Source organism: Chryseobacterium luteum, assembly GCF_000737785.1.
Taxonomy (GTDB): Bacteria; Bacteroidota; Bacteroidia; order Flavobacteriales; family Weeksellaceae; genus Chryseobacterium; species Chryseobacterium luteum.
Window position 1 is genome coordinate 1 of the sequence record NZ_JPRO01000017.1, and the last position, 53333, is coordinate 53333.

General features: G+C 38.1%; 44 protein-coding genes, 2 tRNA genes and 2 pseudogenes. 22 read left to right on the top strand and 26 right to left on the bottom strand.

Features of this window, described 5'->3' with window-relative positions:
* Nucleotides 1-246: 246 nt before the first annotated feature.
* Complete coding sequence (locus IX38_RS16625) at nucleotides 247-2103, top strand: M61 family metallopeptidase (protein ID WP_034706870.1); 1857 nt, start codon at nucleotides 247-249, stop codon at nucleotides 2101-2103.
* A gap of 170 nt (nucleotides 2104-2273) precedes the next feature.
* On the opposite strand, the gene IX38_RS16630 is transcribed toward IX38_RS16625, so the two are convergent.
* The 3 genes and pseudogenes from IX38_RS16630 to pepE form a co-directional block, all read right to left on the bottom strand.
* Nucleotides 2274-3425 (bottom strand): sensor histidine kinase, encoded by a 1152-nt coding sequence (locus tag IX38_RS16630; protein WP_034706871.1) that lies wholly within the window; start codon nucleotides 3423-3425, stop codon nucleotides 2274-2276.
* Nucleotides 3426-3431: 6 nt separating this feature from the next.
* Nucleotides 3432-4819 (bottom strand): annotated as a pseudogene (dacB, locus tag IX38_RS16635) (D-alanyl-D-alanine carboxypeptidase/D-alanyl-D-alanine endopeptidase).
* Between the two features lie 96 nt (nucleotides 4820-4915).
* Nucleotides 4916-5608: a dipeptidase PepE gene (pepE, locus tag IX38_RS16640; RefSeq protein ID WP_034706872.1), complete on the bottom strand. Its 693-nt coding sequence runs from the start codon at nucleotides 5606-5608 to the stop codon at nucleotides 4916-4918.
* Nucleotides 5609-5804: 196 nt separating this feature from the next.
* Between pepE and IX38_RS16645 the strand changes: the two genes are divergently transcribed.
* The gene (locus IX38_RS16645) at nucleotides 5805-6365 is read left to right on the top strand and encodes a tetratricopeptide repeat protein (RefSeq protein WP_034706873.1); all 561 of its coding nucleotides are present in this window, start codon (nucleotides 5805-5807) and stop codon (nucleotides 6363-6365) included.
* A 69-nt stretch (nucleotides 6366-6434) separates the two neighbouring features.
* On the opposite strand, the gene IX38_RS16650 is transcribed toward IX38_RS16645, so the two are convergent.
* A complete protein-coding gene (locus IX38_RS16650; RefSeq protein WP_034706875.1) occupies nucleotides 6435-6920 on the bottom strand; it encodes a YdeI/OmpD-associated family protein in 486 nt (161 codons plus the stop codon).
* Between the two features lie 344 nt (nucleotides 6921-7264).
* Here IX38_RS16650 and fsa point away from each other — a divergent pair, with 344 nt between their 5' ends.
* Entirely contained in the window at nucleotides 7265-7918 is a 654-nt protein-coding gene (gene fsa / locus IX38_RS16655; RefSeq protein WP_034706876.1) for a fructose-6-phosphate aldolase, read from the top strand.
* Nucleotides 7919-7975: 57 nt separating this feature from the next.
* Here the strand turns inward: fsa and IX38_RS16660 are convergent, their stop codons facing one another.
* The 5 genes from IX38_RS16660 to IX38_RS16680 all read right to left on the bottom strand — a co-directional run bounded on the left by IX38_RS16660 (nucleotide 7976) and on the right by IX38_RS16680 (nucleotide 12781).
* Entirely contained in the window at nucleotides 7976-8833 is an 858-nt protein-coding gene (locus IX38_RS16660) for a GLPGLI family protein (RefSeq protein WP_034706877.1), read from the bottom strand.
* 23 nt (nucleotides 8834-8856) lie between these two features.
* Entirely contained in the window at nucleotides 8857-9420 is a 564-nt protein-coding gene (locus IX38_RS16665) for a sugar O-acetyltransferase (RefSeq protein ID WP_034706878.1), read from the bottom strand.
* A 99-nt stretch (nucleotides 9421-9519) separates the two neighbouring features.
* Nucleotides 9520-10425, bottom strand: coding sequence for a GLPGLI family protein (locus IX38_RS16670; RefSeq protein ID WP_034706881.1), 906 nt, complete (start codon nucleotides 10423-10425; stop codon nucleotides 9520-9522).
* A 55-nt stretch (nucleotides 10426-10480) separates the two neighbouring features.
* Nucleotides 10481-12409 (bottom strand): M56 family metallopeptidase, encoded by a 1929-nt coding sequence (locus IX38_RS16675; protein ID WP_034706882.1) that lies wholly within the window; start codon nucleotides 12407-12409, stop codon nucleotides 10481-10483.
* 6 nt (nucleotides 12410-12415) lie between these two features.
* Nucleotides 12416-12781 carry a BlaI/MecI/CopY family transcriptional regulator gene (locus tag IX38_RS16680; RefSeq protein WP_034706883.1) on the bottom strand — a complete coding sequence of 122 codons (366 nt, stop codon included), beginning with the start codon at nucleotides 12779-12781 and terminating at the stop codon, nucleotides 12416-12418.
* 327 nt (nucleotides 12782-13108) lie between these two features.
* Between IX38_RS16680 and IX38_RS16685 the strand changes: the two genes are divergently transcribed.
* Complete coding sequence (locus tag IX38_RS16685; RefSeq protein ID WP_034706884.1) at nucleotides 13109-13690, top strand: hypothetical protein; 582 nt, start codon at nucleotides 13109-13111, stop codon at nucleotides 13688-13690.
* Between the two features lie 484 nt (nucleotides 13691-14174).
* On the opposite strand, the pseudogene IX38_RS23240 reads toward IX38_RS16685, so the two are convergent.
* From IX38_RS23240 to IX38_RS16695, 3 genes and pseudogenes are all read right to left on the bottom strand, one after another.
* Nucleotides 14175-14305, bottom strand: a pseudogene (locus tag IX38_RS23240) (GNAT family N-acetyltransferase); the annotation flags it as partial.
* A 240-nt stretch (nucleotides 14306-14545) separates the two neighbouring features.
* A tRNA-Met gene (locus IX38_RS16690) sits at nucleotides 14546-14618 on the bottom strand.
* Nucleotides 14619-14658: 40 nt separating this feature from the next.
* A tRNA-Met gene (locus tag IX38_RS16695) sits at nucleotides 14659-14731 on the bottom strand.
* 102 nt (nucleotides 14732-14833) lie between these two features.
* Here IX38_RS16695 and IX38_RS16700 point away from each other — a divergent pair.
* From IX38_RS16700 to IX38_RS16720, 5 genes are read left to right on the top strand one after another with little or no spacing between them, the layout of a single operon-like run.
* Nucleotides 14834-15445: an L-threonylcarbamoyladenylate synthase gene (locus IX38_RS16700; protein WP_034706886.1), complete on the top strand. Its 612-nt coding sequence runs from the start codon at nucleotides 14834-14836 to the stop codon at nucleotides 15443-15445.
* A gap of 20 nt (nucleotides 15446-15465) precedes the next feature.
* The gene (locus tag IX38_RS16705; RefSeq protein ID WP_034706887.1) at nucleotides 15466-16167 is read left to right on the top strand and encodes a CPBP family intramembrane glutamic endopeptidase; all 702 of its coding nucleotides are present in this window, start codon (nucleotides 15466-15468) and stop codon (nucleotides 16165-16167) included.
* Nucleotides 16168-16171: 4 nt separating this feature from the next.
* Nucleotides 16172-16930: a peroxide stress protein YaaA gene (yaaA, locus tag IX38_RS16710; RefSeq protein ID WP_034706888.1), complete on the top strand. Its 759-nt coding sequence runs from the start codon at nucleotides 16172-16174 to the stop codon at nucleotides 16928-16930.
* Nucleotides 16931-17782 carry a peptide chain release factor N(5)-glutamine methyltransferase gene (prmC, locus tag IX38_RS16715; protein ID WP_034706889.1) on the top strand — a complete coding sequence of 284 codons (852 nt, stop codon included), beginning with the start codon at nucleotides 16931-16933 and terminating at the stop codon, nucleotides 17780-17782. It abuts the gene before it with no gap.
* A 9-nt stretch (nucleotides 17783-17791) separates the two neighbouring features.
* The gene (locus tag IX38_RS16720; RefSeq protein ID WP_034706892.1) at nucleotides 17792-18151 is read left to right on the top strand and encodes a DUF4180 domain-containing protein; all 360 of its coding nucleotides are present in this window, start codon (nucleotides 17792-17794) and stop codon (nucleotides 18149-18151) included.
* Between the two features lie 130 nt (nucleotides 18152-18281).
* Here the strand turns inward: IX38_RS16720 and IX38_RS16725 are convergent, their stop codons facing one another.
* The 4 genes from IX38_RS16725 to IX38_RS16740 are packed head-to-tail and all read right to left on the bottom strand — an operon-like array spanning nucleotide 18282 to nucleotide 23933.
* The gene (locus tag IX38_RS16725) at nucleotides 18282-18935 is read right to left on the bottom strand and encodes a rhomboid family intramembrane serine protease (protein ID WP_034706894.1); all 654 of its coding nucleotides are present in this window, start codon (nucleotides 18933-18935) and stop codon (nucleotides 18282-18284) included.
* Between the two features lie 11 nt (nucleotides 18936-18946).
* A complete protein-coding gene (locus IX38_RS16730) occupies nucleotides 18947-21535 on the bottom strand; it encodes a DNA gyrase/topoisomerase IV subunit A (protein WP_034706895.1) in 2589 nt (862 codons plus the stop codon).
* Nucleotides 21536-21541: 6 nt separating this feature from the next.
* Nucleotides 21542-22018 carry a hypothetical protein gene (locus IX38_RS16735; protein ID WP_034706897.1) on the bottom strand — a complete coding sequence of 159 codons (477 nt, stop codon included), beginning with the start codon at nucleotides 22016-22018 and terminating at the stop codon, nucleotides 21542-21544.
* A 31-nt stretch (nucleotides 22019-22049) separates the two neighbouring features.
* A complete protein-coding gene (locus IX38_RS16740) occupies nucleotides 22050-23933 on the bottom strand; it encodes a DNA topoisomerase IV subunit B (protein WP_034706898.1) in 1884 nt (627 codons plus the stop codon).
* A 142-nt stretch (nucleotides 23934-24075) separates the two neighbouring features.
* Between IX38_RS16740 and IX38_RS16745 the strand changes: the two genes are divergently transcribed.
* The 3 genes from IX38_RS16745 to IX38_RS16755 all read left to right on the top strand — a co-directional run bounded on the left by IX38_RS16745 (nucleotide 24076) and on the right by IX38_RS16755 (nucleotide 28961).
* The gene (locus IX38_RS16745) at nucleotides 24076-27012 is read left to right on the top strand and encodes a sensor histidine kinase (RefSeq protein WP_034706900.1); all 2937 of its coding nucleotides are present in this window, start codon (nucleotides 24076-24078) and stop codon (nucleotides 27010-27012) included.
* Nucleotides 26981-27712 (top strand): LytR/AlgR family response regulator transcription factor, encoded by a 732-nt coding sequence (locus IX38_RS16750; protein WP_034706904.1) that lies wholly within the window; start codon nucleotides 26981-26983, stop codon nucleotides 27710-27712. The genes IX38_RS16745 and IX38_RS16750 overlap by 32 nt, the downstream gene beginning before the upstream one ends.
* A 100-nt stretch (nucleotides 27713-27812) precedes the next feature.
* Nucleotides 27813-28961 carry a methionine aminotransferase gene (locus IX38_RS16755; RefSeq protein WP_034706906.1) on the top strand — a complete coding sequence of 383 codons (1149 nt, stop codon included), beginning with the start codon at nucleotides 27813-27815 and terminating at the stop codon, nucleotides 28959-28961.
* A gap of 177 nt (nucleotides 28962-29138) precedes the next feature.
* Here IX38_RS16755 and IX38_RS16760 read toward each other — a convergent pair whose 3' ends face one another.
* The 6 genes from IX38_RS16760 to typA form a co-directional block, all read right to left on the bottom strand.
* Complete coding sequence (locus tag IX38_RS16760) at nucleotides 29139-29903, bottom strand: SDR family NAD(P)-dependent oxidoreductase (protein ID WP_034706907.1); 765 nt, start codon at nucleotides 29901-29903, stop codon at nucleotides 29139-29141.
* A gap of 91 nt (nucleotides 29904-29994) precedes the next feature.
* A complete protein-coding gene (locus IX38_RS16765; RefSeq protein ID WP_034706909.1) occupies nucleotides 29995-30933 on the bottom strand; it encodes a helix-turn-helix domain-containing protein in 939 nt (312 codons plus the stop codon).
* A gap of 866 nt (nucleotides 30934-31799) precedes the next feature.
* The gene (ychF, locus tag IX38_RS16770) at nucleotides 31800-32891 is read right to left on the bottom strand and encodes a redox-regulated ATPase YchF (RefSeq protein WP_034706910.1); all 1092 of its coding nucleotides are present in this window, start codon (nucleotides 32889-32891) and stop codon (nucleotides 31800-31802) included.
* Nucleotides 32892-33076: 185 nt separating this feature from the next.
* Entirely contained in the window at nucleotides 33077-33628 is a 552-nt protein-coding gene (locus IX38_RS16775; protein ID WP_034706911.1) for a ferritin, read from the bottom strand.
* Between the two features lie 241 nt (nucleotides 33629-33869).
* The gene (locus IX38_RS16780; protein WP_034706913.1) at nucleotides 33870-35477 is read right to left on the bottom strand and encodes a glycoside hydrolase family 10 protein; all 1608 of its coding nucleotides are present in this window, start codon (nucleotides 35475-35477) and stop codon (nucleotides 33870-33872) included.
* A 330-nt stretch (nucleotides 35478-35807) separates the two neighbouring features.
* Complete coding sequence (typA, locus tag IX38_RS16785; RefSeq protein WP_034706915.1) at nucleotides 35808-37613, bottom strand: translational GTPase TypA; 1806 nt, start codon at nucleotides 37611-37613, stop codon at nucleotides 35808-35810.
* A 295-nt stretch (nucleotides 37614-37908) separates the two neighbouring features.
* On the opposite strand from typA, the gene IX38_RS16790 reads away from it, so the two are divergent.
* The gene (locus IX38_RS16790) at nucleotides 37909-39771 is read left to right on the top strand and encodes a hypothetical protein (protein ID WP_034706916.1); all 1863 of its coding nucleotides are present in this window, start codon (nucleotides 37909-37911) and stop codon (nucleotides 39769-39771) included.
* 106 nt (nucleotides 39772-39877) lie between these two features.
* On the opposite strand, the gene IX38_RS16795 is transcribed toward IX38_RS16790, so the two are convergent.
* Nucleotides 39878-40156: a DUF1294 domain-containing protein gene (locus tag IX38_RS16795; RefSeq protein WP_034706917.1), complete on the bottom strand. Its 279-nt coding sequence runs from the start codon at nucleotides 40154-40156 to the stop codon at nucleotides 39878-39880.
* A 71-nt stretch (nucleotides 40157-40227) separates the two neighbouring features.
* Between IX38_RS16795 and IX38_RS16800 the strand changes: the two genes are divergently transcribed.
* Entirely contained in the window at nucleotides 40228-40584 is a 357-nt protein-coding gene (locus IX38_RS16800) for a hypothetical protein (protein WP_034706918.1), read from the top strand.
* Nucleotides 40585-40716: 132 nt separating this feature from the next.
* Here the strand turns inward: IX38_RS16800 and IX38_RS16805 are convergent, their stop codons facing one another.
* A complete protein-coding gene (locus tag IX38_RS16805) occupies nucleotides 40717-41394 on the bottom strand; it encodes a YceI family protein (protein ID WP_034706919.1) in 678 nt (225 codons plus the stop codon).
* Between the two features lie 211 nt (nucleotides 41395-41605).
* Between IX38_RS16805 and IX38_RS16810 the strand changes: the two genes are divergently transcribed.
* Together IX38_RS16810 and IX38_RS16815 are read left to right on the top strand one after the other, a co-directional pair.
* Nucleotides 41606-43729, top strand: coding sequence for a Tex family protein (locus IX38_RS16810; protein WP_034706920.1), 2124 nt, complete (start codon nucleotides 41606-41608; stop codon nucleotides 43727-43729).
* Between the two features lie 53 nt (nucleotides 43730-43782).
* Nucleotides 43783-44418: an HAD family hydrolase gene (locus tag IX38_RS16815; RefSeq protein WP_034706921.1), complete on the top strand. Its 636-nt coding sequence runs from the start codon at nucleotides 43783-43785 to the stop codon at nucleotides 44416-44418.
* Nucleotides 44419-44601: 183 nt separating this feature from the next.
* On the opposite strand, the gene IX38_RS16820 is transcribed toward IX38_RS16815, so the two are convergent.
* Both IX38_RS16820 and IX38_RS16825 read right to left on the bottom strand, forming a co-directional pair.
* A complete protein-coding gene (locus IX38_RS16820) occupies nucleotides 44602-46173 on the bottom strand; it encodes a M20/M25/M40 family metallo-hydrolase (protein WP_034706922.1) in 1572 nt (523 codons plus the stop codon).
* A gap of 285 nt (nucleotides 46174-46458) precedes the next feature.
* A complete protein-coding gene (locus IX38_RS16825) occupies nucleotides 46459-46635 on the bottom strand; it encodes a histone H1 (RefSeq protein WP_034706924.1) in 177 nt (58 codons plus the stop codon).
* Nucleotides 46636-47005: 370 nt separating this feature from the next.
* On the opposite strand from IX38_RS16825, the gene IX38_RS16830 reads away from it, so the two are divergent.
* From IX38_RS16830 to IX38_RS16855, 6 genes are all read left to right on the top strand, one after another.
* A complete protein-coding gene (locus IX38_RS16830) occupies nucleotides 47006-47515 on the top strand; it encodes a hypothetical protein (protein ID WP_034706925.1) in 510 nt (169 codons plus the stop codon).
* An 81-nt stretch (nucleotides 47516-47596) separates the two neighbouring features.
* A complete protein-coding gene (locus IX38_RS16835; protein WP_034706926.1) occupies nucleotides 47597-48511 on the top strand; it encodes a helix-turn-helix domain-containing protein in 915 nt (304 codons plus the stop codon).
* A gap of 92 nt (nucleotides 48512-48603) precedes the next feature.
* Nucleotides 48604-49809, top strand: coding sequence for a Bcr/CflA family efflux MFS transporter (locus IX38_RS16840; RefSeq protein ID WP_034706933.1), 1206 nt, complete (start codon nucleotides 48604-48606; stop codon nucleotides 49807-49809).
* A 96-nt stretch (nucleotides 49810-49905) separates the two neighbouring features.
* Nucleotides 49906-50319, top strand: a complete 414-nt coding sequence (locus tag IX38_RS16845; RefSeq protein WP_034706928.1) for a VOC family protein — start codon at nucleotides 49906-49908, stop codon at nucleotides 50317-50319.
* 235 nt (nucleotides 50320-50554) lie between these two features.
* Nucleotides 50555-51694, top strand: coding sequence for a vWA domain-containing protein (locus tag IX38_RS16850; RefSeq protein ID WP_034706930.1), 1140 nt, complete (start codon nucleotides 50555-50557; stop codon nucleotides 51692-51694).
* Nucleotides 51695-51700: 6 nt separating this feature from the next.
* Nucleotides 51701-53155: a sigma 54-interacting transcriptional regulator gene (locus tag IX38_RS16855; protein WP_034706931.1), complete on the top strand. Its 1455-nt coding sequence runs from the start codon at nucleotides 51701-51703 to the stop codon at nucleotides 53153-53155.
* Nucleotides 53156-53333 lie beyond the last annotated feature (178 nt).

Genomic DNA, 53333 nt, shown 5'->3' on the forward strand with positions numbered 1-53333 from the left:
ATATCATTTGAGCTTTTGCGATTAGCCAACTGTATAAGATAAAAGTTTAAGCAGGTTTATAACTAAAATAAATCTGCAAAATCTCCTTAATCTATGGGAAGAATATGTTTCTTTAGTAATTATTTCTGCATCATCAATTTTATTGAATACAATTTAAACAGGCTCTAAAATTTTAAGAAAATTTTAATACAGTATTGCGTAACAAAATGATCAAAAAAACTACTATTTAACTATAAATCAAACTTAATGAGAAAAACAGCAATCAGTCTGGGACTTTTCGCCGCCTTTCTGGCCAATGCCCAATCTATAAAAACAACGATTGATCTTGTGAATGTAAAAGACGACAAGGTAGCCGTTACTATGGAGTTTCCGAAAATGAAATCCGGAGACATCAGGTTTCATTTCCCGAAAACCGTTCCAGGTACGTATTCTGTAGATGATTACGGGAGATTTGTGGAAGGGATCAAATTTTATGATAACAAAGGAAGAGAACTGACCTATACCAAAGTTAACGACAATACCTATTCATTAAAAAATGCCCAGGCATTAAGCAAGATAACTTACCTGGTTAATGACAGTTTTGATGATGAACTGGACAATTCAAAGCATAAGGCTGTGTTTTCTCCGTCAGGAACTGATATCGAGGAGGGAAAAGTTTATATGATCAATACCCACGGATTTATTGGATATATTGATAGTATGCAGGATGTTCCCTACCAGCTGATCGTTCAGAAACCGGCAGGCTTCTATGGCACAACAGCATTGGTGGATCAGGATAAATCTGATGCTACAGATACATTTACACTGGCCAATTATGCTAAAGTGACCGATTCTCCGCTGATGTACACGAAGCCTGATTATATCACCTTCAACGCTGGAGGAATGGACCTGGTACTGGGTGTTTATTCTCCTACCGGGAAATATAAGGCTGCAGACTTTAAAGACAATCTTGAAAAAATGGTACTGGCCCAGAAGAAATTCCTGGGCGACATGAATACCAATAAAAAATATGCGATCATGCTTTACCTTTCAGGAGGTGACGGCCCGCAGATTAAAGGTTTTGGAGCACTGGAACATCATGAGTCAACAAGTGTTGTGCTTCCGGAAATGATGCCGAAAGAAGCGATCGACAAAACTATTACAGATGTCGTTTCCCATGAGTTTTTCCACACTGTGAATCCCTTGAAAACGCATTCTGAAGAGATCCACAATTTCGATTATGCAGACCCTAAAATGTCGCAGCACTTATGGATGTATGAAGGAGGAACAGAATATTTCGCCAACCTTTTTCAGATCCAGGAAGGCCTGATCAACAAGGATGAATTCCTTCAGAGAATCAATGAGAAGATCACGAATTCAAAGAATTACGATGATACGATGCCGTTTACGGTTATGAGTAAGAATATCCTGAAAGACGAATACAAAGATCAGTACAGGAATGTTTATGAAAAGGGAACATTGCTCGCTATGTGCCTGGATATTGAGCTGAGAAAGCTTTCTAACGGAGAAATGGGCTACCGTGATATGATCAGAAAGCTTTCCCAAAGGTTCGGAGAAAACAAACCGTTTAAGGATGACAAGCTGATTGATGAACTGGTAACAGTAACCGGCTATCCACAGGTAAAGGATTTCTATAATAAATATATTGCAGGAAACCAGCCTACACCGTATGCAGAATATTTGAATATGGTAGGCGTAGAAGCCAAAAAGCAGGATACACCGCCCCTTTTCTGGTTCATTAAAGATCCTAACCAGACGGGCTATAATGATAAAAACAACACCTTTATATTCGATGAAAGCTCTGCCTTATCTCCTTTTTCAAAAAGTATAGGGTTTAAGATCACCGACGAAATTGTCTCTCTGGATGGAAAAACCATCAATATACAGAATATGCAGGATTTTATCAGTTATGCCAAATCCATCAAGGAAGGACAGAATGTTACCGTTACCGTTCTGAGAAAAAACGGCGATAAAACGGATAAGATAGACCTTAAAGGAAAAGCTGTCTTAGATAAAATGACCATAGAAACGCTTCAGTACAAAGCGAATCCTACCCCGGCAGAATTGAAACTGCAAACCCAGTGGCTGACAGGAAAAAAATAATGAATAGTGAAAAATTAATAGTGAAAAACGGGAAAATTTCCCGTTTTTTTTATGCTCTTATTTAGTGCTTATTTTGTTGATAAGTGAAACGCCTTTGTTTATATTAAAAAATTAAACCTAATAAAAGATGGTTTTACAAATGGCTTATTCCTGTAATGAAGGTTGGTACTTTACGATTTTCTGATCGTTATTCTGAATGTAGTTCCCTTCCCTACCTCAGTCTGGGAAATTTTAATATCTCCGTTATGGTATTCATGAATTACCCTTCTGGCCAGCGAAAGTCCCAATCCCCAGCCTCTTTTCTTAGTGGAATAACCCGGTTTAAAAGCATTTCTTGCCTGCTGTTTTGTCATTCCGCTTCCGGAATCTTTTACTTCGATCAGGATATTTTTGTTTCTTTCAAAAACGTACATGTCCAGTGTTCCTTCTCCTTTCATGGCATCCACTGCATTTTTCACCAGGTTTTCGATTACCCAGCTCATCAGGATCTTGTTGTGGGGAACGAGAATGGTATATGCCGGAAGATGCAGACTGAAATTTATTTTCTTTGAGATCCGTGTTTTAAGATAATTATAGTTCTCTACAATGGTCTCATTGAAATTCATGTCATTCAGTTCCGGAACGGAGCCTATTTTAGAAAAACGCTCGGAAATAGTCCTCAGCCGTTCAATATCTTTTTCTATCTCGTATACACCTTCAGACTCCGGGTTGTCCAGTTTCATGATCTCCATCCACCCTATCATGGATGATAAGGGAGTTCCGATCTGGTGGGCAGTTTCTTTGGCAAGCCCGGCCCAGAGGTAGCCTTCGTCAGTTTTTTTAATGGTTCGCAGGAACCAGAATGAAAACAGGAAATAACTCAGAATAAAAAAGCCCAATATAAAAGGGGAATACCTTAAATTATTAAGTATCTGGGAGTTGTCATAATAAACAAACTGGTTATTTCCATCAGGTACTTTTATTTCAATTGGCGGATAGCTTTTGCCCATTTTTTTAGCCAGGAGGGTGATCTGTACCGGGTCATTTTCTATTTCCTGCGGAATATTTTTATGAACCATAGGCCTGTCATCCCTGTCTAGTACGATCATTGGAATTGTAGTATTAGAGCTGTAAATTTTGAGAATCAGTTCCTGAACTTCCAGGCTGGGTGTCACTTCCTGCTGGAATTTTAAAGCGCTTACCAGGATATCCACCCGCTTGATTTCCTCTTTCCTGAGAAAATTGATCAGAATGGTTGAGGCAACCACAATAGTAACTACCACCAGAGTCATCAGCAAAAATATGATCCAGTTATTCAGTCTGGCAAGTATGGATTTCCTCAAAGCTTTTTATTTTAAGACATTCAGAATTTTCTGCAGTTCTGTACTTCCGCTTCCCTGATAATTATTAATAATGATTGAAAATACATATTTTTTACCGTCTTTCGCAGTATGATACCCTGCAAAGGATTTGGTATCCCTCATCGTTCCGCTTTTTATCTTCATTCCGTTGTCCTGAACCGGAAAACCATCGTAATAGGCATCAAACCAGGGCTGTTTTTTGGCATAAAGTAACGCCTGAACTTCAGCTTTGGCTGCCACATAATTTTGGGGAGAAAGTCCACTTCCGTCTGCAAAATTAATCATATTCGGGTTAATTCCCTTTGACTTCCAGAATTCTTTCAAATAAGCAACTCCGCTCTTAAAGCTGGAATTCCCTTTCTTTTCTTTTCCTAAAGTTTTAATTAAAGTTTCACCGTAAAGGTTGACGCTTTTCCGCAGGAACCAGTATACTATTTTATCTAAAGCCGGAGACTGATACGTGAAAATAACATTCTTCGGAGTTCCGGGCACCTGATTTCCTTCCAGTTCAAGCTGGGAGGTGGTGACTGTTTTTCCTGAGATTTCAATTCCAGATTCTTTAAGCCATTGCTGTGCTTCGGCTCCTAACTGAAGTGGCGGATTGGGTACTGCTCCGGAAACCGTCACTGTTTTTCCGGCCGGCAGTGTACCGTTAATTAAAGCTACCCCGGAATGCGGTGCCGTAAAAATAAGGCTCTGGTCCGAACTGCCACCTGCCTTCAGGTCATTCAGCCATTTTACATTTTCGAGCGGATAGGAAAAGCCTTTAAACTCCGTACCGTTAATATTAATATCAAACTGATTTTCTCTCCAGTTGATCCCCCAGACTCCTAAAAAACCCAGACTCCTGCTCCGTAATAGTTGCCGAGGTCATCCCAGGGCCATCCTCCCGGAACCGTCTGGTGGTCAAAATAAGAATCATCAATCACCAGATTGCCGGAAACCTTTGTAATTCCTGAGTTTTTAAGGGCTTCCATGAATTTCTTTTTGAAATTTTCAGGTTTGCTGGCATCATATCTCCAGCTCCCCAAAGTAGGATCTCCGTTTGAGCTGATGATAAGATCTCCGTTCAGAACACCCGAAGACAGGTTTCCCGAATAGCCTGCGGTTGTTTTGTAGGTGTAATTTTTCCCTAATGTTTCAAGAGCGGCAGCCGCTGTGAAAATTTTCTGTGTGGAAGCTGTTGACAGGCCTTTGTTACCTTGATATTCATAAATAAGTGTACCGTTTTCATCGGTCACATAAAATGATAAGCCGGACGAAACTGCTCCCGAAGAATCCATAAGATCTTTGGTGGCTTTATCCAGCTTCTGCGCAATATTCTGGGCAGATATTACCTGAACCGACAGTATAAGAACTGCAAGTGTTTGTTTCATTGCAAGGTTTTTTAAAAATCTAAAATTTACAGCCACACTTCGATTCGGCAGAGCATGACATTCCTGATCAAATATAATAAAAATCAGAGTTTGTTATTAAAGTGTGCTTCCCGCTTCTATTTCATAAGGTTCTTTGTCTTTTTCAAAGATCCTTGTCAGTTCAGTGCCTTCCACCGTGATCCTGTCTCCGGTTCTTCTGATCCAGTTGCCTTCACGAAGACCTATTACTTTAATATCATTCTGAGTCAGAAATTCTTTAATTCTGGTTTCTCTGGTTTCACCGTTATGCTTCAAATCAGGATTCGGGTCCAGATAATGCGGATTGATATTGAACGGAACAAGTCCCATACAGTCGAAGCTTGGTGGATATACAATAGGCATATCGTTCGTGGTTTTCATATTCCGCCCTCCGATATTGCTTCCGGCACTGCATCCTAGATAGGCTTTTCCGGATATCACATTGTTTTTTAAAACTTCCATCAGATTCTCTTCATGTAAGGTTTTAACCAATAAAAATGTATTGCCGCCACCTGTAAAGTATCCTTTGGCATTATTTAAAGCTTCAGTTTTATCTTCAAATTCATGGAGGCCTTTTACTCTGATGTTAATTGTTTCAAAGAAAGAACGGGCTTTTACAGTGTAATCAGTATGGGAAATCCCGCCCGGCCTGGCAAAAGGAACGAAAATGATCTCATCAATTCCTGTGTATAATTCTATTAATTCTTCCTTTAGGTATTCCAGATATTCTCCACCGAAAATGGTGGACGTTGAGGCTAATATGATATTCATACAAAGAATTATATTAATTATTTAAAATAAAATTTGAATGACAAAGATAAACCAAACCCCAACGAATCAAAAATTAATCTAAAAAATCATTTTTATTCGTTAATATTTTCTAAAAAAACTTAAAACTTCCAAAATTTGTGAATTTGTGGAATTATTATTGAATTTTAGAATATAGAATTTTAAAAAATGTAAGATTATGAAAACGGTTAAAATTAATATTAAAAATCTATTTTTAGGGCTAATACTTGTAGGAAGTGCAGGTTTTGCCAATGCGCAGGCTACTAAAACGGATACTGCGAATAGTACGGCCAACACAGCTGCCACAACTCAGTCAGGTAACGCCACGGTTGATGCCCTTAAAAAGCAAATTGATGCCAATCCAAAAGATACTGATGCATTGGCAAAATTAGCAACGGCCTATCAGGAGGCTTCGGACTGGACGAATGCAGTAGACACCTGGAAAAAAATATCTTCTTTGTTACCGGATTGGGCTCCGGCTTATTACAGCCAGGCTTATGCCTATCAATCTGCTAAGGATGATGCCAATGCAAAAATTGCTTATGAAAAGTATATTGCCACTGTAAAACCGGAAGAAGTAGAGCAAAATAAGAAAAACCTGGCGTATGCCTATTTTTATATTGCCTTTGCGGAACAACAAAGCGACCGTAATAAAGCGAAAGAGCATATTGCCAAATCTTTAGAATACGATCCTACCAATCAGGATGCTGTAAAACTCAGCAAGGCTTTAAATTCATAAAAACAAAATCCGGAAAATTTTCCGGATTTTATTTTTTCTCTTTATTGTCATGTGGTTAAACGGTTTATTTTAATCAATTCTTTTACCAAAGAAATCTGTTTCGCCCTCCAGATACCGGATGATCCTGTCAATATTTCTCTCTATGCCCGCATCAGTTTTCAGGTTATTGACGTACCGGATCAGCTCATGCTTTCCGGACGGAATCAGGTTTTCAAAGTTCTTCACTGCAACGGGACTGGCTTTAATTGCCTGGTCCAGTTTGGGATGAATGGAAATGCTCCTGTCCGAATCATCATATTCAATTGAAATCTCAATGGTCTCTCCTATTCTTTTGGGAGAATTTTTCAGCATCAAAAGATTGACATACAGTCTCCATTCTCCTAAATATTTCATCAGATTCTGCTTAAATTCTTTTCCGTTTACGGTTCCTTTCACCGGAATCGGACTTTTATTTTTTCCCGAAGATTCAAAAATTTCATTTAAAATTTTCTCAGGAATAAAAACAAAAGGATTGATACCGATGATTTCTAATTTAGCTGTAAAATGATTTTTCATTGTTAATTTTGCTGAAAGCGATAAGCGAAAATAATAATTTTTTAGAATTGTTATGCGGATTTTTATTTCCCACGGATTTCACAGATTTGCACAGATGATTGGGTTTATTTGGGAAAGATATAGTTTAATTATTTTTAATAATGTTTGATTGTTATTTTAAACCACCCCATCAAAAATTCTTTGAATTTCCACCACCCCTCCAAAGGATGGGAATTTCAGCGCTTCTAACTTCTAACTTCTAACTTCTAACTTCTAACTTCTAACTTCTAACTTCTAACCAAAATTAAAAATTTTCCACTCGGAAAGGAATGTTTATCTTTGCAGGAATAAATCTATCGAACAAAATGAAATTTTTTATTGACACAGCCAATTTAGAGCAGATCAAAGAAGCAAGAGATCTTGGAATTTTAGATGGTGTAACCACCAATCCTTCATTAATGGCGAAAGAAGGAATCCAGGGTAACGAAGCGATCAACAATCATTACAAAGCGATCTGCGAACTTGTAGACGGAGATATTTCTGCTGAAGTACTTTCCACTACGTATGAAGAAATGATCAAGGAAGGTGATGAATTGGCAGCCATCCACCCGAATATCGTGGTAAAGATCCCAATGATTAAAGATGGTATCAAAGCATTAAAATATTTTTCCGACAAAGGAATCAGAACGAACTGTACTCTTATTTTCTCTGCAGGGCAGGCACTTTTAGCTGCCAAAGCAGGGGCTACCTATGTTTCTCCTTTCCTTGGAAGACTGGATGATATCTCAACTGACGGGTTAAACCTTATCCAGGAAATCAGATTAATTTTTGATAACTATATGTATGAGACTGAGATTCTGGCAGCATCTATCCGTCATTCTATGCACATCATCGACTGTGCTAAAATCGGGGCAGATGTGATCACTTCTCCACTTCCTCCAATCTTGAGCTTATTGAAGCACCCTTTAACGGACAGCGGACTGGCTCAGTTTATTGCTGATTCTCAGAAACTGGCTTAATAACCTGGGTTATTTCAGATATAAAAATCCCGAAACTTTCGTTTCGGGATTTTGCTTTTACTTTAAAAGATCAAGCTCCAGAGGATTGTTTTCTCTTTTGATCTTATCCTTCATCTTTTTTTCCTCGTCCCGTCTCGATTTCTCCGGGTCTACAGGTTTTCCGGAATCATCAATAACAATACCTTCTGCCATCATCTGTCTTTCACTTTTCATAGGATCGCTGCGGAAGTCATTAAAGGCTTTCTTATATTTGGTTTCATTCAGGGTAATCAGAGGATTGTAGCGTTTTTTATTCTTTTTACTTTCCCAGTCGTAGGTATCGGGAAGTTTTTTAATTCCTTTTAATTCGAAAGTGTGGGTACGGCCTTCATCTTCAATTTTTGCAATCAATCCCGGTAAGCCATGAAATTTATACGGTCCGTCCTGAACCGGAAGATCTGTTATAAACCATGCGGTCCATTTTCTGCCAGCGAAGGTACAGGTTGCTTTCTGGGTGGTGAAGTTTCCTGTTTTTTCTTTCTCAGGGAGTATTTTCCAGCTTTGTACTCTGTCATCCTGTACCATGTATTCGTCGGAGCCAAGAGTTGTAAAGAAATTCACGGAATAAGCAGGATAAGCCTTTTCAACACTGTATCTTATTTTTCCTTTGAATTTGAATCCTGAAAAATTAAGGTCTATATTTCCGCTTTTAGCCTGTTTTTCAATGGTTGTCGTCATCAAAGAATCTGATTCAAAATAATCTTTACTGTAGAACTTTGATCCTTTAGGAGTAATATCCAGAAGCATCAGTTCGGTTTCTGTTTTGTCCTTGTCTGTAGAATCTATTTTATATTTATACTCGTAAGCAATACGTTGGTTTTGCGCGTAAAAAAACAATCCTGATAAAAAAAGGAATAAAAAAACAGTTCTCTTCATGATTTTAGTTTCAAATGATATTTTTAGTTTTCTTCAATATTTTTAATCACCTTACATGGATTCCCTACGGCAACGGCATTATCAGGAATATCTTTGGTGACAACACTTCCCGCTCCTATCACGGCATTGTTCCCAATGGTAACCCCGGGGAGAACCACTACATTTCCTCCCAGCCATACGTTATCTCCTATGGTAATGGGGCGGGCATATTCAAGGCCTTCATTGCGCTGTTTTGCATCCAGCGGATGTCCTGCGGTGTAAAAGCTACAGTTGGGACCTATGAAAGCATTGTCCCCGAACTTCACTTTTGCACAGTCTAAAATAGTGAGGTTATGATTGGCGTAAAAGTTTTCTCCAACTTCAATGTTGTAGCCATAATCACACCAGAAGGACGGTTCTATACAGATATTTTCTTTTGTACTTCCCAGGATTCTTTTGATCAACTCATTTCTGTTTCGGGTATCGGAATTTTTCAGCTGATTATATTCCAGGCACAGGTCTTTGCATGCCATACGCTCACTGATCAGCTGTTGGTCATAATTGGCATTGTATAAGATTCCGGCTTCACATTTTTCCTTTTCTGTCATATTATTTAGATTCAAAGTTAAGTTTAAAGATATAATAATAACAAAAAAAACAGAATAGTCATTAATAACCATTCTGTTCTATATTAAAAATTATGTAGATTACTTCAATAGATCCGGTTCGATCGGGTTATTATTTTTCTGAAGTGATTCTTTAACTCTTTTTTCCATTTCTCTGAATACCTGATTGGGATCTGACAGTTCTTTCCCATCTGCCGTTTTCATTTTAAATGCTACCTTTGTATTTGATTCACCTCCGTTTTTCATCATCATTTCTCTCATATTCTTGGTAGGATCATTAATGTAGGCTTTCCATGCTTTTTTGTACTGATCTTTTGTGATCTCAAACTCTTTTCCGCCCAGTCCGGGTATTCTGATATTTTCCGGAAGTGCAGATTCCTTATCTTCTGCAGGACTGTTGATCTTCTTATTTCCTACGAGCGTCATGATGTGTGAACCTGTTGCATCCTCTATTTTTACGACGAGTCCCGGAAGGCCATAGAATTTATAAGGACCGTCCTGGAAAGGAATGTCTGATGAAAACCATGCCGTCCATTCCCTTCCTCCATAGCTTGTCACTGCTTTCTGGGTATTGTACTCGCCTATTTTCTGTTTATCCGGAAGAATTTTCCATTCGGGTTTTTTATCTTCCTTTATTTTATAACGGTCTGTACTGATATTTGTAAAAAGATAGGTGCTAAAATCTGGATAGCTTTTGGTTACCTTATAAGAAACCTGGCCTGGTTTTTCCCTTTTGTTGATGTTGAGACTGCCGCTGCCGGAGCTTATCTGTTTCATCAGATCCGCATTTGATGTGGAATCTGCTACAAATTTGTCGTGGCTGTAATAAGCAGATCCGTTTTTATTAATGTCCAGAAGCATCATTTCCTTTTTCACATCTTCCTTATTGCCGGAATCGGGAATGAACTTATATTCATAAAAGAACCTGTTGGTCTGGGCTCCGGCCAATATACCGAGAAGCAAAAAGAATAAAACTTTGTTTTTCATAATTTTAATAATAAAAAAGCTCTGCCAATATAATACTGACAAAGCTTAATGGTACTTATTTCTTTGTCTGAACTCTTATTTCCGACTGTTTGCCATTGATTCCATCTTGTTTATTAATGGTAATGTTTTCAATATTTTCGGGTTTCATGGCTTCAAATTCTCCTTTACTTACTTCTTTTCCGTTTATAAAGACTTTTGTATTATCGCTCCAGCCGTTCACCTTCAATTTTTTCACTCCGTTTATGGCAATTCCGTTACTATCTTTTTTAATGTAATCTGCTTCCAGTTCCATAGTCTTGTTTGTGGAGCGGGGTTTATCTGTGCTTTTGTAAAAATAAAAGTTTCCTTTGGCTCCTTTAGAAATACTTCTGGATACTTCCACCCTTACTTTTTCACCTATTATTCTGGCCTGATCTCCGGCAATTCTTCCCATTTCTCCTGCCTTCATAGCATCAATTCTTGCTTTCTCTCCGGCTATTCTTGCAGCCTGGCCCTGTATTCTGGCTTCCTCACCCAGTATTCGTGCCTTTTCGCCTAATTTTATGGCTTCAATTCTTGCTTTTTCGGCTCTTTTTCTGGCTGCTTTTCCTTCTTTAAAAAATTTCTTTGCTGTTTTTGCGTCCCAATTCTGAGTATCATTAAATCTTATTACTCTTACTCCGGGAGCATTCGAAACTGAGGGAGGAGCTGGCGGGGTGTCCGGAAAATCAATATCCATATTGGGAAGGTTAGGCATTTCGACACCAAGATCTTCCAGGGACTTGGTTCTGTTTTTCCACTCATCGGATTTGAAAAAATCATTTATTCTTTTGGACTCTGTGTCAGAAATAGTAAGGGCCATTTTAAAATCATCAGAATTCGTAATTTTCCCTATTTCTCCTGAAAGTTCACCGATTTCGTCCAATTTCTGCTGAAATTCCTTACTTTCCGGCTTCAGGGTTTTTAAAGCTTTGCTTTTTTCTTCAATTTTCTTTCCGAGTTCTGCTATTTCTTTCCTGCCTGAAGATTCTTTGATGAATTTCGGAGTTATAATTTCTTTTTTTTCAGCTTCCCGGGGTGTTATGGTGTCTCTTTTGATCTGGGAAACAGCTTCTTTAATCGCTATATTTGTTTCTTTAATTTCTTTGTTCTTGGCATTTACCATATAGGCAAAGGCTACTGAAAATAAAACCGGCAGTGCAAAAATTCTCCGCGCATATCCGAATTTGGTTTTTGGTTTTTGTAACATTTTGAGTCGTTTTTTTAGATTTGAACTTAGAAACGGACTGGCAGCAGGCAACTGTGTTCCGGAAAAGTGGCTTGCTAAAAGCATCTGCGCAAATGCTTTGGTATCCGATTGTTTTACGGCTTTTTTATCAGCCAGGTATTCGTGGATCAGACTGATCTCTTTTTTAATGATATGAAAAAACGGATTGAACCAGAAAACAGAGGTAATGATCTCAATAAAAATCTTATCGAAAGAGTGTTTCTGTTCAATATGAACCATTTCATGCTTTAAAATCTGCTCTCCTACATCGGAATTCAAATTGATGGTGTTTTTCCAGAAAAGATTTCTAAAGTATGAAAATGGGGCTTCGTTCAGGTCTGTACGGTAAAAATTGATCCCGTCAAAACTTTCTTTGTGAAACTGTTTTTTAAACTTCTGGATCTTGAGGACCCCGAAAATCAATTTTCCTAAAAAATAGAAAGAAACCAGTCCCAGAGCTGAAAAAATAATTCTAAAATAAATGTGGCCATTGTCTATATTTTTTTCTGTATTAAAATTCTGTATCCTGTCAAGAAGCATATACATATCCTTATTCACCTCTATTGTAAAATCATCTAACCTGATCATGGGCAACAGCAGGGATACCACTATTGCAAACAGGAGATAAAATCTGTTGTAGTGATGAAATGTCTTGTCTTTTAAAGACAACTGATAATACAAAAACATTACACCGGAGCACACCATTACTTTTCCCAAGTATAAAAGCAGAGTTTCCATGATCAGTTAGTTTTTCTTTTTGAGTTCGTTCAGGAGCATTTCAAGGTCTTCTACGGTCATCTCGTTCTTTTCTACAAGGAAGGAAACGGCACTTTTATAAGAACCTTTGAAATAATTTTTCACAAGACTTTTCATTGTTTTCCCGGAATACTGTTCTTTGGTAATCAACGGGAAATATTCATGCTGTCTGCCATATACGTGGTAGTCTACAAATTCTTTATCTTTCAATACTTTTAAAATTGTAGAAACTGTATTGGTATGAGGTTTCGGTTTGGGAAAGAGGTCCAGAATATCTTTCAGGAATCCTTTCTCCACCTTCCATAAATACTGCATCACCTGTTCTTCTGCTTTTGTTAAATTCTGAATGATCATATCCTGTTCATTTTTATCATTAATGTTGTGTAAAATTTCATATCACTAATAAATTAGTTATACAAATGTAGAAATAAAATCGGATGAAACAACTATTTTTTTAGTGATAAAAGGATAATATATATAAAATACTGAAAATCAGCCTAATAAATTTCATTAAAATATATTAAATTTTTAATATACCACGATTATTGCCTGTTTAGTATGCAGAGAAAATCCTTATTCAGCTACAAATTCTTAAAACTTGTTAAAATTTATTAAATAAAATTAAAATGAATTTGTTTAAAGTGAGAAAATATATTTATTTTAGTGCTTTAAAAATTTCTCATGAAAAGATATAACTTATTGATTGTACTATTACTGCTTATTTTTAATGTGACTACGGCTCAAAAGAAGAATTCTCCGGCTGCAGATCTCAGTATCTTAAAGGAAACCAAAACGAAGATCGAAAACACCGTTCCCATGGTTATCAAGCATCTTCAGGCGATTGCCGATAAGGAAGGCGACAACAATATCGTTACCAACGGAAAGACTGCTTTAGGAAAAGAGTACGGCATTCTGGAATCCGAATGGTTCCTGTACAGGAATAATATGAAGAACTGTATTCTTAACAATTCTTCCAAAAAAGCTAAAAAATGTATGGACTATCATACGCAATACCTAAGAAATACTTTCATTAATTACAACAATTATATCTCAAACCTTACCAGAAAGAACGGATATCTTGGTGTGGACGGTGATACAAAATTCGATTTCAAACCTGCGGAAATCACTACAAAGCTAAGTGAAGCTTATTTCAATGCAAATGATGCGGCAGGAAGAATGAAAGGAGACCAGAAAAAAGAGTTTTTAGGACAGACGATGTCTGAAGACAACAAGCTGACTTCTTTCGGTCAGTTAGCTCAATAAATATTAATTGAAAACATGGTAAATCCCGCTCTTTCAGAGCGGGATTTTTATTTTGAAGGTAAAATTACGTTCATATAAATGGATGAAATTACAAAGCAAACTCCAGATCCGGGAGTTTGAATACCTGTGAGGTTAACGACCGAAGCCCGTATCAGGAATTGAGTTTTAAATTTAGGATTGCCAGGTCTATTTTATATTGTAAAAATTTACTATGAAAAATGATCCCCGCCGGGAAGGCTGCTATGACTGGTCATAAAAACATTCGAAAAAGTAGAAAATGAGGCAGGGATCATTAAACATAATAAGCTCTATACCCAGTCGCCTGGTGCTGAGAGCAGTGCAAAAGTAAGATTTTGTACCAGTACTGCTGAAAAAAGACTGTAGAATTAAATAATATACGCTGTAGAAATAATACTACTTTGAGACAATAAAGTGAAAACAGGAACATTGATATGACTCAATGCGTACACCTTCTGAGTTCTGCCTATTTACACCAGTGGTAATAATTATGGAGCGATGATAAAGACTGTTGCCGATATCATTGGTTCTCTCCGTTTCGGGCATCATTCCGCAGGCTCCCGTTTCTTGACACCACAGCTTGATCCGGTCTATGAGCCCAGCGAAGAAGCAAAAATGCTTCAGCCGGGTCGTTCAATGCGAAAATAAAAAATTTCAGATTACAACTTCGGAGGGTGAGAGATAAAGCTTTTTGCCTATTCAGATTAGCTCAGCTTTTTGCCTAGTCCCCAACTTTTGCACTTGATCCCAAGTTTTGAGATTGAGCCTTAGTCATTCATTCCTTCAATGTATATAACAAAGAAAAGGAGCAATAAATTATTGCTCCTTTCGTTTTAGTAGCGGGAACCGGACTCGAACCGATGACCTTCGGGTTATGAGCCCGACGAGCTACCTACTGCTCCATCCCGCGGTGTATCTTTAGAGTGCTTACCGAAAGCACTTAAACTTAGTAGCGGGAACCGGACTCGAACCGATGACCTTCGGGTTATGAGCCCGACGAGCTACCTACTGCTCCATCCCGCGATATTGTGAGTGCAAAGATACGGCTATTTTTTGAAATTCCTAATTTTTCTTTTAAATAAAGGACTTTTATGAAAACTATTTTATTATTTGTATCTTTGTTTTATGGCAAAAATACTGAAAATTTACCCTGACAATCCTCAGGAAAATCTTATGAATGAGGTGATTAAAACCTTAAAAAACGGCGGACTGATTATCTATCCTTCCGATACGATCTATGCTCTGGGATGTAATATTTTTGACATAAAAGCGATGGAAAAGCTGGCCCAGATCAAAAAAGTCAAGCTGGAAAAGTCCCAGTTCTCAATTATCTGTAATGATCTGAGCCATCTTTCAGATTTTACAAGACCTATTGACACTTCGGTTTTCAGGTTTCTGAAAAGTCACCTTCCCGGACCGTTTACCTTTATTCTGGATGCCAATAAAAGCCTTCCGCTGGCATACAAAAATCATAAAACCATCGGTATCCGTGTTCCTGAACATCCGATTCCGCAGCTTATTGTGGAAAAACTGGGGCACCCGATCGCTTCAACCTCTATCAGGGATGATGACGAAATCATCGAATACTCTACGGATCCTGAACTGATCGCGGAAAAGTATGATCACCTGGTGGATATTGTCATCGATTCGGGGTACGGAGATAATGTGGCATCTACTATTGTGGATCTTACTTCCGGGGAACCGGAAATTATCCGCCAGGGGAAAGGAATTATTTAGCTGAAAGCTGATCTTTAGGTATGAGTTTGTACGGTAAATACGCACTGGGAATTCTTTTTACTTTTGTACTTCTTATTGCGGTGATGCTTTATGCCTTTCCGCTTGTTTACTTTATTACAGGAGTAAAAGAATTTAAATCAGCTAATCTATTCTATACCAGAATTGCGCTTTGGACGGTTCTTGCTTTGGTCTTTCTTTACAATTTCCTCATGGAAAAGGATGCTTTTCTGCTGTGGAAGGAAAAAAAATACCCTGCATTATTTTATATCAGGGCAGTTATCTTTTTATATCTGATCTGTGCGTTCGGCGGTGCTTTTTTAAACCTTTTGATTCAGATTTTCGCTCAGGAAAACATCAGCAGAAAACTGCTTCAGCTGGCGTTACTTTTCAGGAATAATTATTGGCTGATTATCTCTTTCTGCCTTACTGCAGGAGTTGTGGAAGAGCTTCTGATGCGGGGATATATTCAGCCGCGAATTGAAAAAATATACAACAGTTCATACTCCGGTGTTTTTATTTCTGCTGCGTTATTTGGAATTCTGCACAGCACGTACGGAACAATCGGACAGGTGGTGGTTCCTTTCTTTATCGGAACCGTTTTTGCTTTATTTTATAAGAAATATTTGAACATTAAAATCCTGATCATCAGTCATTGCATCTATGATTTTGTATCCATGATGATCATGAATTTTACTGACATTAAACATTTATCTGCATTCTAACATTATGAAAATTATAACTTCTCCAGCGAAACTGATGAACGTTGAGAATTCAACCGGTCTTTTGAGAGCAACCACTCCGAAATTCATCGAAGAAGCTTCATTGATACAGTCGTATTTAAAACATAAATCTCCCAAATACCTTTCCGAATTAATGGAAATATCTCCTAAGCTGGCCGACGAGAACTGGGAAAGAAACCAGAAATGGAAAGCCAGGCCAACGGCAAAGGAATCTGCGCCCGCTATGTTCGCTTTTACGGGCGAAGTTTACAGAGGACTGGATGCCAAAACGCTTGACAAAAATGCGATTGATTATCTGCAGAAAAATTACAGAATGCTCTCCGGGCTGTATGGCCTGCTGAAACCCTCTGATAAAATTATGCTTTACAGGCTGGAAATGGGACGTCATTTTGAATTCGACCAATACAAAAATTTATATGAATTCTGGAGAGAGAAAATCACGGAACAGCTGAATTCCGAGATGAAAAAAGGTGAATTTCTTCTTCATCTGGCCAGCAGCGAGTACGGAAAAGTGATTGACCGGAAAAAACTAAATCATAAGGTGATTGATTTTGATTTTTATGAACTGAAGGACGGGAAACTGAAAACCATCGTAGTGTATACCAAGCATGCAAGAGGTCTTATGGTGAGGTTCTGTGCGGAAACCAATGCCAAAACCCTTAACGATGTAAAGGCATTCAACTATGAAGGCTACCTCATCGATGAAGAAAAATCTACAGACACCAAACTGGTTTTTACAAGATAAATGACAGTATCAGAATTCAAAAAATATTTTAAAACAGAACTTTCCAGGCTTTATAATGAGTCGGAATGTACTTTTTTATGCTCAGTTTTTATACAGAAAATCGTAGGTTTCAATTCATTTGATCAGAGAAAACTATCCCACCGGGAGCTTCTTTCTGATGATGAAGAACAGCTCACCCAGGCTGTTTCAGGCTTGAAAACAGGCAGACCATATCAGCAGATCCTTGGGGAAACTGAATTTTACGGTATGCTCTTTTTTGTGGATGAAAATGTTCTTATCCCACGTCCTGAAACGGAAGAACTGCTTGAAATAGCCATTCAAACAATTCAACGTTCAGAGTTCAATATTAAAAGTTTAAAAATTCTTGACATCGGAACCGGAAGCGGCGTGATTCCACTGGTATTAAAAAAGCATTTTCCGGGGGCGGAAATTTCATCCATTGACTTTTCTGAAAAAGCTTTGGAGACTGCAAAAAGAAATGCTCAACATCATCAGTTGGAAATCAATTTTATCCATGCAGATTATCTGAACTTTGAATTGCCCGAAAGCTATGACATTATCATTTCCAATCCTCCTTATATAGGAATTGAAGAGGAAACGGAGATTGCAGATTCTGTTAAGAAATTTGAGCCTAAAATGGCTCTTTTCTCTCCTGTACAGGATGCTCTGGTCTTCTACCGGAAAATTGCGGCAGATTCCAGAAAATATTTGAAAGATAATGGTCTTCTGTTTTTAGAAATCAATCAAAAGCTTGGTCCTGAAACGCTTGAACTGTATACTGAATATTTTTCCGGGGTCCGGCTGGTCAGGGATTTATCTGAAAATGACCGCTTTATTGTGGGAAAAAAATAAAAATAATCCATGAAAATTATTACCCATACCGGAAACAATATAAAAATCGCTGAAATCATCTCTGATGAAATCATTATCCAGTCTGTTCAGGACGGTCTGGATCTTCTCGGGGATATTTATTATCAGGGCTTCGATAAGGTAATTATGTATGAAAAGAATGTCACTCCTGAGTTCTTTGATCTGAAAACCAAAATAGCCGGAGATATCCTGCAAAAATTCTCCAATTACCGTATAAGCCTTGCCATCGTGGGAGAGTTTGATAAGTACGAAAGTAAAAGTATGAAAGATTTTATTTTCGAAAGCAACAAAACGAAGCACATCAACTTTGTTGAAACTTTGGAAGATGCTCTGAACCGGCTTGGAAGCTGATATCCTTTTCAGGAATCTATATCTGTTTTTCAAACCACAAACAAAAAAACCAATGAACCTTTAGATTTGTACAGCCATGAAACGGTTTAATCTGAATGTTCATTGGTTTATGCTTTGATTGAAGCTTATCTTATCCTATTTTCTTCCTGACGAAAATTTCATACCCAAGATAGATCAGCGGGAGTGACATGATTCCCAGGTACAGAGCATTATGCATGGCGGTATCCGGAGCTACAGCCACGGCATAAACCAATCCGAAAAATGCACCTCCAAGGTGTGCTGCATGTCCTATATTGTCGTGCTGTCTTGGATTCATCATCATATATACAGAATATCCGAAATACAGCAGTCCGAAAATATATCCCTTAACCGGAATCGGAATAAAGAAGATATAAATTCCTATATCGGGGATCATTGCTATGGATGCAAATAATATTCCTGAAACGCCTCCACTTGCTCCTACAGCAGAATACCACGGTTGTTTCTGGTAAATGTAAAGCGAAAGGAAATTCCCCAGCAATATAGAACCCAGATACACAATTGTGAATCCAATATTTCCGAAAGCCTGAATGACAATAGGTCCAAAGAAATACAGCGTCATCATATTAAATACCAGGTGCATGATATCAGCATGCAGAAACCCTGATGAAAGCAGACGGATGTACTCTTTTCTGCCCAGAATAGATCCTACGCTGAATTTATACTTTTCAGTAATACCTGGATTGTTAAATGCAACAAAACTGATAATAGCGGTGATTATAATAAATAAGATGATAATATTCATAATTTTAATTCTTAATTTTCTGGTTCACCGCTTTCAAACAGGTCACCGATTACAGTCCGGTCGTCGTCTACAATACCGTCTCCGGTTTCCGGTTCTTCATATACTTCCGGCTCCTCTTCTACCGGCTCAGGAATGGTAATATGGATTGTTTTTACTTTAAATTTCGTGAACTGGTTACCAATTGCTTTTATTCCTTTTACTGTAATGAACTCGTCAATATGTATGGTTTCCGGGTCGCGGTCTTTGCCCTTATCTTTAGCAAAAATGATCTCAGCTGAAGCACCGTCTGCCACGATTACATTTTCAATAAATGATTTCGGGTGTTCCGAAGGCATGAAAGTCTGTACATTCACTGTATTTTCCAGAAGGAACCGCTTGATAAAATACATTTCTTTTTCTCCATCATAATAAATGCAGGTTATTGGCTGTTGCGGCTTCCATTTTTCCAGGACCAGATATTCGTCATCGAAACGGTTGCCCAGATCAAAAGAAACCAGCTTTACCTCGCCATTGGTATTGATGGTCAGAATTCTGTCGTCTCCTTTAAAGCTGCCTAAAAGAGTGCCCCTGCCATCTGCATTCAGTCTTCTTACGGTATCATCAAACCAGATTTTTCTGGGAGCCAGTGTAGAGACACCTTCTTCCTTCAAATCTACTTTTTTCACAGAATATTTGGTCACCAGGTTTCCTTTGGAATCCCTTCCTTTAATGGCAAGTTCAGAGAAATCTATTTCCATTTTATTTTTCCTGATCCTCGGATTCGGTTTTAAAAGGACGGTTACCGTTTCTGCTTCTCCGTTGGGGTTGGCCGAGAAATATAATGTTTCTGAACCTTTTTTATCAGAGGCCAGCGGATAATCTGTATTTCGGGTCACCGCAGTTATAGAAAAACGTTTCATATAATATGGTCCATCCCTGCCTTCGCGGTAGATCATATTGTAAACCGTTCTTTTATCGTTCTTCTTCCATATGGCAACGTGCAGGATATCTTTTCCGACGAATGTTTTGGCATCCACCTTAACAACCTTCATGGTTCCGTCTTTTCTGAAGATAATAATATCGTCTATATCCGAGCAGTCGAACAGATACTGATCCTTTTTCAGGGATGTCCCGATAAATCCTTCTTCAAAATTGGCATAGAATTTTTCATTGGCTACCGCTACTTTTGTCGCATCAATAGTATCAAAAATCCTGAGCTCCGTCTTTCTCTGTCTGTCTTTTCCGTATTTCTTCTGGATATTCAAATAATAATCAATCGCATAAGCGATCAGGTTGGCAAGGTTGTGTTTTACCTGCTCTATTTTGCCTTCGAGGGCAGCTATATTTTCTTTAAATTTATCTAAATCGAATCTTGAAATTCTCTTGATCCTGATTTCAGTCAGTCTTAAAATATCTTCCTCCGTTACGGCTCTTAAAAGGTGTTTGGTATGAGGTTTTAATCCTTTATCAATGGTTTTAATCACATCTTCCCAGGTTTTCACCTCTTCAATATCGTGATAAATCCTGTTTTCGATAAAAATTCTTTCCAGTGAAGAGAAGTGCCAGCTTTCCTGAAGCTCGTGAAGTTCAATTTCAAGTTCCTTCTTAAGCAGCGAAACGGTATGCTCGGTATTCATTTTCAGAATATCGGACACATTCATGAACATAGGCTTATCTCCTACAATCACACAGGCATTCGGGGAAATCGTCACTTGGCAGTCCGTAAATGCATACAGAGCGTCAATGGTTTTGTCCGGCGACACATCATTATGAAGATGAACGAGAATCTCTACGGTATCCGAGGTATTGTCCTCGATCTTTTTGATTTTGATTTTCCCTTTTTCATTGGCCTTCAGAATAGAATCAATCAGGTCGCTTGTGTTTTTTGAGAAGGGAAGTTCGGAGATCACCAGCATATGTTTATCCGTCTGGGTAATCCTGGCTCTTGTTCTTACCTTTCCGCCTCTGTGACCGTCATTGTATTCGGAAACATCAAGGTAGCCTGCCGTCATGAAATCAGGAAACAGCTCAAATTTCTTTCCTTTTAAGTGGGCAACGGATGCATTGATGAGCTCGTTGAAATTATGGGGAAGAATTTTTGTAGAAAGTCCCACACCGATCCCTTCTACTCCCTGTGCAAGGAGCAGCGGGAATTTCACGGGAAGATCAATAGGCTCGTTATTTCTTCCGTCATAGGATTTTGCCCATTCCGTTGTTTTAGGATTAAATACCACTTCCAGAGCAAAAGGTGTCAGCCTGGCCTCGATATATCTTGCCGCTGCGGCAGAATCTCCGGTATAGATATTTCCCCAGTTTCCCTGAGTATCTATGAGGAGCTCTTTCTGGCCGATCTGCACCATGGCATCGGTAATGGAAGCATCTCCGTGGGGGTGATACTTCATGGTATTTCCTACGATATTGGCTACTTTATTGTAACGGCCGTCTTCCAGCTCCCGCATAGAGTGCATGATCCTTCTCTGAACAGGCTTGAGCCCATCATAGACGGAAGGAATCGCTCTATCCAGAATTACATAGGAAGCATAGTCCAGAAACCAGTCTTTATAAAGTCCTGAGACTTTTTTCAAGCTCTCACCTTCATGCGGGTTTTCTTCTGTCGTCATTTATTTTTAATCGTTTTTCTCTTTATTAGTCTTTACTACTTTATTCAGAGAGAGTTTTAAATCGTTTACTTCTTTTTGGCTCAAATAAGATATCTCATATTTGAGGATGGTAGAACCGCTGTTTTTGCTTGAGATGGTAATGTATAATCTTTTGACAAAGAAAATACGGACGATCTCGTACCCGATCAGCTTATACTTTGGAAATTCATCATGCAGAGGTCTGTCCACAAAAGGGATAATATTCCTGTTCTTAAAGTTCAGTGCTTCTCCATCGCTGTCATACTCAAATATCTGCCTGCCGTTAAGATGAAAAACGGCCAACAGTATAAGGGGAACAATAAGAAGGATATAGCTCTCTTTTCCTACAGCCTTAAATCTATATTCATTCAGCAAAAATGCTGCAATTCCAAATATAGCCAGCATCATCAGCAATGTATGTACAAAATTGTAAACTGAAGCCTTGTTGCGATTGCTAAGTCTCATTTGAGGTATCTATGTGTATTAGTTTAGTTTTTTAACCTGCTACTTCATCCAATATTTCTTTCTTGTCGATATCAGGATCTTCCACGACTAGGTTTTCAAGGATAAACAACTGCCTGTCCGGTGTATTTTTACCCATATAAAATTCCAGCAGCTGGTCTATCGTCTGGTCCTTGCCTATCACTACAGGCTCCAGGCGGATATCTTTTCCGATGAAATGTTTGAATTCATCCGGGGAAATCTCTCCAAGTCCTTTAAAGCGGGTGATTTCCGGGTTTTTCCCAAGCTCATTCAGAGCTTTTATTCTCTCCGGTTCGGTGTAGCAGTATCTTGTTTCTTTTTTATTCCTTACCCTGAACAATGGCGTCTGAAGAATGTAAAGATGCCCGTTCTTGATCAGATCCGGGAAAAACTGAAGGAAGAATGTGATCATCAGCAGGCGGATGTGCATACCGTCCACATCGGCATCGGTAGATATAATTACCTGATTGTACCTCAGATCTTCCAAGCTTTCTTCAATATTCAGAGCGGCCTGAAGAAGGTTGAATTCTTCATTCTCGTATACCACTTTTTTAGTCAGTCCGTAACAGTTCAACGGCTTCCCTTTCAGTGAGAATACAGCCTGGGTTTCTACATCCCTGGATTTGGTGATAGATCCGGATGCAGAATCTCCCTCGGTAATGAAGATCTGGGTTTCTCCTTTTCTTTCATTTTTCTGGTCGTTGTAATGCTGTCTGCAGTCACGGAGCTTTTTATTATGAAGAGATACTTTTTTAGCCCTTTCCCTTGCCAGCTTCTGGATTCCTGAAAGTTCTTTTCTTTCTCTTTCGGAGATGAGAATCTTTCTCTGGATGGCTTCAGCAATTTCGGGATTTTTGTGCAGGAAATTGTCGAGCTTGCTTTTCAGAAAATCAATGATAAAGGTTCTTACGGTAGGTCCGTTAGGGCCCATATCGTTAGATCCCAGTTTTGTTTTGGTCTGGGATTCGAATACAGGTTCTTCCACATTGATGGAGATCGCTGCAATAATAGATTTCCTGATGTCTGAAGCATCAAAGTTTTTATTGAAAAATTCGCGGATCGTCTTTACATACGCTTCCCGGAAAGCATTCAGGTGTGTTCCTCCCTGCGTTGTATTCTGCCCGTTGACGAAAGAAAAATAGGTTTCCGTCTGTGATTTGTCTGAATGGGTGATCGCCAGTTCTATATCCGTATCTTTCAGGTGAATGATAGAATACAGGATTTCGTTTTCCATTTCTTCTTCCAGCAGGTCTTTAAGGCCGTTTTCAGAATAATAGGTCTCGCCGTTGAAAATTATTTTCAACCCGGGATTCAGATACGCATAATTGCGCAGCATTTTTTCTATATATTCTTTTCTGTATTTGAAATGAAGGAAAATTTCACCGTCAGGAATAAAAGAGATCTCAGTACCGTTTCGGTCTGAAGTATCTTTTTCTTCATAATTCTCAGTGATCATTCCTCTTGAAAACTCAGCCATCTTCAATTTTCCTTCCCTGAAGGATCTCACACGGAAATATTCTGAAAGGGCATTAACAGCTTTGGTACCTACCCCGTTCAATCCGACAGATTTTTTGAAGGCTTTGCTGTCGTACTTACCTCCGGTATTCATTTTGGAAACGGCATCCACTACTTTACCCAGCGGAATTCCACGGCCAAAGTCACGGATGGTAACTTTTCCGTCGTCCACCTTTATTTCAATTCTTTTCCCGGATTTCATCCTGAACTCATCAATAGAGTTGTCCAGAATTTCTTTGAGCAGAATATAGATACCGTCATCCGCAGAGGAGCCGTCTCCGAGCTTCCCGATGTACATTCCGGGGCGCAAACGGATGTGTTCCTGCCAGTCGAGGGTTCTGATATTATCTTCTGAGTAGATTGGATTTATTTCTTGTGACATATATGATTTCAGCAAACATACAAAAGTACGAAATTGTACAAAATTATCCGAATTTTTTCGATTCGTTTTTTTTCAACATTCAACCTTAAATATTGCATTATTATTAAGCAAATTATATATTTACAGTATTATTCAATATCATGTGAAAAATTTATTTATTCTTCTCTCATTTTCCCTGACTTTATTATGCCCTGTGTTATCTTCTGCACAGATCCCGGGGATGGTCAATTATACTGAAGAAGACGGTCTGAACAGTTCCTACACCTATTCACTCAGCCAGGATAATACCGGATTTCTGTGGATTGGAAGTGATAACGGACTGTTCCGTTTTGACGGAAGGGAATTTAAGCATTTCAACAATAAACAAGGCTTGAAAAATATAGAAGCCCTGTCTTGCATTCCTTTATCCAACGGAGAAATTTTCATAACACCTTTTCTGAATGATTTTGCTTACCTGAAAAATGGCAGAATCATTAATTCGGATTCAAACAGTGAACTGAAAAAGATACAGTTTACCCATAATCCCGATTATTATATTGATAAGAATTCTCTTTATCTGTTTTCCAGCTATAATCCTAAGAATATTTATTTCTACCGGAATGAAAAAGTAGGCAGAATTCCTCTGGCCGTTAAAACCGATTCTTTGGATGCCTATTATGCGTTTGGCCTCAGTATGCATGATAAAATATTGTATCTGTCTCTTCAGAAAAAAAGGGGAAATATTCTGGCTTACGATATTGCAACCAAAAGGAAAACAGCCTGTAACCTTTCCATCGATAATAATACCCCCATAATAAGGAAAGGCAATATTTTTGTTTTCAGAAACAAAAGAAAGATTGATGTTTACAAGCTCTATAACAAGTTTCATTTCAAAAAAATAAAAAGCTATACGGCACAGGAAAACATACACAGGCTCGTCGTAGACAATAATTACCGGCTCTGGTTATGCCCTGAAGAAGGCGGTACAATGTATTTCAAACAGTCCTTATTGGATGACAGCAGGTTTTCTGATCCCGTCAAAATGATGGAAAACTATATCATCAATGATATTTTAGTGGATAAAGATAACAATACGTGGTTCTCTACCCGGAATAACGGGCTTTTTTTCATTGCTGACCGGTTTTTTAAAAATTACATTCAATTTCCTGTCAAAAATAATTTATCAAACATAAAGGCTATTGCCAAAAATAGTCATGGTATTTTCCTGGGCTATAACGAAGCTAAAAGTGGCATATATCACAATGGACAGATAACGGATCTTGTTTTTGAAAAAAATATTAAAATAGAACACAAATCTATCTTTTCTGATAAAAATACAGTGATATTCGGGTTGACAAGAAGTCTTTTTCAATATGATGTCATGACCAAGAAAAAATATTTTTTAAAGGATTTTCTTTTAAAAAATATTGTGCCCTATATACCAGGATCTATCATATTATGTACATCAGACGGGCTTATCGCTTATCATTACAAAACAGGCAGCTATACTGAAATACTCAGCAAAGAAAGGATGTATACAGCTCTTCCTTATGCCAGAGACAGCCTGTTTGCCGGAAATTTTAAAGATCTTTATAAAGTGAGTACTGTTTCTAAAAAGAAAAAATTGTTTCTGAAAGGATATTATTTTACAGATCTTAAAAAATTCGGTGATAATCTGTATATCGGGGCTACCAACATTAACGGGATCATTCTTTTTGATCATTCTAAGATCCTCATGAAAATTTCGGAAAAAGCCGGACTGGTTACAAACCAAATCAAAAAAATTGAAATAGAAAACAAAAATATATTCTGGGCAAGTACAAATTACGGACTCAGCAGGATTGAGCTTAAGGGATCACATGTAAAGATCAATAATTTTACCCAAACAGACGGTCTTCCATCGAATGCGGTATCGGGATGTGTTATTTCCGGGGACACCATTTATGTGGGAACGTCCAAAGGGCTGGGTATCCTGTCGATTAAAAGCCTGATGAGCCAGAAAAAATTCATCAGCAAAAAGGTGATCATCAATTCAGTTGTCATCGGTGGCAGGGAATTTTTTGATATTCACCAGCTGTTAACGAGCCAGACGCCAGACAATGATGTTACCTTCAATGTAAGTTTTCCGGATTTCACCTCTCAGGGAAAGATAGCTTACCTGTACAAAATCGAAGGGCTTAGCAATGGCTGGCAAACGGGCAATTCCCAGAACATTATTTTCGCCTCCCTTCCGCCGGGCCGGTATACATTTAAAGTTTTTGGAATCGGGTATAACGGAAAAAGATCTTATGCTTCTACTGACCTGAATTTTGAGATCCTTCCTAAATTCTGGCAGACATGGTGGTTCAGACTGATGATCACCAGTCTTGGTGCTGCTGCCCTGTTCATTATTATCACCCTGTATTTTCAGAAAAAAAGAAATAAAAAGCTGGAAACATTATATTATGAGAAAAAGATCGCCGAGCTGGAACTGCAGGCCATCAAGGCACAGATCAATCCTCATTTCATTTATAACTGCCTCAATTCTATACAGTTTCTTCTGTATAAAAAAGACTACCGGGAAACAGAAAATTACCTGCAAACGTTTGCCCGGATGATCAGGAAAACGCTGAATTATTCCGAGAAAACATTCATGACTATTAAAGACGAGGTGGATTACCTTGCATTATACCTGAATATGGAAAAGCTGAGATTAAAAAACCTGTTTGACTATAAAATCATCTTATCAGGCAGCATCAATGAAAACTGGGCGGTCCCTTCCCTGCTGATCCAGCCTTTCGTGGAAAATGCCATAAAGCACGGCATCGCAGGCTTAAAAGACAGGAAAGGAAATATACAGATATCATTTGAACATACCGGAACATCAATCTGTGTCATTATAGAAGACAATGGTATAGGAATAGGCAGCGAAAGGCAGACAAGACCTGATTCTTTCGGGCTCAGATTATCCCGGAAAAGAATTGAAACATTCAGGCAGCTTTTTGATACCCATATTATCCTGGAGATTTATGATCTCTCTGAAAAAGAGCAAAGACCGGGAACCCAGATCAAACTTTATATAAAACCTTATGAAAACCAAAATACAGGCATGCATCGTTGATGATGAACAGGACGGAAGAGACTATATTGCTCTTCTGCTGAAGAATGAATTCCCGGAGATCCAAATATCATTTCAGGCATCAGGCGTGGAAGAAGCTTATATTTATCTCACTAAAAATATACCGGATATCCTTTTCCTGGATGTACAGCTGAAAGACGGTACTGCCTTTGACCTTCTTTCAAAATTCAGAGAAATAGATTCCCGGATCATTTTCATTACGGCATTTGAAAATTTTGCTATCCAGGCCATCAAAAACGGTGCAGCAGATTATTTGCTTAAGCCTATCAGGAAAATAGATTTTGTAATGGCCGTCAACAAAGTTCTTGAAATGATTAAAAAAAGCAAAAACTCTCCAGCCATTTATTCCAGTGAAAATAAAATAAGCCTTCCCACGCTTCAGGGCTTCAAATTGACCAATATCAGCGATATTATCCGCTGTGAAGCGGATTCCAGCTATACCACCTTTTATCTTACGGATAAAACCAGGATCATTGTTTCCAAAACACTCCACGATTTTGAGGAACATCTTACGAAATACAATTTCTTCAGGATTCATCATAAGCATCTCATCAACCTATTTCACCTTAAAGAATATATTAAAGGGAAAGGCGGACAGGTAGTAATGGCAGACCATTCTGTACTGGATGTTTCTGTGCGTAAAAAGAATGATTTCTTAAGTAAGATTGAAAATTTGGAATAAAAAGCTATGTTCAGCAACAACTAATTTCGTAACTTTTATATCCCTTGTTTCCATGATTGCAAAAAATAAATTAAATTCGGATCAACAAACTTAGCTCTTTATGATACAACTTCCATTATCCAAGCTTTCAAATGTAGGAACAACCATTTTCAGCCAAATGACGCAGCTCGCCAATGAAAATGAAGCGATCAACCTTTCCCAGGGATTTCCCGATTTCATGCCTGATTCTGAATTGCTGGATCATGTCAGTCACTTTATTCAGAAAGGATTCAACCAATATGCCCCGATGGGAGGAATGATGCCGCTGAAGGAAGAGATCGCCAGGAAAATTGAGAATAGCCACGGGGCCATCTATCATCCCGATTCCGAAATCACCGTCACTGCAGGAGGAACCCAGGCCATTTTTACCGCTATTGCCACTTTTATAAAAAAGGATGATGAAGTAATCATTTTTGAACCTGCCTACGACTGCTACGAGCCCACTGTAGAGCTTTTTGGAGGAATTGTAAAACGTTTTGAGATGAAAGCTCCGGATTATGAAATCGACTGGAATACAGTAAGAGGTTTGGTGAGCGATACAACCAAAATGATCATCCTTAACAATCCGAATAACCCTTCCGGGAAGATTTTAAAGGAAAATGATCTGCAGGAACTGATTAAGCTTGTAAAGGACACTTCGATCCTTATCCTGAGCGACGAGGTGTATGAAAATATTGTTTTTGACGGAAAACAGCATCTCAGTATCTGCCAATATCCGGAACTTAAAGAGAGAAGCCTTCTTGTTGCTTCGTTTGGGAAGCTTTTTCATGTCACAGGCTGGAAAACCGGTTATTGTGCCGCTCCGAAAAATCTCACCGCCGAATTCAGAAAAGTACACCAGTTCAATGTTTTCTGCGTGAATACGCCTATCCAGCTTGCTCTGGCGGAATACATGAAAAATGAGGAGCATTACAGTCAGCTGAGCAGCTTTTTTCAGGAAAAGAGAGATTTTCTGAGAAAAGGTCTTGCGGGTACGTCCTTCGGACTTCTCGACTGTGAAGGAACGTATTTCCAGGCTCTAACTTTTGATAAAATATCTGATAAAAATGATTTTGATTTCGCTTCGGAGCTGACAGTCAATCAAAAAGTGGCAAGTGTTCCTTTTTCATCATTTTATAAGAACAAAATAAATGATCATGTCATCAGGCTGTGTTTCGCCAAAAAACAGGAGACGCTGGAAAGAGCCATAGAAAATCTTTCAAGGCTCTAATTCTTTATATAACCGAGAAAGTAATCTGGCCAGTGCGCCCGGAAAGTTGCCTTCCGTTATTAAAAAAACAAAACCGGTCCATTTTTAGAACCGGTTTTGTTTAATTTAAAAATCGAATGAATGACTTATAAATATCTGTTTATCAGTATATTTATTTTAATCCGAATTCAGGTTATTTTATAAAAACATTCCTCCTGAAGCTTCTATTCTCTGTCCGTTGATCCATCCGGCATCTTCAGTACACAGGAATGCCACTACCCCCCCGATATCATCCGGAAGCCCGGCTCTTCCCAATGCAGTAATACCGGAAATCATTGCATTTACATTTTGATCATCTCTTGTTCTTCCGCCTCCAAAATCGGTCTCAATAGCTCCCGGCGCTATAGCGTTCGCTTTTATTCTGCGGGGTCCGAGCTCTTTTGCCATATATTTTGTCAGCATTTCCACACCGGCTTTTATCGAACCGTAAACTGATGATCCCGGCAGGGCAAATCTTGCCAGTCCTGAGGAAATATTAATAATTCCGCCACCGTCATTGATGAAAGGAAGCATTTCCTGTGTCAGGAAGAAAACTCCTTTGAAGTGAACGTTTACAATATCGTCAAACTGCTCTTCTGTAGTTTCTGTGATGGGAGAATATAAAGCTGTTCCCGCATTGTTAATAAGAAAATCGATGTTTGGGCTTCCTGTTTCAGTTTTCAGATGATCTGTGATATTTTTCACGAATGCCTCAAAGCTTTTTACATCCCTGGTATCCAATTGGTAAGCAGCGGCATTTTGGCCCATTGCTTTTATTTCATTGACCACAGCGTCGGCTTCCTCACTGCTGTTTTTATAAGTGATGATGACGTCTAATCCTTTTTGGGCGATCTTAAGGGCTGCATTTTTTCCAAGTCCGCGGCTTCCGCCGGTTACGAGTGCAATTTTTGTTTTTGTATCCATTTTATTATCTGTTTAATATGATGATACAAAGTTGGAAAATTCTACAACAGAAATCGTTGCCCGAATCAATCTGAAATTTGCAAAATTCAAATCATGAACGGAATTCCATTGGAGTGGATGAAGTTTTTCTTTTGAAAAAGTTGGAAAAGTGAGCGATTTCCTCAAAACCCAGTGCATAGGAAATCTCAGAAACATTCCATTTGGTCTGTCTCAGGAGGATTTTAGCTTCCTGAATCACACGGTCGGCAATAAATTCGGTGGTGGTTTTTCCTGTGCTTTCCTTTAATTTTTTATTCAGATAATTGACATGAACGGCTAGCCTGTCAGCGTAATCTTTTGCGGTTTTCAGCTGTAACCTCTGGTCAGAGGATTCAATCGGGAACTGTCTTTCCAGGAGCTCTATAAATAATGAAACCACCCTTAGCGAAGCATCATTTGCAGCTGAAAGTTTTTCAGCAGGCTGTAGCTTCTGGCCATAATGGATCAGTTCCAGAACATAGTTTCTAATCAGATCATATTTGAATACATAATCGGAAGCGATTTCTTTTTTTATCTTCGTAAACAGATTTTCTATTTCGTCTGCCAGATTATCCTCAATTTCAAACAGAGGAATATTTCCGGGCTGAAATATAGGTAAATCTTCCAAAGAAAACTGAGACTGGGCCTTGATGAAAAAATCTTCTGTAAATACGCAGAAACTTCCCGACTGATCGGGATCTTCAGGTACCCAGTGATAGGGAACTTTCGGAGTGGCAAATAACAGGGCATTTTTTTTAATGGCAATGATTTTGTCTGCATATTCTGCCCTGTTCTTTCCCCTGATTAAGCTTATTTTGTAATATTTTCTTCTGTTATAAGGCATCTCAGAAGTAATTCTTGCTTTTTCAATAGTTTGTGCAATATCGAATACATTGAAATGACCTATATCCTTATGCAAACCTTTAGGAAAAATAGTTTCCAGGTCTTTTCCCAGTATAGCTGTCATTTCTTTGTAAAAATCTTCAAGGGAAGCATGAGCAATTTTCTCCATAATCCAAATTTGTAAAATTCAAACATATAAAGTTACGCAAATATTAAATTGTAATGTTCTTTCATGCCTATAAAAAATTATTCATAATATAGTGATATAATGAATAATTTTTATAACTTAGATTTAAGCTAATTTATAAAATCCATTATTATGAAAAATCAAAATCTTCAAAGAGGAAAAAAACTAAACAAAAGAGAGTTAAGAAGTATTACTGGCGGGCTGCAAATGTGTTGGGATCGGGATACCAATCAATGCACAGATCACGGCCGCCAGTGCGCAGAATTTCAATGCAGATACATTCCTTAAATTGATATTTTTTTATAAAACTACTCTTAAACAAGTAGTTTTTTCATTAAAATAATATTGTAGAAGCTTGACAAATTATGCATACAGATAAATATTCAGGTAAAAAGTGAATATTATTCATAAAAATTTGAGATACATTAAATTATTTTTAATACATTCGTTACCAACAAATTTATTAATCTATCATTATGAAAAATCTAAATCTGCAAAAAGGAAAAAAACTGAACAAAAAAGAATTGAGAGTAATTACAGGAGGTTTAATGCAATGTCGCGACCGAAAGACAAACGCTTGCAGAGTATTTTCGAATGGCTGTGCAGAACTTGACTGTCGTCCCGGATTAATTCCATAACCAGGAAACTTTATATAAAATACCACCATCTTCAGTGTGGTATTTTTTTTTCACCTATATAAAATGGGGAAAACTGACAAAAAAGAATTAAGAAGTATTACCGATGGATTATTTCACTGCATGGATCCTGCGACAGGATGATCATTACACACAAAAAAACGCTCCCAAATTCATGAAAGCGTTTTTTCTAATTACTATAACTTAATATTCTTATACATTGAATCTGAAGTGCATAATATCACCATCCTGAACGATGTATTCTTTGCCTTCTACAGAAAGTTTTCCGGCTTCTTTAATTTTCACTTCAGAGCCATACGTAATATAATCATTATACTTGATTACTTCCGCACGGATGAATCCTTTTTCAAAATCTGTGTGGATTACGCCGGCAGCCTGTGGAGCTGTCCATCCCTGTCCTATCGTCCAGGCTCTTACTTCTTTCACACCAGCTGTAAAATAGGTCTGAAGTTTTAATAAGTCGTAAGCTTTTCTGATCAGACGGTTTACACCAGGTTCATCTAGTCCTAATTCTTCAAGGAAGATCTCTCTTTCTTCAAAAGTTTCCAGTTCATTGATGTCTGCCTCGATCTGTGCTGCAAGTACCACAACCTCTGCCCCTTCATTTTTAGCCATTGTTTCGATCTTTTCTATCCATTCGTTTCCGTTTTTGATAGAATTTTCGTCTACGTTACACACATATAGTACGGGCTTTTTGGTTAAAAGCTGGATATCTTCAATGATAGGCTGTGTTGAATCATTTACCGGAAATTCTCTTGCATTTTTCCCGTCCTCTATGAACTTCTCCAGGTTTTGAAGGGTTTCATAAACAAGGATATCGTCTTTCTTTCCGGACTTGATGAATTTTTTAGCTTTTTCAACAGCTTTTCCTACTGTTTCAAGGTCTTTAAGCTGTAACTCGATGTCGATAATTTCTTTATCTCTCATTGGGTCTACAGAACCTTCAACGTGGATGATATTTCCATTTTCAAAGCATCTTAAAACATGGATAATTGCTTCACACTCGCGGATATTGGCCAGGAACTGGTTTCCTAATCCTTCACCTTTGCTTGCCCCTTTTACAAGACCGGCAATGTCAACAATTTCAACTACAGCCGGCAATACTCTTTCCGGATTAACTATTTTTTCCAGTTCAAACAGTCTCTGATCCGGAACAGATACCGTACCGAGGTTCGGTTCTATTGTACAGAAAGGATAGTTTGCCGATTGAGCTTTAGCATTGCTTAAGCAGTTAAAGAGAGTTGATTTACCTACGTTCGGAAGGCCTACAATTCCACATTTCATATTGTAAAATTCAAAGTTTAATATTCAATGATGCTATTTGGGTTCAAGGTTTGAAGTTTGGATTTAATCTTAATCCGGACCATTGAACTTTCAGCCTGCAAAGATAGTGATTTTAAGGGGAGTTTCATAATAAAAAAATCTGCCGGAGTTTTGGCAGATTTTGAGTGATTTTTGTTGAAGATTGTTTATGGATTGTCTCCTGTAGCATCCTGGGCCAGCGGGACATCGTTTGGTGTATTCTGTAATGTTTTATCTAAAGTAACTAAAGATTCATCGGTAGCACGGTCACCGCCTGCAATCTTCAATTTATCGATCAGGCTTGAGGCCAGTGTTTCTTCTTCTATCTGTTCCTGTACAAACCACTGCATGAAATTCCATGTAGCCCAGTCTTTTTCTTCCAACGCCAGATCTACGATTCTGTAAATTGCCGTAGTATTGTCAACTTCATGCTTGAAGACACCGTCGAAACAGGCTGTTAATGATTCAGGATCGGCCGGTGGGGCCGGAATAGCCTCTACTTTAGGTTTACCGCCTCTGTTCAGTACATATTCCATAAATTTGATGGAATGATTTCTTTCTTCCTGTGCATGTCTGTAAAGGAAATTGGCAATTCCCTGGTATCCTTTATCATCTGCCCAGATCCCGTACGACAGAAAAACGTGTGATGCGTGAATTTCTTTGTTCATCTGATCACTTAATGCTTTTTCAATAGTCGGGGAAAGTCTGTTGGTATTCATAATGCTCTATTTTGGTGATTATGAAAATAATAATGCAAAAATGATTCCGATACGGTTTTATTCTGGAGTCATTCACTTCAAAACCTATTTACAAACATCTGAATTACATTAATTTAAATGAATAATTTATAGTTATTCTAAAATAATAAACCAGTCCTTTTCTGAACTGGTTTATTGTTTTCTGCAAGGATTTTATCCCGGTTAAATTGTACTGCTGAACTTTTGCTGTCGCTTCGGGTAGCTATTTTATCTTCTTTGCCATATAATCGCTTTCATTTCCTAATCTGTCTACCGCTTTTATTGCAACAGCATTCAGTTTTCTGCCATCTTTAGATTTTAGGATATCTTTTGAAAGTTTATCCAGGGTAAGGATTTCTGTTTCCCAAACTCCGTTGTACTGGGTGAAGAGTATCCACTGGAAGACATTTCCTATATTTTTAGCACTCCAGCTAGACCGTACAAAACTTCCGTTATCGACTGTAAATAAAGTGGGGCCCTGCAATGGAACTGCTTTTATCCAGGGTGTTTTCGGAACTAATGCTTTTTCGCTGTAAGGCCCGTTTTTCAAGGTGGGAAGCATATTTGCATTTTTCGTTAATCCTGCAATACTCCAATGAATTTCTCCCGCGTCATTCTTTAAGATCTGTCTGGATATTTCAATCTGATTTTTAATTTCCGCAGGACGGTCTGATACCCTGATTTCAACGGTATTGAGCCCCGGCCAAAGATGGCGGTTCATTGTATTTTCAGATTTCCACCAGTTCAGTAATGCTTCAAATCCCTGGCCTTTGGCATCAACCGGCCAATAGAGCTGTGGGGAAAAATAATCTACCCAGCCTTTGTTCAGCCATAACTTTGCATCGGCATATAGTTCGTCATATTGAGAAGAACCTACGATTCCTTCAGGATATCCGGGTTTCCAGATTCCGAACGGGCTGATTCCGAATCTTACATATTCTTTTTCAGCATGAATCTCTTTATAAATTCTTTCTACAAATTTATTGACATTGTCTCTCCGCCAGTCTGCCCTGGATAATGCTCCTCCACTTCTCTGGTATTCATTCCAGCTTGCATTGTCAGGAAAATCCGCACCTCTGTTGTAGGTGGCGTAAGGATAAAAATAATCATCAAAATGTACGGCATCAATATCATACCTTTTTACAATATCTTTTACCACATTGGAAACGTGTCCCTGTGTTTTGGGATTGGCAGGATCAAACCAATACATTCCGTTCTTTAATTTTACAACAATATCAGAAAGTTTGTTCGCCATAGACTGGCTGTTTACAGCTCCTCCGTTTGAATGGTGGGCACGGTAAGGGTTCAGCCATACATGAAGTTCCAGACCTCTTTTATGGGCCTCTTCAATCCAGAACTGAAGGGGGTCATAATTCGGGTAAGGAGCCGTTCCGGTCTGTCCGGTCAAAAAGTATGACCAGGGTTCTATATTACTTGTATACAGCGCATCTGCAGAAGGTCTGATCTGCAATATCGCTGCATTGAAGTTGTTATCCTTCAGCATATCGAGCATGCTTATGGCTTCTGCTTTCTGCTGGTCTACGGTTAAATTATTTCTTGAGGGCCAGTTGATGTTGGCGACACTGGCGATCCACGCTCCGCGGAATTCTCTTTTGACTTCGGGAAGATTTACTTTAAAAATTTCGTCGGTTGGTGTTGGTATATCCGGTTTATTAATGACAACAGGGCCTTTTTCAACTGTTTTTACAGGTTTAGATTTTGATATATTTTGATTTTTTGCTGGTTTTGCATTGTCCACGACAGGTTTCGAACTGCTGCATGATGCAAAAATACCCAACAAGAATATTAATTTTAGCTTATTCACTTTCATAGTCTGCAAAACTACATTAAATTATTTTTTTGATTTTAAAAATTACAATAATAAAATGAATTATTCATGAGCAGCTGCTTAAAAAAACATTTTAATGCAAAATACATACAGGTTTTTTGTCTATTAACTGGTTGCCTTAAGTTCGTAAATAATTATAAATCAGAAGAGTACGCAATGATATCTTGTCATATTTTAAGTTTTGGCTAAAGCCAAATGATTGATTTGAATATTATAAGCGGACTAAAGTCCGCTCCTATTGATGTCTTCATTAAACAAAAAGAAAAAAGCCCCGAAAAATTCGGGGCTTTAGGTATATTTAAGAGCTTTAGATTATGCTTTCGCTCCTCTTTCCATTCTTTTTCTTTCTTCTTCTGAAAGGATTTTCTTTCTCATTCTGATGAAGTTTGGAGTTACTTCAATTGCTTCATCACCCTGGATATATTCCATACATTCTTCAAGAGAGAATAAGATTTTCGGTGCAACACCTCCATCTTTATCTTTACCTGCAGCACGGATATTATTCAATTGTTTCGCTTCAACAATATTGATGACCAGATCTCCTGGTTTATTTTGCTCACCAATGATCATTCCAGCATAAATCTCCTCGCCCGGATCCACATAGAACTTACCTCTATCTTGTAATTTAGCGATAGAATATTCAGTTGCCGGACCTTGACTTTTACTTACCAAAACACCATTACTTCTTCCAGGAATTGCTCCTTTGAAAGGTTTGTATTCTGTGAAACGGTGTGCCATAATAGCTTCACCTGCAGTTGCCGTCAACATCTGAGAACGCAATCCGATCAAACCTCTTGAAGGAATTTCGAATTCCATGTGCTGCATCTCACCTTTAGTTTCCATAATGTGAAGATCTCCTTTTCTCTGAGTTGCCAAATCGATAACTCTGGAAGCAAATTCTTCAGGAACATCAACAACCAAAGATTCGTAAGGCTCACATTTTTCTCCGTCGATTTCTCTCAGGATAACCTGTGGCTGACCAATTGTCATTTCATAACCTTCTCTTCTCATCGTTTCAATCAAAACTGATAAGTGAAGAATACCTCTACCGAATACCAGGAAAGTGTTTGCATCACCAGTTTGTTCAACTCTTAATGCTAAATTTTTCTCTAATTCCTTATATAATCTTTCTTTCAGGTGATTGGAAGTCACATATTTACCATCTTTACCAAAGAAAGGTGAATTGTTGATAGAGAACGTCATGTTCAACGTAGGCTCATCAATAGAAGTTCTTGGCAATGGTTCAGGATTTTCAAGATCTACAAATGAATCACCGATCTGGAAAGCATCAAAACCTACAACAGCACAGATATCTCCTGCTTTTACTTCGGTTACTTTCTTCTTTCCTAAACCTTCAAAAACGTATAATTCTTTTACTTTTCCTTTTAAAACTTTACCGTCAGCCTGCGCCAAACCAATCCACATAGATTCTTTGATCTCACCTCTGATCACTTTCCCGATTGCAATTCTTCCTAAGAAAGAAGAGAAATCAAGAGAAACAATCTGCATCTGTAAGTTTCCTTCTTCAACTTTCGGTTCAGGAACATACTGTAAAATACCATCTAATAATGGGAAAATGTTTTCTGTCTGTTCTAATGAAGTGTTGAACCAACCTTGTTTAGAAGAACCGTAGAACGTTGGAAAATCCAACTGCTCCTCAGTCGCATCAAGGGCGAAGAATAAATCAAATACCTTGTCATGAACTTCTTCAGGACGGCAGTTTGGTTTATCTACTTTGTTGATTACCACCAATGGTCTAAGTCCTAATTCCAAAGCTTTCTGAAGTACGAATCTTGTCTGAGGCATAGGTCCTTCAAAGGCATCTACCAACAAAATTACCCCGTCCGCCATTTTTAAAACTCTCTCTACTTCCCCACCAAAATCGGCGTGACCAGGAGTATCGATTACGTTAATTTTAACGTCTTTATAAGTAACAGAAATATTTTTAGATAGAATGGTAATACCTCGTTCTCTTTCAAGATCGTTATTATCCATTATTAATTCTCCACTTTCCTGATTTTCTCTGAAAATGTTTGTAGCATGAATAATCTTGTCAACCAAAGTCGTCTTTCCGTGGTCAACGTGTGCGATAATCGCAATATTTCTAATGTTTTGCATGAATGATTTTTACGGGTGCAAAAATAGTGTTTTTTAATTAAATAATTAGTAAGATTATGTATTATTTAACAATTTAATAATGAACAAGTTATTGTTTAAGCCCTAAAACATAAACAAAATAAGGACGTTATCTCAAAATGATTATTCGAATAAATAATCATTGTAACAGGCCTCGCAGCTTTTCTTCAAATAATTTTTAATACGTCAAGTTCTGGCGTTGTCAGCGTGTATTTTTGTTTTAATAATCTTGCAAGGTTATATATAACTAATTATCTAACTCTTAAAATTAAAAAAAATGATTTTAACAAGCGACTTTTTTTCACCATCAAGTATAATTCCTGATGAAGATTCTATCCAACTGATTGATGAATTTACTTACCAAACTCACATTTATGAACGTGTTTTATTCGTTCCCATTTTAGATGAAATTATATATAGAAACAGAAATGGTATTTATTATGTAAATCGTACAATTATTAATAGCAGAGAGCCTATAAGCTTGAAATTGTTTGGTGCTAAAGGAGATGGGAAATATGATCAAGCTGATAAAGATAAATTAAGCCCTTTAACTACAGATGATAAAGATGCTATCGGAAAATTTATTGCTAGCAGGAAGAAGACCAACCTTAGAGGATCTCATTACGGTGGATCAACACTTTATGTGCCGTTTTCCATATATAAAACATCTGGTAGTTATATTATCAATGATCATTTTACAACAATTTGCGGAGAAGGCTATGGCGCCAGTATGTTTCATTGTATTTCTGAGAGTAATATCAACGATCCTTTAATTACTTTTACTAGAAATATGGTTATACCAAATGGTGATGCTTATGATTATTTATTAACAGGAGGAGGTTTAAAAAACTTTCATATAAAAACCAACAATACTAATATTAGAAATTTTGGTTTAATGCTTGATTATGTCGAATATATGTCATTTCAGGACACGCATATTGAAGGCTTTGGAAAAAGTGCAATTAAAGGAGGTTTTTGGGAATGTAATTTTTCAAATATTAAATTAACATCTTGTGGTGGATTACAAACAGCTGATATTTTAGGAAACCCTGAATACGGAGTAATTGACACTTCAGGAGGAGATTCTTTATATGCAGATGCGAGTAATAACACATTATTTAGTAAATTAACTTTTTCAAGTTGTGTTGGAACGTTGTTAAAGTTTACAAACAATAAGAATTCTACTGTCAATATGAATATTGTTGGATTGTATGCAGAAACTTATCCTGGAGATTCTAGTAATATTGATGAATTACCATTAATTTATGCACTTAATTCAAGAGGGAATTCTATAACTGGTGGATTTATCACCGTTAATACCACTAATGTTTTTAGAAATGGTACCGTAATAAAAATGGATTCATCATCTGATCTTAGTTTAAATAATCTTACCATAACTATGAATCCCATTGATGGCTATCTTAAAAGATCCGTAAGAAGACTTCGTTCTTTTGCCAGTTTATCTACAGAAACATCTGTTTTATCATTAAATAATGTGAAATTAAGTGACCCTACTGATTCTATTGGTTATAGAAATAATGATTACCCATATTCAACTCCACCACTTATTGAAGGTACAGGTTATCTAACCTTTACAAAACTCCTAATTGAAATATTATCTCTAAATGCTGGTGGAACTTCTAACGGAAGTAGAAGAATAACTAACCTTATTGACAGGCGTCTTAAAGCTAATGGAGATTTAATTCTCATGCCTTTTGACACCAATGGCATGCAATCTCAATTAAAGAAAAAAGTTAATTTTTTAAATGGTAAAATTGATTTATATACGGATTCTGTACCTACAACTATTGATACATGGGAGCAAGGTGATAGAATTATTTATCAAAATAATTCCGCAGGAGGATATATGGGGAAAGTCTGTGTAAAATCAGGAACAACAGGAAGCATTACAGGCATTACCGGTTCAATACAGGCAAATTCAAATTTATTAATTGTTAATGATTCTTCTCAATTTTTGAATGGTGATTGGATAAGTATTGCAGGAAGTGATTTTAATAGAATAATTGAGATCAATGGAAATCATCTAACATTAAAATATTCAGAACCACAATCATTAAATACCGCAAATATAACTTTCTACGAACCAATATGGAAAAATTTTGCAAATATTGAGAACTAAAAGAGGTAGTCTGAAGTCTTGATAGTATATTAAAATTCTTTATATGAAAGCATTTCTCATATAGAAATGCACATAAAATAAACTAAATTTTAAAGAGGCTGACCTTTTAGGACAGCCTCTCTATTATTAAATCCTTTTTAATAAAAAAGATAATTAATATTACTTGAAACAGAACCACTAATCCAAACTTCAACAAAAAAGATTTCTTCGAAATTTTATGCCTAAAAATCAACATTCCGAGCACCGCTCCGATTGTTCCACCAAAAAATGTAAGCAATAAAAGTGTATTTTCTGAGATTCTCCTTTGATGTTTGACAGCTTTCCATTTGTCTAAAGCAAAGACTAGGAAAGTGATAAGGTTAGTTATTAATAATAAATAAAACATTCCAACAAATCTAACATAAAAAGAATAATAAAAACAAAGTTCCTTAAATTTGTGCAATAAAAGCAAAATCAATGACTGTAATGGATTTGGCAGGAAATTATTCTATTGAAGGCTCCAATCAGGAAGAATCTGACCAACCTTCTTACCATGGTATATTAACGTTATCAATCGATGAAAACAACCGTATTATCGCACAATGGATTATCGGTGATCATATACAAAACGGTACAGGATTTTATAAAGATCAGATTTTAGTTCTCAACTTTAATTATGAAGGTGAAGATCAAGAAATCTATAAAGGTGTTTCGGTATACCGTTGTTTAAGCAAGGATATACTGGATGGTTTTTGGTCTGAGAAACATGGTAATCCTTTATATTTGGGAAGTGAATATTGTGTAAAGATAAAGAGTTCGCAGTTTTTAAATTAGCATAAAACATTTTATATAAAAACGTCTCAATAACTTCTCTTTGAAGTTACTATATTCAATATTTTAAATTTCAAAATAAAAAAAGCTGCCTTAATAAAAAAGCAGCTTATCCCATTTTTATGGTCTAACAAATTATTTTTTAGCTTTTACATCAACAGCAATTTCGATGTCTTTGCTGATCATCCATTCTGCCGGATCTGCTTCTGAAGTACCGAATTTGATTCCCCAATCTGCTCTGTTCACCGTAAATTTAGCCTGAACTGAAGCTGAACTATCCGTAACATCCACTTTAGCAGGGAAAGTTACATTCATTGTTTTTCCAGATAAAGTAAGGTTTCCGCTTACTGTTTTGTTTGCTCCTGCAACGGCATCTTTAGGTGCGTCTTTCAGATCCGCAACACTTGTAATTTTGAAATCTGAAGTAGGGTTCTTTGCCGTATCAAAGAAATCAGTATTTTTCAAGTGAGCTTCAAGATCTCCCGGTTTTTTATCTTTTTCTGTTACTGAAGCGGGATCTACTTTGATAGAATTCATATCGATCACAAAGTTTCCGGCTGCTAACTGGCCTCCTTCAATGCTTAGATCTCCCGATTTTACGTTAAGAGTTCCCCAACGAGGAGCCATACCTCCTTTGTGGAAAGCTTTCCAGTTTACTACAGAGGTAGCAACATCAACTGCCAAAACTTCACCTTTGCTCTCTGCTACTTTCTGCTCTGTTGCAGTCGCTACAGTATCTGCTGATTTTTCTTTTGTACAAGATGCTGCAAGCAATCCTACTCCTACTAACGCAATTACACTAAGTTTTTTCATATTATTATTGTTTTAAAAATTCAATTAAAATCTTAAATTTCAAGATCCAAAAATAGAAAAACCTTATCACTTATCACCTTAACATACATCAAGAAATGGAAATTTTAATATTTCCGTGTCTGTTACCCCATATGAAATACCGTGGAAAAGTAGAGTCTAAAGTATTTCACTCCATAGTAAAATTGCCTATTTTAGCTGTTTAAAATTTAAAATGAACGTTACAAGCTATATAAAACAGACACTCGATATATCTGAAAAGAGCATCAACAATACCCTACAATTATTGGCAGAAGACTGCACGATTCCGTTCATTTCCCGTTACAGAAAGGATAAAACCGGAAATCTGGATGAAGTTCAGGTTGAACAGATTTCAAAGATCAGCAAACAGTTTGAAGAAATTGTAAAGCGAAAAGAAAGCATCCTTAAATCCATTGAAGAGCAAAATGCCCTGACTCCTGAATTGAAACAGAGAATTGAAGAAAGCTTTGATATTCCTGAGCTTGAAGATTTATACCTGCCCTTTAAAAAACGCAGAAAAACAAAAGCAGATACCGCCAAAGAGAAAGGTCTGGAACCTTTAGCCAGGATCATTATGAGCCAGAAAAGCAATGATCTGATGTTTTCAGTCTCTAAATATTTGAACAGTGAGGTTTCATCTGAAGAAGATGCGCTTCAGGGTGCAAGAGATATCATGGCGGAATGGATTAATGAAAACATGTATGTGCGTAAAAATCTACGCCGCCTTTTCCAGCGTAAAGCCGTGATCACTTCTAAGGCTGTTAAAAGCAAGAAAGACGAAGAAGGTGCCCAGAAATTCTCACAGTATTTTGAATGGGAAGAAAGTCTTAGCAGAATACCTTCTCACAGGCTTCTGGCCATGCTCAGAGCCGAATCGGAAGGCTTTGTAAAAATGAATATCGGAATTGATAAGGAAGAAGCCATTGATTTTATCGAAAAAACCATCATCAAATCCAATAATGAAAGCTCAGAGCAGATCGCTATGGCCATAAAGGACAGCTACAAAAGACTTTTAGAGCCTGCTATTTCCAATGAAGCTTTGCAGGAAGCTAAAGAAAAGGCAGACAAAAAAGCCATTGAAATATTCTCTGAAAACCTGAGCCAGCTGCTTCTTGCCCCACCTTTAGGCGAAAAGAGAATTTTAGCCATTGATCCCGGATACAAAAGCGGCTGTAAAGTGGTCTGCATTGACGAGAAAGGAGATCTTCTCCATAATGAAACCCTCTACCCTCACGCTCCACAGAATGAAAGCGGAATGGCTATGAAAAAGATCCGTTCCATGGTAAATGCCTACCATATTGAAGCAATCTCCATCGGAAACGGAACAGCAAGCCGTGAAACTGAGTTTTTCATTAAAAAAATCGCTTTTGATAAGCCATTGCAGGTTTTTGTAGTTTCGGAAGCAGGAGCATCCGTCTATTCTGCAAGTAAAATTGCACGAGATGAGTTTCCTTCTTATGATGTAACGGTTCGTGGAGCTGTTTCTATCGGAAGGAGACTGGCTGACCCGCTGGCGGAACTGGTGAAAATTGATGCCAAATCCATCGGTGTAGGACAATACCAGCATGATGTAGACCAGACCCAGCTGAAAAACGAACTTGATTCTACGGTGATGAAGTGCGTCAACTCTGTGGGAATCAATTTAAATACAGCAAGCAAATCACTTTTGAGCTACGTTTCTGGGATTGGAGAAAAGATGGCGGAGAATATCGTCAGTTACCGCATGGAAAATGGTGCTTTTGAAGACAGAAAACAGCTTAAAAAGGTTCCGAGACTGGGTAAAAAAGCCTACCAGCAGGCCGCAGCCTTTGTAAGAATTGCCAATGCTAAAAATCCACTGGATAATTCTGCCGTACATCCTGAAGCTTACGGAATTGTAGAAAAAATGGCCAAAGATCTGGGCATTAAGACCCATGAACTGATTGGCAGCAAAGAAAAAACAGCTTTGGTAAAACCTGAAAATTATATGACGGAAGAAATAGGAATTCTGGGGATCAAAGATATTTTAAAAGAGCTTGAAAAACCCGGTTTGGATCCAAGAAAAGCGGCTAAGGTATTTGAATTTGATCCTAATGTAAAAAGCATCAGAGATTTAAAACCCGGAATGATCCTTCCCGGAATCGTTAATAATATTACAGCTTTCGGATGTTTTGTAGACATGGGAATCAAGGAAAGCGGGCTTGTGCATATTTCCCAGCTGAAAGACGGATTTGTTTCTGATGTGAATGAGGTGGTAAAACTTCACCAACACGTCCGTGTAAAAGTAACGGAAGTGGACGAAGCAAGAAAAAGAGTTCAGCTGAGCATGATTTTATAATTAATCATAATACAGTTTTTCATCATTATAAATCAACCAAATAACAATACATTTTGAGCACTAAAAATTTAATTTTCGATTTAGACGGAACGCTTTGGGATCCCAGAGCCACAATCATTAAGATCTGGAACGAGGTTTTAATCCAACATCAACTGATCAAAAGGGAATTAAAACCCGAAGACATGGACCCATATATGGGACTGTTATTTAAAGATATTTTAAAAGACATTATTCCCGGAATTTCTGATCAACAGGTACAGGATATTCTTTCGGAAATTGTGCAGAAGGAGAATAAAGTACTCCATTCTGAAGGCGGTATTCTTTACGAAGGAGTTGCAGAAACGCTGAAGAATCTGTCCAAAAATCATAAGCTTTTTATTGTCAGCAACTGCCAGGACGGATATATTGAAGCATTTTTAGAATACTATCAATTTGAAGATCTGTTTACAGACATTGAATCTCACGGCAGGACTAAAAAAACGAAATCGGAGAATATAAAACTGCTTATGGAAAGGAATCAATTAAGCACTGAAAACTCAGTTTATATTGGTGATACGCAGACCGATTATGATTCTGCGTCAGCTAATGGCTTACCGTTTATCTTCTGTGAATATGGTTTCGGAAAATTGAGTACAGATGACTACGAACCTTCGGTTTCAAAGTTTTCAGATCTGGAATCCTGTGTTTAATCTACTATTTCGAAATCTTAAATAATTTCAGCTTGGGTTAAGGGTTTAATCGGCTTGTTTTTATTTAAAACGCAAAAAACAAAAGCTGTACACTAACCCGTACAGCCTTCTTTATGATATATTAAAAACCATTTTAAATTTCAAGTCTGAAATCTTTATTCCTGGTTCTTTACTCCAAAATCTCTATTTATACTCCTTAGAATCCCTCTTCGGCTCCTTGGCTTCCGGCCATTTTACCGTTTCACCTTTATCGTCCTGAGGCATTACCCTCTTTTCTCTGCTGGTAAATTCAGGATCTTCTGAAGCCATATAAGCCAGTGTAGCCGTTAAAACCACATTATTTTTTACCTCATCAAAAACGATCTTGTCATACGTATCTTTTGTCGTGTGCCATGTATACCCGAAATACCCCCAGTTAAGGGAGCTTAAAGAAAATCCTGGTACTCCGGCGGCTACGAATGATGCATGGTCAGAACCGCCGCCACCCGGTATTCCCGGGAAATCTGTTTTAATATGGTCTCTCACGGTTTTTGGAACTCCCGTTAACCATTTCCCGATATAGCTGTAAGAATCCACGAATCCCTGCCCGCCGATATTGATCACACGTCCTGTTCCGTTGTCCTGATTGAATACAGCCTGTGTCCCTTTCATAATCTGCGGATTATCGGCAACGAAGCCTCTTGAGCCGTTCAATCCCTGTTCCTCGCTGCCCCAAAGTCCTATTACAATGGTTCTTTTATTGTTAGGGTAATATTTCTTCAATATTCTCATGGCCTCCAGCATGGTAAGCGTACCTGTTCCGTTGTCTGTTGCTCCCTGAGCGCCATCCCAGGAATCAAGATGGGCGGAAAGTATTACGTATTCTTCAGGCTTCTCTTTTCCTTTGATGATCCCGATGGTGTTAAAATTTTTCGCATCAGGAAGAGTCCTGGACTGCGCTTCTACCTTAATTCGGGGCTTGGCCCCTTTTTCTGCCATTCTGTAAAGCATTCCGTAATCTTCCAAATCAATGTCGATCATTGGGATTTTTGATGTTTTCGCACCGAAAATCCTGTTTGCTCCCATGATTCCGGTCCAGTTGGAAATAGCAATTCCGGCTGCTCCTGCTTTTTCTAAAGCTTCAGGAAGCGTATTATTATCATAGCCAATGTTCTTCACATAATCACGGAAGTCTTTTCCTGCCTGTTCTTTTTCTGCTTTCAGTTTTTCATACAGTTCCGGAGTGGCAAATTCTTTGATCTGCTCGTCGGAACGCCCGATCTTCTGGTACTGTGCCATAAGCATTATCTTTCCTTTCGCGGAAGGAAGCCACGCATCAAATTCAGCTTTAGAAGAAACTTTTGGAAGCACTACCACCTCAGCCTCTACTGCTTTTTTCGTTGCCGGGCTCCATGCAAGTTGTGTTGCAGCCAATGATTTTACCCGTGGATAAACCATATCTACATGCGTAATGCCACGCTGCCATCCTTTCCATGTCCCGAACTGCTGAAGGCTGGACTCTATTCCCCACGAACGGAGCTTGGCTGCAGACCATTCATTGGCAGCCTGCATTTCGGGAGTTCCTACCAGACGCGGCCCGATACCGTCCAGAAGCTCATAAGCCATATTTTCCAGCTGCGAATTGCTGTTAATTTCATCTACAAAGCTTTTTACAACAGGATCCAGTTTTTCTTTCGGATCTACTTTCACCTGAGCCCATGAGAACTGGGCGGCCAGCACAATTGCAGGCACAGCAAAAAATCTATTTATCTTCATAACATATATTGAATGCTTAAAGATAACAGAATTTACGGGAATGAAGAAAAGAATGCAGAGATAAAGGGGTGGATTTGCAGATGTAAGAACTTGTATAATCAAAAAGACCACCTCAAAACGGCTGTCCTAAAGTTTGATCAAAAGCCTGTTATTTTTTATTGATCAACCTGTTTCCGTTAATAAATTCAATAGTATTGAACTTGTGTATGCCGTTAAAACCGGACATTTCAACTTTGAGAACAGGGCATAAAAAAAGCCGGCTTAGTGAGCCGGCCTGGGAACAAATTATTTTTTAGCTTCGTCTACAGAAACTTTTCTGAATTCTTTGAACAGTTTGCTAAGTTCTAAAGCTGATTTACGAGCTCTTGTACCTGCAGCTTTGTTTCCTTTGTCTGCTTGTTGATTAGCCTCAGTTGCGAACGCTTCGAATTCAGCGTTGATTTTTTCAATTAGTTCTTTCATTATTTTTAAAATTTAGGGTGCAAATATAGCTTTTATGGTAATTCCAGCCTAGCTCAGGCAAAAAAAGTTTGGATTAAAATGCATTTTTTTTCTGCTTCTTACTCACAAATCTGATTTTCTTTACGTTTACATTAAAAATTCAGACCTTTTATTAAACCCAATTGGAATTTTGAACAATTATACGGATATTTTTTTCATCCACTGACCTTGTATAATTTACTCTTCAAAAATTGCAAAGTCTTATCCGGAATACAGGTTGCCCATTTCTCCTGGTGAAAAAAAATTAAAAATAACAACTGTTCCGATTAATTAATGGAAACTGTATCCCTTTTGAATGCAATAATCTTCTAATTTTGAATAAAAAAGATTCATGAATATAATTTCAAAATTTACAGTGGGTTCTGAAGAAGGAATTTCTGATCTTATAACCATTATCGATTCTTCGGTTTACACTCTGCACAGGGAACTCGTTCCTGAAGAGGATATCAAAAAATATATAGCCAACAACATTGATCCCAGAAAAATGATCAATGATCTGAATGACCTTTCCAACCAGCTTATTATCACCTATGCCGATGATAAGCCCGTCGGTTACAGCATTCTGAAAAGCGGCACCAGCCACCCTTCCCTGACTGAGGGGAAAAGAGCAACAGAAATCAGTTTTGTGATACTTCCTGAATTTGATTCACCGGAAATCAGGGAGTCACTTTGGAAAAAATGCAGATCTGCGGCCAGTTTCACAGATATTATCTGGATCAATATGATGGCTCATGATCCACTTTTAGAGTTTTTAAAAGATTCAGGTTTTACAATCATTACTGATTCCACAGCCGGACCATTTCAGCTTCCTTCACATATATTAAAACTGGAGATCAAATAATTTCCTGAGCTTATATCATTTAAAGATAATATTTTAATTAATATTGATTTACGTATCTTTGATTTTTATAACTTCTATATCATGAGTGATCAGCTGGAAACTATTGAAGATTATTACCGACGCGTCCGGAACAATCAGATCAAAATGTTTGATTCCGATGATTTTGAAACAGGAAAATCCCATTTCAATGTTTCCATGCGGAAGTACTGCAGCTTTAAAAGCCCTTACAACCGTCGTGATTATTACAAGATAAGCTTTATTATTGGAAAAGGCACCTTTCAGTACGGACATCACGAACTGTATATCGACCGTCCTGCCCTCTTCTTCCCTTCGCCTAATATCCCGTATTCATGGGAGTGTGACGGGGATCTTCAGGAGGGCTATTTCTGCCTGTTCAACCAGGAGTTTTTTAATGGAAATACTGAATTCAATCCTTTTAAAAAGACGTCATTATTCAAGGAATGGAGCAAGCCTATCGTGTTTTTAACGGAGGAACAGACACAACTGGCCACCCTTTATTTTGAACAGATGTATAAGCTGAACAATTCGGCATACCCTTTCCGGTGCAGCAGCATTAAAAGTCATCTGGCCTCAGTGATGCATCTGGCTTTGGAGAACCGTGTGGATGATATCAATCCCAGCGAACTTCCGGCCAACATCCGTTTGTACCGTTTATTTGATGAACTGCTCAATAAGCAGTTCCCGCTGGATTCCCCGGCTTATCCACTGGCTCTGAAAACGGCTTCCGATTTTGCAGATCACCTTAATGTCCACGTGAATCATTTGAATTCATCGGTAAAATCAGTAACACATCTTACCACTACTCAAATTATTAAGGAAAGAGTGTTTGAAGAATCTAAAAACCTGTTGAAATACACCAACTGGGATATTGCCGAAATAGGATATACACTGGGATTTGATCAGCCTTCGCATTTTAATAATTTCTTTAAAAAGTATGCTGAGGTTTCTCCCCTGAAATTTAAGAACACCTTTTAATCTTTGATTTTTGTAATTTTTACTTTGTCTTTTAAAATTGGAATGATGTATTTCCTGCCTATTTTTGCATAGTAAAATAACGAATGAATATGTTGTTGAAAGAAGCATCTGAAAAAAGAATCAGATTAATAACCATTATGGCTTTTGTGTCGATCCCGCTTTCCGGGTTCGTCACCGATATTTATTTACCGTCATTCCCATCGATGGCCAAGGAGATGCAGGTTTCTGAAAAAGATATCCAGATCACTTTAACGTCTTACTTACTGAGCTACGGGATCTCACAGCTTTTTGTCGGGGGAATTCTTGACAGTATCGGGCGTTACCGGCCAAAGCTGATTGCCCTGTTTCTGCTGATCATCAGCAGCATCCTGATTACGATGACTGACAGTATTCTGCTCATCTGCCTGCTCCGTATCCTTCAGGGAGCCGCTGTTTCTGTACTGGTTGTCGCTACCCGCGCTATTTTTGTAGATCTCTATGATTCTGAAAAAGTAAAGCATTATCTGAGCTATTTCACGATCGTCTGGTCGTGCGGGCCCATCCTGGCTCCTTTTTTGGGCGGATATCTTGAAAAACTGTTTAACTGGCACGCCAACTTTCATTTTCTTGCTTTATATGCGGGAATCCTGTTTTTATTTGAATGGTTTTTCAGTGGTGAAAGCCTGCCGGAAAGAAAAAAACTTAATCTTTCCGAAAACATCAGCCTGTATAAGATGATGCTGAAAAACAGGATCTTTATGCTGGGAATTTTCATTTTAGGACTTAGTTATTCCATTGTAATGCTTTTTAATATCACAGGCCCTTTTATCATTGAAAATACATTCCGTTTTACTCCTGTAGTTATAGGATACTGTACTTTGATCCTTGGTTTTTCATGGATGATCGGCGGTTTTATAGGGAAGCGCAGACTCAAACTTGATTTTAAAGAACGGATTTTACAGCCTGTTATTTTGCAGCTGATCCTTATTACGGGGCTGATTATAACCAGTATCTATGCGGAAAGCCTGTTCATTATGATTCCTTTTGCATTTTTTATTCATATCTGTTCGGGGATTTTGTTTACTTCATTTTTCACCACCAGTATGCTCTATTTCCCTAAAAATGCGGGAACAGCAGGTGGACTTATGGGCGGACTGGTCTATGTAATCACTTCTGTTACAAGCTTTATCATTTCTATGAGCGGAACTGTTACGGAGCAGGGAGACCTTGCCTGGCGTTATCTTGCCATTGCCATTATACTGTTAGGAATTATTCTGGTCATGCATCAGGCCGTTAAAAAAGAAAAAGCAGAAAATTGATCTATGTTTGTGTGTTCAGGCCTATCTGTACGCTCCTGACATACACTTGTCATAGGACCTCATTATTTTTGCAGAGTCATTTAAAAACTTTGGAATATGAATTTAGTATCCGTACGTATCATTACCGCGAACATGGTAAACATGGTGAAATTTTATGAGAAAATAACAGGAATTCAGGCAACTCAGTATACTCCGGATTTTGCTGAGCTGCAGACACCAACAGCAACCATTGCAATTGGAAGCACTAAGACGCTTTTGCTTTTTGGTGGTGAAGGTATTGCAGAGCCTGCAGAAAACCGCACTGCCATTATAGAATTTTTAGTAAAAGATGTGGTAAAGGAATTTGAGCGGCTGCGTGATTTCCTGTCTTCCTCTGTTGTACAGGAACCTACTACCATGCCGTGGGGCAACACCTCATTATTGTTCAGAGATCCTGACGGCAACCTGGTTAACTTCTTTACACCAGTTACTAAAGAGTCAATCGAAAAATTTATGTCAGTGATGCAATAACAATATCCATTCAACAGCTGATACAGAACCTGCCCTACCCGGTGGGTTCTTTAGTTTCCGGATTTAAAAATTGATTTCTTCCTATTCTCATTTCATATGATTATGATTACTATTTTCTATTTTCCTCCTACTAACTTACTGTCATATTTTCTTAACTTGTATCCTTTTACAGGATCTCAAATCCTGCATCATCTTAATTGTTTAAATGCAGATAACTGCACAATGAAACATCAATATGACCTATAAAGATTTTAATTCTCAGAGAGGCTTTATTTTCAGCAAACATATACCGGAAGAAATATCGCATTTTGACCGGGTTTTCGATGTATTCAAGGACCTGCTTACCCATACTTCCGGCGATATTGAAGAAGCCTTTGAGTGGCTGGATATGCTTGATAAGGAGTATGATATTTTTAACGAAGAATATTCCCTTCAGGATTTTGAAGAAGATTTAAAAAAACGAGGATACATTAAGGAAGAAGACGATAAAGAAGGTAATTCAGGGACAGGAAAAGGCAAAAATATATTAACTGCCAAACTGGAATCTGCCTTACGCGAATATGCCCTTGACCAGATTTTTGGAAAACTGAAAAAAAGCGGCATAGGGAATCACCGCACTGCCAAAACAGGAATTGGTGATGAACGGGATGGTGAAAACCGTTCTTTTCAGTACGGGGACGACCTGTCCGCGGTGAATATTACAGAAAGCTTAAAAAACGCCCAAGTCAATAATGGAATTTCAGACCTTCGCCTGACAGAAGACGATCTGATCGTAGAGGAAACCAGACATAAAGCACAAATGAGCACTGTACTGATGATTGACATCAGCCACTCCATGATTTTATATGGTGAAGACCGTATCACGCCCGCTAAAAAAGTGGCTATGGCCCTGGTGGAATTAATTAACAGGAAATATCCCAAGGATTCCATTGATATTATCGTTTTTGGAAATGAAGCCTGGCCGATTAAGATCAAAGACCTGCCCTACCTTAAAGTTGGGCCTTATCATACCAATACTGTGGCCGGCCTGGAGCTGGCAATGGATATTCTTCGCAGAAAAAGAAATACCAATAAGCAGATTTTTATGATCACCGATGGAAAACCAAGCTGTATCCGATTACCCAACGGGGAGTTTTATATGAACAGCTACGGTTTGGATGACATGATTGTATCCCAATGCCTCAACAGGGCGGCACAGGCAAGAAAACTGAAAATCCCCATCACCACTTTTATGATAGCTCAGGATCCTTATCTGCGCCAGTTTGTGGAAGCGTTTACCGCTCAAAATAAAGGAAAAGCCTTTTTAACAGGCCTGTCAGGTTTAGGACAGATGATTTTTGAAGACTACGAAAAAAACAGAAAAAAGAGAATATAACAGACAATGAAAAACGATATTACATTCAAAGAATTAAAAAATTCCGGATATACCGATAAAACAATCAGTCAGGAGATTCAGGCCAACCTCATTGCGCGGATCAGAGCTAAGCAACCCGTATTTGAAGGGCTTTGGGGTTACGAAGACACTGTAGTTCCGCAGCTGAAGAAGGCTATTCTTGCGGGCCACCACATTAATCTGCTTGGTTTACGCGGGCAGGCCAAAACCAGAATTGCAAGGAGCATGGTGGATCTTCTGGATGAGTACATACCTGTGGTAAAGGGATCTGAGATCAATGACAGTCCTTTTCAGCCGATATCACAGTACGCCAGGAATCTCATTGCGGAACATGGTGAGGAAACTCCCATTTCATGGGTCCACCGATCCCAGCGTTTCTTCGAGAAACTGGCAACACCGGATGTGAATGTTGCCGATTTAATTGGTGATATCGATCCTATTAAAGCCGCAACATTAAAGCTGCCCTACTCCGATGAACGGGTTTTACATTATGGGATGATTCCGCGTGCCAACCGTTCTATATTTGTGCTGAACGAACTTCCGGATCTTCAGGCAAGGATCCAGGTTTCTTTGTTTAATATTTTACAGGAAGGTGATATTCAGATCCGTGGATTTCAGCTGCGAATGCCACTGGATATCCAGTTTGTTTTTACGGCAAACCCTGAAGATTATACCAACCGGGGCAGTATTGTGACGCCTTTGAAAGACAGAATCGGATCCCAGATTTTTACCCATTACCCGAAAACTATTGCCCTGGCCCGGCAGATTACCGAGCAGGAAGCCAGAATTTCAGCTGAAGATCAATCGCAGATACAGATTCCTGATCTGGCAAAAGACCTTTTGGAGGAAGTGGCTTTTGCAGCCCGTAACAGCGAATATGTAGATGCAAAAAGCGGTGTAAGTGCGCGTCTCACAATCAGTGCCATGGAAAACCTGGTGGCAGCGGCAAAATTACGTTTGATTGAATCGGATACTCAAAAAACCAGGATCCGTCTGCTTGATTTTATGTCGATTATTCCGTCAATTACAGGAAAAATTGAGCTTGTGTATGAAGGTGAGCAGGAAGGCGCAGATTATGTAGCGAAAATATTAATTGATCAAGCCGTTATGGCTCAGTTTGAGAATCTTTTCCCCCGTATATCCAAACTGGAAAAAGAAGGTATCAAAACACCATACACCGACCTGATCAAATGGTTTAACAAAAATCATCTTGAACTCCGGTACAACGACACAGACGAAGAATTCTACAGCAAGCTCAACCGCATAGAACCTTTGGTAACTTTAGTTGAAGAAAATGTTCCCGAATTAAGCAGTGAAGACAAAGACTTCTGCAAAGAGTTGGTTTTATGGGCATTAACCATCAGTAAAAAATTAGATAAATCTGAAAACCAAACTGCTTTCACATTTGATTCTGCGGATGTTCGCCAGTTTCTACGAAATTAAAACCCTGATTAAAATTTAGAAAGGTTTTACCATTGAAAAGAAATGCTGTTTCACTATTGAGACAGCATTTTTCATTTCCTGTATGTTAGTAGTACTTTCGATTATATTTTTTTAACTAATAATTTTAAAAAGGAATTTGTTTAAACTTCTTTGTTGGAAAATCGCAAAGGCGCAAAGT

Excerpts from the sequence above, each read along its gene's own strand:
- IX38_RS16775 (WP_034706911.1), bottom strand. The coding sequence starts at position 33,628 with ATGAATACCAACAGACTTTCCCCGACTATTGAAAAAGCATTAAGTGAT.
- IX38_RS16665 (WP_034706878.1), bottom strand. The coding sequence starts at position 9,420 with ATGACAGAAAAGGAAAAATGTGAAGCCGGAATCTTATACAATGCCAAT.
- IX38_RS16670 (WP_034706881.1), bottom strand. The coding sequence starts at position 10,425 with ATGAAAAACAAAGTTTTATTCTTTTTGCTTCTCGGTATATTGGCCGGA.
- IX38_RS16750 (WP_034706904.1), top strand. The coding sequence starts at position 26,981 with ATGAAAACCAAAATACAGGCATGCATCGTTGATGATGAACAGGACGGA.
- IX38_RS16720 (WP_034706892.1), top strand. The coding sequence starts at position 17,792 with ATGAAAATTATTACCCATACCGGAAACAATATAAAAATCGCTGAAATC.
- IX38_RS16850 (WP_034706930.1), top strand. The coding sequence starts at position 50,555 with ATGACCTATAAAGATTTTAATTCTCAGAGAGGCTTTATTTTCAGCAAA.
- IX38_RS16660 (WP_034706877.1), bottom strand. The coding sequence starts at position 8,833 with ATGAAGAGAACTGTTTTTTTATTCCTTTTTTTATCAGGATTGTTTTTT.
- IX38_RS16700 (WP_034706886.1), top strand. The coding sequence starts at position 14,834 with ATGGCAAAAATACTGAAAATTTACCCTGACAATCCTCAGGAAAATCTT.
- IX38_RS16740 (WP_034706898.1), bottom strand. The coding sequence starts at position 23,933 with ATGTCACAAGAAATAAATCCAATCTACTCAGAAGATAATATCAGAACC.
- IX38_RS16780 (WP_034706913.1), bottom strand. The coding sequence starts at position 35,477 with ATGAAAGTGAATAAGCTAAAATTAATATTCTTGTTGGGTATTTTTGCA.
- IX38_RS16805 (WP_034706919.1), bottom strand. The coding sequence starts at position 41,394 with ATGAAAAAACTTAGTGTAATTGCGTTAGTAGGAGTAGGATTGCTTGCA.
- IX38_RS16735 (WP_034706897.1), bottom strand. The coding sequence starts at position 22,018 with ATGAGACTTAGCAATCGCAACAAGGCTTCAGTTTACAATTTTGTACAT.
- yaaA (WP_034706888.1), top strand. The coding sequence starts at position 16,172 with ATGAAAATTATAACTTCTCCAGCGAAACTGATGAACGTTGAGAATTCA.
- IX38_RS16705 (WP_034706887.1), top strand. The coding sequence starts at position 15,466 with ATGAGTTTGTACGGTAAATACGCACTGGGAATTCTTTTTACTTTTGTA.
- ychF (WP_034706910.1), bottom strand. The coding sequence starts at position 32,891 with ATGAAATGTGGAATTGTAGGCCTTCCGAACGTAGGTAAATCAACTCTC.
- IX38_RS16725 (WP_034706894.1), bottom strand. The coding sequence starts at position 18,935 with ATGAATATTATCATCTTATTTATTATAATCACCGCTATTATCAGTTTT.
- pepE (WP_034706872.1), bottom strand. The coding sequence starts at position 5,608 with ATGAATATCATATTAGCCTCAACGTCCACCATTTTCGGTGGAGAATAT.
- IX38_RS16685 (WP_034706884.1), top strand. The coding sequence starts at position 13,109 with ATGAAAAGATATAACTTATTGATTGTACTATTACTGCTTATTTTTAAT.
- IX38_RS16830 (WP_034706925.1), top strand. The coding sequence starts at position 47,006 with ATGAATATAATTTCAAAATTTACAGTGGGTTCTGAAGAAGGAATTTCT.
- IX38_RS16760 (WP_034706907.1), bottom strand. The coding sequence starts at position 29,903 with ATGGATACAAAAACAAAAATTGCACTCGTAACCGGCGGAAGCCGCGGA.
- IX38_RS16625 (WP_034706870.1), top strand. The coding sequence starts at position 247 with ATGAGAAAAACAGCAATCAGTCTGGGACTTTTCGCCGCCTTTCTGGCC.
- IX38_RS16765 (WP_034706909.1), bottom strand. The coding sequence starts at position 30,933 with ATGGAGAAAATTGCTCATGCTTCCCTTGAAGATTTTTACAAAGAAATG.
- IX38_RS16755 (WP_034706906.1), top strand. The coding sequence starts at position 27,813 with ATGATACAACTTCCATTATCCAAGCTTTCAAATGTAGGAACAACCATT.
- IX38_RS16845 (WP_034706928.1), top strand. The coding sequence starts at position 49,906 with ATGAATTTAGTATCCGTACGTATCATTACCGCGAACATGGTAAACATG.
- IX38_RS16820 (WP_034706922.1), bottom strand. The coding sequence starts at position 46,173 with ATGAAGATAAATAGATTTTTTGCTGTGCCTGCAATTGTGCTGGCCGCC.
- IX38_RS16645 (WP_034706873.1), top strand. The coding sequence starts at position 5,805 with ATGAAAACGGTTAAAATTAATATTAAAAATCTATTTTTAGGGCTAATA.
- IX38_RS16855 (WP_034706931.1), top strand. The coding sequence starts at position 51,701 with ATGAAAAACGATATTACATTCAAAGAATTAAAAAATTCCGGATATACC.
- IX38_RS16790 (WP_034706916.1), top strand. The coding sequence starts at position 37,909 with ATGATTTTAACAAGCGACTTTTTTTCACCATCAAGTATAATTCCTGAT.
- IX38_RS16680 (WP_034706883.1), bottom strand. The coding sequence starts at position 12,781 with ATGATCATTCAGAATTTAACAAAAGCAGAAGAACAGGTGATGCAGTAT.
- IX38_RS16800 (WP_034706918.1), top strand. The coding sequence starts at position 40,228 with ATGACTGTAATGGATTTGGCAGGAAATTATTCTATTGAAGGCTCCAAT.
- fsa (WP_034706876.1), top strand. The coding sequence starts at position 7,265 with ATGAAATTTTTTATTGACACAGCCAATTTAGAGCAGATCAAAGAAGCA.
- IX38_RS16825 (WP_034706924.1), bottom strand. The coding sequence starts at position 46,635 with ATGAAAGAACTAATTGAAAAAATCAACGCTGAATTCGAAGCGTTCGCA.
- IX38_RS16675 (WP_034706882.1), bottom strand. The coding sequence starts at position 12,409 with ATGGAAACTCTGCTTTTATACTTGGGAAAAGTAATGGTGTGCTCCGGT.
- prmC (WP_034706889.1), top strand. The coding sequence starts at position 16,931 with ATGACAGTATCAGAATTCAAAAAATATTTTAAAACAGAACTTTCCAGG.
- IX38_RS16835 (WP_034706926.1), top strand. The coding sequence starts at position 47,597 with ATGAGTGATCAGCTGGAAACTATTGAAGATTATTACCGACGCGTCCGG.
- IX38_RS16795 (WP_034706917.1), bottom strand. The coding sequence starts at position 40,156 with ATGTTTTATTTATTATTAATAACTAACCTTATCACTTTCCTAGTCTTT.
- IX38_RS16730 (WP_034706895.1), bottom strand. The coding sequence starts at position 21,535 with ATGACGACAGAAGAAAACCCGCATGAAGGTGAGAGCTTGAAAAAAGTC.
- IX38_RS16810 (WP_034706920.1), top strand. The coding sequence starts at position 41,606 with ATGAACGTTACAAGCTATATAAAACAGACACTCGATATATCTGAAAAG.
- typA (WP_034706915.1), bottom strand. The coding sequence starts at position 37,613 with ATGCAAAACATTAGAAATATTGCGATTATCGCACACGTTGACCACGGA.
- IX38_RS16650 (WP_034706875.1), bottom strand. The coding sequence starts at position 6,920 with ATGAAAAATCATTTTACAGCTAAATTAGAAATCATCGGTATCAATCCT.